The following is a 57671-nucleotide window of genomic DNA, read 5'->3' as shown; positions in this document are numbered from 1 at the left end:
AAAAAAACTACATTTCTGGGGAAACCACAAGCATGATGAAATCACTTTCGACGCGGATCTTTATAGGTCTGTTTGCGGGTCTTATTTTCGGCACAATAGTGCAGTACTTCTTAAACGATATCGGCTTCTTCTCGGACAATTTGGTCGAGCTTGCCGGCGGCGTTGGCACTATGTTCGTCAATATGATCATGATGCTAGTCGTGCCATTAGTGTTTGTGAGTATTGTTTGTGGTGTCTGTGAGCTGCAAGATCTCAAAAGTTTTGGCCGTTTAGGCGGTAAGACCTTCGGTTTTTACATCATCAATACCTTTGTCGCGATCGCGACGGCATTATTAGTCGTGCTGTTACTCGACCCTGGTAAAGGCGTCGATATGAGCAGCACAGACGGCGTGGCGATTACAGCTACTGAGCTGCCAAGTTTGATGGCACTGGTGATCGACATAGTCCCACGTAACCCTGTGGCGGCCTTTATGTCGGGCAATATGCTGCAAGTGATCTTTATGGCTTTAATGCTTGGTGGCGTGATCAAGTCACTCGGTGAGCATGTAGTTGGCGCAGTGCAAGGTTTTCAAACCGCGAATAAAATCATGATGAAGCTGATTTCTGTGGTGATGAGCCTAGCGCCCTACGGTGTGTTTGCCTTGATGTTCAAGCTCGGCGCGACCTTAGATGCTGGCGTGTTTATGAGCGTAGTTGAGTACATGGTGCTGATCCTCGCGCTGCTACTGCTGTGGATTTTTGTGGTTTACCCTATGGCGGTGGGCATATTTACCCCAATTTCGGCCAAAACCTTCCGCGAGAAGACCCAAGAGCAAGTGCTGTTTTCACTGTCGACCGCAAGCTCGAATGCGACTATCCCTGTGACTATGCGTACCTTAACCGAAAAGTTAGGCGTGAATCGCGCGGTAGCTGGCTTTGGTGTGCCGCTCGGCGCGACCATGAACATGGGCGGCGTGGCGATTTACATCACTATCGCGATTTTCTTTGTCGCTAACGCCTTTGGCATGCCTATCACCTCTGATCAATTGCCTTCGCTGTTATTTAGCATCTTCCTGCTCTCTGTCGGCGCAGGTGGCGTGCCCGGCGGCGGCATGGTGATGATAGGCGTGTTAATCCATCAAATGGGTTTACCGATAGAAGCCTTCGCCATAGTTGCGGCGTTAGATCGCATTATCGATATGGTGCTGACCTCTTGTAACGTGGTAGGTGATGCTGCGGTATTGACCATAGTGGACCAAACCGAGAAAGTGCATCAGGTTGAACTAGCGAAGAGCTAATCTGGACGTTAAGTCATATGCTATAAAAACAAAAAGCCACTGTCATCAGTGGCTTTTTGTTTATATTGTTCTATTAAATGCTGGCTGAGGAGCCTACTGGGCACAATCTTGTTTGAGCTTAGCCACAGCATCGGCAAAGCCTACGGCGACTAAGTCTGAACTAGTGTATTTACTAGAGCGAAAAGATACCGCTTCAAGGTGTAATTTTTGAGATTGGAGCTCACCTAAACTTCCCCATAGATCTGGGTTGGCTGTGCCCCCGCTGCTGAAATTCATCAGTGAGCCAGTGCCATGCAGTTTCAGCTTAGCCTGTTCGCCACTGGTAATGATGAGTACGCTAGGATCACCATTAAATGCGAAGGATTCCGACATAGTGACATTGATGCTAGGTTGCAGATCTCCAACGGAACAGGCCAAGGTTAATTTGAGATTTTTATCGATAAAATCGATGCTATGACTCTTCAGTGGTATTCCTTCTGCGTTTAGAGTTGAGGCCAAATCTTCCTTGGCATGGGCGTAGCCAATATGGCTGACGAGCATGAGAGCCAGTAACTGTGTTTTCACTTTACTACCTTGCGCTTACAGTAATGTTTACTTACGAATGGATGCGTTAGTGATGAGTTTGTCAAAAGGGTGGCGATTATAGAGTTTTTTGACACTTTTGGGTAAGTATTTTAATAGATTTAAACCGTATGACTGATATCTAAATATTTAACGCAACAAGTTGAAAGAATAGACATTACAAATAGCCGTATTAAGATTTAAATGAGTGCTGATTAACGAGTCAATAAGGTGAAATTAAGTTGGGATGTGTGGGATCAGTCATGCGTTAAATAGTGGGTTTTAATATTATTTTTTGGATTTTTTGGATTTTTTGGATTTTTTGGTTTTTTATTTTGTTAAAAGGCCACTCAATAGAGTGGCTTTTTAATTTAGCAGAAACGAATGAAACGTTATCTTCGTTTAGGTTTTGCTCTCAAAACCTTACACAGCGTTAACACCGTGTTCGCTCCACTTACGAAGGCTCGAACTTGCTACTTACCAGCGCGGGTCATTTTATCTAAATACCCCATGGCAAAGGCGGACAACACAAAGGTGATGTGGATTAATAGGTACCACATGATTTTATCGTTATCGATATTCTTCACATCCATAAAGATTTTCAGTAGGTGTATAGATGAAATCGCCACAATAGAAGCGGCGACTTTGTTTTTTAATGAGCCAGAATCTAACTTACCGAGCCAACTGAGCTTCTCACTGTCTTCGCCCACATCTAATTGTGACACGAAGTTTTCATAGCCAGAAAACATCACCATCACGATTAGGCCACCCACTAGGGTGATATCAATCAGCGATAGGGTGACCAGCACCAGATCCACTTCGGTTATCTCAAAAATAATCGGTAGAATATGGAAGATCTCTTGGAAGAATTTAATGCCTAAACCGATTAGGACTAGGCTTAGTCCCAAGTAAATCGGCGCCATAATCCAGCGAGATGCATACATCAATTTTTCAAATATTTGTTCCATATTCCATTTAACCCTTAATCTAAAAATGCGGTAAAAAATCGAGTTGCCAATGACTAAAACAGTAACATATCGCATTTTAGGCGCGCGATAGCCCTAGGGTAAAGCGTGAGTTATATGCTGTTATTGTGTTTTCGTCACCATTGTAGTCATCTAAACCCTATTTTGGGTATTAGCTGCGCTACAGGGATTAACTTACTTATGCCTTTGGTATGTTTGATTGTCGCTTTTTTCAAGCTGATACCAAAGTAAATTCAGCAACAGGGGGCCACGTTTTTACACTTTCTAGGACTTTGCTGAAAGAGGTGACATTTGTCATCGTCTATTGCTGACAACACACACTGCCGTGTTGGATTGTTAGCGTAGATACTTAAGTCATCTAAACAAGGAGGCTTAATCATGCAACACACATCATTGGATCAACAGTTAATCGAATACCGTCAACAACGTGCTTTGGCTATGCCCTTATCCGGCATGATAGTGTGGATCTTGCTGTTTGCATTAAGTTTTATGTTATCGCCTTCGCAATTGGTGATGGCGGTATTTATCGGAACGGGTTCAATCGTCTATTTAGCCATGGGCATTTCTCGGCTAACCGGTGAGAACATGTCGTTCAAGAAAAAGCATGAGCGTAATTGGTTTGATAACGTGTTTTTAGCCGCCGTAGGCATGAGTTTCCTGACCTTTGCTATCAGCATTCCATTCTTTATGGAAAATTATCTGGCATTGCCTTTCGCCCTTGCGGTGCAGACCGGATTAATGTGGTTGGTTTATGGCGTGATAGCGGCGCAAAAGGTGGCCATAGTCCATGCTATAGTGCGCACTTTGGCCTGTGTTACTGCCTTCATGCTCTGGCCTGAATTGAGCTTTCAAATCCAGCCTTTGATTGTGGTGGTATGCTATGGGTTCTCTATCCCAGTGATGCAGCGCCGTTGGAAGATTCAGCAAAATCTTTGTGTTGCAAGTTAGTTTTGCGGCCTTACGGCCGAGATGAATCAAAGTCGTGGGTTTCATCCCATACCTGATTATGTAGATGATTAGTTATAACGGCCTTACAACCGAGGTGAATTAAAGTCGTGGGGCTTCACCCCACACCCGACCAAGGAGGACTGCTCGTCCTATCCTCCTTGGATTCTCCAAGACGCCCCCAACGGAGTTGAAAGCCCCTTGGGCATTTAGCGTCCTTATGCTATCGCGTCAGACGCTCGTCCCTGATTCGACTGACGCTATCTCGGCATCCATGCCTCGATCACGCAACGAACGCAAATGCCCTGCGGCAACTCCGAGGGGAGGGTAAACTTCTGTGATCTCGGTGTTGGCCGTTAATCCCAAAAGAGTTATGCCTGTCCAGATTCTATTTTCTTAATGGCCCAATAAATTTCCCAATGTATTTTAGCTTGCCAGAGTTCATAAGCCAAAAATGTCATAATAGTAGCGAACATCATTAAGAAACCTTTTAATAGGTCTGTTTTGACACTATTAAATTCGAGATGCTGTGATACTACAAATAAAGTGATGTTATTATTCTCTAGTGTATCGCTGCTAACTACACGTTTTAAAGCATTTAAATAACCGCTATTTTCAAAGGCGAAACTACTTTTCTTGAAGTATTTGATATCACTAGTTGATGTTTTATTACACTTATGAACACTATCACTGATTAGCTTGTCTATTTTTTCACTTGGGTGTTTTTCTGATTTTTCAACAGAAAATGGGTAGTTGAAACCTGCCCAAAATTGGCCACTGCTATCAAGGCTAATAACACAAAACACATCTATCGCTTTACCATATTTTTGTGATGGACTTAATTGAATGTGTACTGATTTCTGTCCAGACAAATCTACCGTATTGATGTTGAAATATATAGGCATTCCTTTTTCTTGCCATTCGGTTAGATTATCTAACTCTGATAGCCTTGATAAACCCAATGAACTTAATAAAAAAGCAGATATTAATAAAAGTGACTGCAGTGAGCAAATTGATACCCACATTGAATTTTTATATCTTGGCTTTTTAAATTCAACAAATGAAAAAGGCTTTTTTATCAAGCTAGTCGAGAAATATGATACTAAACCTGAAATGCAGAATAGGCTCACAATCCCATTCCATTCAATGCTAGTTAGATAGGTTTGATAGAAGTGACTATGACTAATTAACTCGGATAGATACTTTGTGAAGAATATAGATGATAAGAAAAACAATAGCGTAATGCAGCTCATATGCAGTAGCACTGGTAATAAAAAGTACCTTAACTTAATTTGATAGGGCTTCATGTTCGGTGTAGTAGACAAAATTATGAGTATCCTAATTGATTTCGTTTAGATAACCCTATAAAAATTATCACAATCATTACAATGTAGTGTGTAGGCTTCTTTAGCTTTAGTTATTTTTGTTTGTGTGCTTTGGCACTGTGGGCAGGCTTGTTTCATTGGCGTGTTTTTAGTGCATTGGTTGCATTTGATGTAGTAACCAAACTTACCGTACATTGGGGTGTAGTTTGTTGATTCTCCGCAATGTTTACAGCTAAGAATGCTGTGTGTAGTAGATTGCGTTATTGCTTGGGTTTGAGCTTCAACAGCTTTGTTAACTTCAAAGTGCGCGATAGGCTCTCTGACTTGTTGTGTCTGCGCGAGCGTTATTTCACTTGTTGGCTGATGTGGATCTATATGTCGATCGATTAAGAACTTGGTAATGGAACTGAGTTCTTGTTGATTAAAGTCGGGGCGGGTGTCGCTTACATTTATAATGCGCATGAACTTACTTTTAAGATTCATGATTTTTTCAAGTTTATCGACTAAAAACTCTGTTTTAACTAACAACTCAGAAATGGCCGTTGGCATAGTATCTCTGTTGATTACCGCATCACTTGATACCGCGCACACATGGTCCCAGCAACGCATGCCAAAACTTTGTTGTTTTATCCCGAGTAACTTACCGAGAATTTCACTTCTATGCTGCTTTAGCATCTCTTTAAGCAGTGATTGTTGTAGTTCAACTTGCTTGATTGGTGATGGCATACCAAACCAGTTATTGCCGTGACTGCGCGTCCACTCACCCTGTTGGTTGACTTCCACATGGCCTTTTATGCTCTTGGATTCAATTAGCACAAAACCGTAGGTGTAGATAATTAAGTGATCAATTTGCGCGGTTTCGTCATTAAAGGTGAATCGAAAATCATTGATGACCAACACTTCTGGATGATCTTTGAAGGCGCGGCGTAAATAGAAGGCAACATCCTGTTCTTGTTTTTGACCCGCGATAGCCTGTGGTGTTTGGGTATTTTGAAATGATTTGGTTTTTAGAATCATTTATCAACAGCATCCATTCATAACTTGATAATAATCAGCCTCATAATACCCACTTTGCCATTGAAAGATAAAGATAAAAATAGTTAAACGTTAACCATGTGACTGTAACTATTGATTATCAGATATACACAGGGCCCAACTGGATTAAAAAGAGAGTACAGGCACTAATCTTTTGGGATAAACAGCTAACTCTAAGATTTCAGTAGTTCATCTTCCCCAGCGAAGTTGCAGAAGGGCGTTGAAGACTTTTTATTACAGGCAAAAGAGCAAATAGGCTTCATTTTTATGCCTTAATTACTTTGCAATAACTCCAGTGTCTGAGGAATACACTATCCCCTCGGAGTTGCCGCAGGGCGAATAGACAAATTGCGTGAGTCTCGGCATGGATGCCGAGCTAGCTTTCGCAGGTGCAGGGACGCATCCTTCGGAAGCGATAGCAAATTTGGCAATGAGCACAAGGGGCTTTCAACTCCGTTGGGGACGTCATGGAGCATCCAAGGAGGATAGGACGAGCAGTCCTCCTTGGTCGGGTGTGGGGTGAAGCCCCACGACTTTAATTCACCTCGGCCGTAAGGCCGCAATTCCTTCGTCGGTTATGCCGCATCAAAAATTAAAATGTCGCATTCTGCGAATCAATAAAAAAGCCACTGTGGTCAGTGGCTTTTATCATAAAAATCAGGAAGCTAAGCGATTCGGCTTACTCTATATTTGGTTCTTCACTGTAATCAATACCGTGATAGCTCAGGCAAGCGTCGACTTCATTGCTGCTGCCTAGGATGACGGCAACACGCTGGTGAATATGCGTTGGGGTAATGTCTAAAATAGTTTCATAACCCGTTGAGGCTTTACCGCCGGCTTGTTCGACTAAGAAAGCCATTGGATTAGCTTCGTACATCAAGCGCAGTTTGTACGGTTTTTTAGGATCTTTATTGTCGGTTGGGTAGGTAAAAATACCGCCACGTGATAGCACGCGGTGTACGTCGCCGACCATGGCCGCAATCCAGCGCATGTTGAATGATTTTTCGCGTGGGCCAATTTTACCGAGCAGTAAATCGGCAATATAGGTCTGCATTGGCGCTTCCCAAAAACGTTGGTTCGACATGTTAATGGCAAACTCTTGGGTATCTGGGCTAATGCTCATGGCGGCGTTAGTCAGTAAAAATTCATTGGTTTCTGGGTGCAAAGTAAAGAGTTGCACGCCTTGACCTGTGGTTAATGCCAGCATGGTCGATGGACCATAAAGTACATAACCTGCGGCTAATTGCGCACGGCCAGATTGTAAAAAGCTGGTTTCAGTCAACTCGCCAGCAGGGGCGGGCAGGATAGAGAAAATCGTGCCGACTAACGAGTTGATATCAATATTAGATGAGCCATCTAGTGGATCGAAACACACCAGATATTGGCCATTTTGGCTGACTTCAACTACATGATCTTCTTCTTCCGACGCCAAACCGCGCACTGTACCGTCAGCTTTTAATGCATCTTTGAGCATGTCGTTGGTGATGATATCCAGTTTTTTCTGGGTTTCACCTTGGACGTTTTCTTGCTCAGTCGCGCCTAACACGCCTGCAAGCGCACCGTGGCGAACGGCATGGCTAATGGCTTTTGAGGTGTCGGCTAAGGTTAAAATTAGCTGGGAGAGGGAGTCGTTCACTGCCTGTGAGGTCAGGTGCTGGGCCAGAGTCTGCATGTTATGTCCTTTAGAGGTTCAACAATGAGGTCAATTTCGTTATTTGCCGCGAATGATAACTCAGTTAGTCGACAATTTCAGCGATGTTGCTGATGCTTTTAGCGAATATTAGGGCTTTTAGGGATTATTTGGACTGAGCCGACGAGATGCTCCTAATTTGTATCGGCATATTGCATGCTATTTCTATTTGGGGTTTGCCTCTGGCACAATGTCGGCTTGTTTTTAATCGCTGACATCTTAGGCGATTATACTTCCAAGGAATAATAATGATTAAAAATAGGTTAACTTGGTTCCCTGCGCGCTCGCTTAAGGTGCGCGCCGTTCCCCTACTGATAGCGAGCCAAATGGCCATGATTTCGACAGCTATGATTTCAACAACCACCCCAGCTTTGGCAATGGAAGGTGGCAAACAGCCACTGACGATTGAGCGAATGAATGCCTCGCCTGCCTTAGCGGGCACCAGTCCCCGTGGTTTGAAATTGTCCCCCGATGGCCAGCGTGTTACCTATCTTGCTGGCCGTAAAGATTATCAAAGTTTTTATGATCTCTGGCAGATGGATGTCAAAACCGGTGAGTCGAGCCTGCTATTAAATGCCGATAAACTCGCGACCAATGAATTATCCGATGAAGAAAAAGCCCGCCGCGAGCGCCAACGTATTTATGGCGAAGGCATTATGGAGTACTTCTGGGCCGATGATAGCCAAGCGTTATTAATTCCGGCTTCTGGCAATCTGTATTACTTTTCCCTCGTCGACAATAGCGTGACTCAATTGCCGATTGGCGAAGGGTTTGCTACAGATGCACGCTTATCGCCCAAGGGGCATTTTGTGTCTTTCGTGCGGGATCAAAATTTGTATGTGTTAGATCTGGCGACGAAGAAACTCCAAGCTATGACGACCGATGGCGGCGGGGCAATTAAAAATGCCATGGCTGAGTTTGTCGCTCAAGAAGAAATGGATCGCATGACTGGCTATTGGTGGGCGCCCGATGAATCGGCTATCGCCTTCACCCGTATCGACGAATCCGCGGTCGAGCAAGTGACGCGCAATGAGATCTATGCCGATGGCATTAAACTCACCGAGCAGCGTTACCCAGCCGCAGGTAAAAACAACGTCGACATTGCATTAGGTGTGGTCACGCTAAAAGATAAGGCCATCAATTGGGTGAGCCTGCGTGAAGAGAATAGCGAAGACAAGAGCAAAGACATTTATCTGCCGCGTGTCGATTGGTTGCCCGATAGCAAACACTTGTCGTTCCAGTGGCAGAGCCGCGATCAACATCAGCTCGATTTGCAGTTAGTGGCGTTAGATGCGCTGACTAAGCCAAAAACCTTAGTGAAAGAACGCAGTGATGCTTGGGTAAACCTCAATAACGATCTGCACTTCTTAAAACAGCAGTCTGCCTTTATTTGGGCGTCTGAGCGTGACGGCTTTAATCATCTGTATCTTTTTGACTTAAAAGGCAAACTCAAAACGCAATTGACTAAGGGCGAGTGGGCTGTCGATGAGTTGGAATACATAGATGAAACTGCAGGCTGGGTGTATTTCACCGGCCGCAAAGACACGCCAATCGAGAAACAGCTTTATCGCGTACCGTTAGCGGGTGGCAAGGTTGAGCGCGTGAGCAAGCAAGCGGGGATGCACAATCCTGTTTTCGCCGATAATCAGAGTGTATATCTGGATTATTTCAATAGCTTATCTCAGCCACCGCAAATCAGTTTACACGGTGACAAGGGCCAGCAACTGGCTTGGGTCGAGCAAAATGCGGTTAAGCAAGGTCATCCTTTATATGACTATGCTGGATTGTGGCAAATTCCTGAATTTGGTGAACTGAAAGCCGAAGATGGCCAAGTGCTGCAAACCCGTTTATTCAAACCCGTTCCCTTCGATGCAAGCAAGAAATACCCTGTCGTAGTGCGGGTTTATGGTGGGCCGCACGCCCAGTTAGTGACTAATAGTTGGAGCGAGCAGGACTACTTTACCCAGTATCTTGTGCAACAAGGCTATGTGGTATTCCAATTAGATAACCGCGGCAGTGCGCACAGAGGCACTCAGTTCGAGCAGGTGATTTACCGTCATTTGGGCGAAGCTGAAGTGAATGATCAAAAAGTGGGGGTGGATTATTTACGGAGTCTGCCCTTTGTCGATGCCGATAATGTGGCGATTTACGGCCACAGTTACGGTGGTTATATGGCCTTGATGAGTTTATTTAAGGCGCCGGATTATTTTAAAGCCGCGATTTCGGGCGCACCTGTGACCGACTGGCGCTTGTATGATACCCATTATACTGAGCGTTACTTAGGTCACCCCGAAGGTAATGAAAAGGGTTATGAAGCCAGCAGCGTGTTTCCTTACGTGAAAAACTATCAAGCGGGTCTGTTGATGTATCACGGCATGGCTGACGATAACGTCTTGTTTGAAAACAGCACTCGGGTTTATAAAGCGCTGCAGGATGAAGGCAAATTATTCCAGATGATCGATTATCCGGGATCTAAACATTCGATGCGTGGCGAGAAAGTGCGTAATCACTTATATCGCTCATTAGCGGATTTCCTCGATAGACAGCTGAAAAGCGCTAAGTAGCGCGAGATAGAGAGCTGGTCTGCTTGCGTATGCTGCTATGCCTTACGTATACGTTGTAGGCTTGCTCCTTGTTTAGCTCTTATATCACTCGCTCTCATTAGCGCTGATAGGTTGAGCTTGTTTTATAATTATGCTGCTGTTTTATAAATATTTTTTTCTATTTTGGACATCGGCTTTGCCATCAACCTGACTCTTAACTCTGTAAGCGTCGCCTATTAATCTGATTCGCTAAATTTTAGACATAAAAAAACCAGATCCTAGGATCTGGTTTTTTTGTGAATTGATGCTTATCGAATCAATCCTGTTGCTAATGCGAGTGTCGCTTAGCGGGCAATTAGCCTTCTAAGTTACCGCAAAAGCGATAGCCTTCACCGTGAATAGTCGCGATGATTTCTGGCGTATCTGGCAAGCTTTCGAAATGCTTGCGGATACGACGGATAGTCACGTCTACAGTACGATCGTGTGGCTTAAGTTCACGGCCAGTCATTTTCATCAGTAGATCGGCACGAGTCAAAATTTTGCCTGGGTTTTCAACAAAGTGCAGCATAGCGCGGAATTCGCTACGTGGCAGTTTGTAGGATTCACCCTGTGGGCTCACTAATGAACGGCTGTTGATCTCTAAGCTCCAATCGTTGAAGCGATAGTATTCTACTGAGCTCTTTTCTTCGACTTCGGCACCAGCGCTGTTGACGCGAGTCAGAAGATTACGAGCACGAATCGTCAATTCACGTGGGTTGAACGGCTTGGTAATATAATCGTCCGCGCCAATTTCAAGTCCAAGGATTTTGTCGACTTCGTTGTCACGACCTGTCAGGAAGATCAGACCGATGTTGTTGATTTCACGTAGTTCACGTGCCAACAACAGGCCATTCTTGCCTGGCAAGTTAATGTCCATAACGACCAAGTTAATTTTGTTTTCCTGCATAGCCTTATGCATTTCTGCGCCATCATTGGCCTCAGTTACCACATACCCTTCTGCCTCGAAAATACTTCTCAGCGTGTTACGGGTAACGGCTTCATCTTCAACGATCAGAATGTGCGGATTTTGCATATTATTTACCTAAATTTTAATCAGTTTATACTAACCAATAAGAGCAACTTACTTCGGGCTCTTATATTCATAAAAGCGTTGATACTTCCTTGAACTGCTTTGTGCTCAAAAGGAAAATCTTTACGGTGACATCTATATCTGGATGTAGATTAAGTGCACGTTTAAGTGTAATACGAGAAAACGTAATCAGTACCAACTTCGATAAGCAATAGTTAGAATAAGTTCCTTAACTATTGTTTTTTTTAAATGTTTAAAAGACAAATCAAATGTAGAACACATTTTAAACAGATGCCCGGTCAGTTCACGTTACTTAAAGCGATATATGTAACAAACTGTATTGAACGATAAGCATCTTGCTCAATCTGTTTCAACTCACCAGTACGTACATTGTACTCGTTTTAGTCATTTGTTAACAAATGAAATGTTAACAAATTTTAGGTGAGTCGGGGTTTTTACCATGATATTTACTTTAGCTATTGATTAGTATAACTAATGTATTTGCCATTCCTGTGAGCCAGTTCACGCCTCTTTGGATTTTACAATCACTCTGCTACACTAGCCTGGGTTCATTTTTCGATTAGACTACCAATGGACAATAAGACTCAAGATTTGTGGCAATGTTACCAAGCGCCGTTATTTTTGCTGACTCAAGCATTATCCTGTGATTTTTCCTTTGCTGTTATTACCGCTCATAATCCCGCTTCAAAGCTGCTTTCTCCCAGTCAAAACCGTTTACTCGATCGCCAACTTCTCCGTGAAATTGAATTACTCGGCAGTCCCTATCGTGCTTTAGTGGGCGCGGCGCCGGATTTATCCCACATGGAAAAAAGCTGGGCCGTGTTTATCGATAGAACGATGGCGCTGCAATTGGGGAAGAAATTTAATCAATACGCGATTTATGTGGTCGAACAAGGGGATGTGAGCTTAGTGCCATGCACTTTGGCCGGACATGATGAAGTGTGTTTAGGCAAATTTAGTGATTATGTGCAGCTGGTATACGAGTTACCCGATTTAAGTACTTAGTTGTTTTCAAAAGATTTTATTTAAATTATTCATTTGTTATGAAATTAGCATTGACTTCATTAGGGGTTTATTGCTACTTTTTTCGTCCCTTTCCCTAGGAAAGGAACAGAAGAGGAGCGTTAACTAGGTAGTCGGTCAGAGGAGCACAAACTCCTGCGATGACTGATGAGGGAGATTAACGCCGAGGCATAGATATGGTTGCTGCATGTTTATGTCGGTCGCTCAGGCTGAATCCTGACGATTGTCACCTGTAATTGGTGGAGAGCTTCTGGTGACGATTGCTGTTTCCCTTCTTTTGGGGTGCGTTATCATTGAGCACCAGGCTCTTCGAACGAAGTTAGTTCGGAGTGTGATTATGTTAGTTAATCAGTATTTTATTCAATCTGCGTTTATTTCTTGCCCTACGTGTTTCACGGAGGTGCGCTAATGTCCCTTGTAGTCGCAAAATTTGGTGGCACCTCAGTCGCCGACTATAACGCTATGAATCGCTGTGCCGACATAGTGTTAGCTAATCCTCATTGCCGTTTAGTCGTGGTCAGCGCATCGAGTGGCGTGACCAATCTGTTAGTGGAATTGACGCAAGAATCCATCAACGACGATGGTCGATTACAGCGATTAAAACAAATTGCCCAAATTCAATATGCGATTTTAGATAAGCTCGGTCGTCCTAACGATGTGGCCGCCGCATTAGATAAATTATTGAGTCGCATGTCAGTATTGAGTGACGCGCTCGCATCACAACGCAGCAAAGCGACCATGGATGAGTTGTTGTCCCTCGGTGAGCAATGTTCTTCGGCGTTGTTTTCAGCAGTCATCCGCGAGAAAGGTGTTAACTCTAGCGCCTTCGATGTACGCCGAGTATTACGTACCGACAGCCACTTTGGCCGCGCGGAACCCCAAGTTGAGCAGATTGCGACTTTAGCTCGTGATTATCTACAGCCACTGTTAGCGGAACAAGTGATTGTGACGCAAGGCTTTATCGGTGCCGATGAAGCAGGTCAAACGACCACATTAGGCCGCGGTGGTAGTGATTATTCTGCTGCGCTGTTAGCCGAAGCGTTACGCGCCTCAGCGGTCGAGATTTGGACCGATGTAGCAGGGATTTATACAACCGATCCTCGCCTTGCGCCCAATGCTTTTCCGATTGCCGAGATCAGCTTTAATGAAGCCGCCGAGATGGCGACCTTTGGTGCCAAGGTATTGCATCCTGCGACCATTCTTCCTGCTGTTCGTCAACAAATTCAAGTGTTTGTTGGTTCAAGTAAAGAGCCTGAAAAGGGCGGGACTTGGATCCGTCATCAAGTGGAAGATGCGCCCGTATTCCGCGCTGTGGCTTTGCGCCGCGATCAAACGCTGTTAAATCTTCACAGCTTGCAAATGTTGCATGCGCAGGGCTTTTTAGCGGAAACCTTTGCGACTTTGGCGCGACATAAGATCAGTGTGGATCTAATTACTACCTCAGAAGTGAATGTGTCTCTAACCCTCGATAAAACTGGCTCTGATTCAAGTGGTCAAGGTCTGTTGAGTGAGGCATTGTTGCAAGAATTATCACAGCATTGCCGGGTGCGCGTCGAAGATGGATTAGCCTTAGTGGCGATTATCGGTAACCGTATTGCGACCACGCCGGGTATTTGTCGCCGTGTGTTTGAAGTGCTTGAGCCACACAATGTGCGGATGATTTGCCAAGGCGCCAGCCCACATAACCTGTGTGTGTTAGTGACAGAATCGGAAGCGGCACAAGTGGTGAAATCGCTGCATCAAAATCTGTTCGAAGGCGCTTAATATGCTGCCGATAACATCGTCTCTGCAAATTGGGGAGCTTGCCGCAGGGCAAGCGCTTACCTTGCCTATTTACCATTTTAAGCCGAGCGACGATAAGGCGACTGGCCCCAAAGTGTATATTCAGGCCAATGTCCACGGCGCTGAAGTGCAAGGTAATGCGGTGATTTATCAGTTGATGAAGCAGCTTGAACTCTGTGACATCCGCGGTGAAATCACCTTAGTGCCGCTTGCCAATCCCCTTGGGATCAACCAAAAAAGTGGTGAGTTTACCCTCGGCCGATTTGACCCTATTACGGGGGCGAACTGGAATCGTGAGTATTTGAATCATGCTATCGATTTGCCAACTTGGTATAGCGAACATGCCAAGCTCAGTGATAGCGAGCTGATCCAAGCTTATCGCAGTACTTTGGTTGAAGCCTGTCAGCAAAAATTACGGCATGAATGGGGCATTACAACCGGGCATAGGCTTGCGGTTAATCTGCAAATTATGGCCCACGGCGCGGATATAGTGCTCGATCTGCATACGGGTCCTAAATCCTGTAAGCACTTGTATTGTCCTGAATATGACTTAGCTGCCGCGCAGTTTTTGTCGATCCCTTATACGCTTGTTATCCCCAACACCTTTGGTGGTGCTATGGATGAGGCAGCGTTTTGTCCTTGGTGGCAATTAAGTGATTTTGCAAAAGCGCAGGGGCGAGATTTAGCCGTTGCTGTGTCAGCGTTAACCTTGGAGTTGGCGAGCCAAGAGCGCGTCTGCCTTGAGGATGCGTTGGTTGATGCACAAGGGATTTTGGCGTATTTAAGCCACCGCGGCGTGATCGCTGAAACCGTTGCGCCCGCTAAAATGCAGCGCTTTGGTTGTTACCTTAAGGACTATAAAAAGTATCACGCGCCAAGTTCAGGGTTAGTGGAATACCTCGCGCCTTTAGGTGAACCATTGGCTGCGGGACAGCCCTTAGTGAATTTACTGCGAATGGATTTATACGGTACAGCGGATGAGCTAAAGACGGTCAGTTTGCCGCAGGACTGCGTGCCGATTTTGCACTTTGCTTCGGCATCTGTGCACCAAGGGACAGAGCTTTATAAAGTCATGACTCATGTGTTTGAGTTGCCGACGACATAATCGCCCGCTTAGAGCATAAGCATTAGCTCATAACATTCAGCTTATAAGAATGAACGAAAACAACGCAAATCCTAATCGATTGGCGTTGTTGTTTTTAAGGTGGCTATAACCACTTAAATCGATAAAACAGTGCCATCTGTAGGGCGACGAGTGAGATTAATATGCCGCAGAAGGTGGCGAAGGCCCAAGTGTTGTCGGCGCCCGGTATGCCGCCAATATTGACCCCGAGTAAGCCGGTTAAAAAGCCTAATGGTAAGAAAATTGCCGACACTAAAGATAAGAAATATAAGCGTTTATTGAGCTGTTCCGATTGTTGGCTGAGTAATTCTTCCTGAGTCACATTTGCCCTGTCGCGCAGGGCATCGAGATCTTCAATGGTGCGGATAAGCTTATCGTTTGTTTCCCTGAGTTTAAGTCGTTCAGAATCGTTAAACAGACTAACTTGCTCGGAAATCATTTTTGAAAAGGCTTCACGCTGGGGCGCTAAATAGCGGCGAATGGCGACAGTTTGGCGGCGCAGTTCGGCGATATCGGTGCGTAAATCTTTAACATTGCCTGAGACGACGAGCTCTTCTAAATCAGAGAGTTGTTCTTCTAACTTATCGATGAACTCGACTTTACGGTTAGTGAGTCGCTCGCAGACAGCGACGATAAAGTCGCCCGTAGTTGCAGGCCCATTGCCCTCAAGGATCTGCTCGGCGACATCTTTGACCGACTGTAACTCGCGATCGCAGGTGGATATGATCCGCTGTTTATCGGCATAAATACGCACGGCCACCATGTCTTCGGGAGCTGAATTGGGGTTGAGGTTGACGCCGCGTAACGCGAGCAATATGCCTTCGCCGGCGATAACGGCGCGGGGGCGAGTATCTTGGGCGAGTAGGGCATCACTCTCGACCTTCGGCAGGCCGCTATTGAGTATCCAGTGGCGCGCCTTTTTATTGCGATAGCGAAGGTGCAACCAGAGTAGACCATCCTGCGGATCCCATTTTTCGATCTGTTCCAAGCTTAAGGTGGAACCCGCTTGGGCGCCGCTTAGCACTAAACTGTAGATAAATCCTTCGTGCATATCGCATTCCATATAACTTTCAAAATCATACAAACAAGCTAACTGATTTTGCCGTGAAAATGAAGTGAGTACTCGTGCTTAACGGCATGGCAACGCGCTTTATACTGCGTTAAAGGCTTTCGACAGAGCACCACTATGCCTTCAAGCCTTCGCCTTGGCTAAAGCGCGTTGAACTCCGGCTGAATGAACAGATATTTTGTACGATTGGTATTAAATCGGCTGTGCTGCGGGAGGCGAGCAACTTCGGCAAGGATAGGTTAAAATTAGCATTAGTAGGCTTAGAGCAAAGAGACAATAAAATGGAATACGAATTTCGGCGTAACAGTTTAACCGGCACTTTTCTGGCCCGCTTTAGCATGGATCATGAAGTGCTGGGGCAATGGTTTACAGAAGAATTAGGGCCTGAGTTAGCCAAAATTCAGCAAGTGTTAGACATGATTAAAGAAATTCAAACCGATAAACGAGGTGCATGGCGTCTCGTTGGTAATGATTTCACCTTAGAGTTAGAGCGTGAGCAGGCGCGGGTGTTTGCGAATACGTTAGGTTTCGAGCAAGAGTATGAATTAGAAGAGGCGATGTCACTCTATGATGCTGAGTCAGAAGCTTATTGTGGCTTAGAGGACTTTGAGCAGGCGTTACTGAGTTGGCAGACATTTATCGAGAAAGGTCTATAATCGTCCATTCAAATCCTGTTCGATAAAACATAAAGGCAATCATTGGATTGCCTTTATTGTTTGCGCTATACCTCGCTAAACTCAGGGATTAGTGATTAAGGTAGCGCACCGCCATTTCGGTTCTCGACTTGGCATTGGCTTTACGCAGTAGGTTTTTCACATGCACTTTGACTGTGCCTTCACTAATGTGTAAATGCTCTGAAATCATCCGATTACTTAAGCCTTCCGCCAGTTGCTCTAGAATTTGCAGCTCCCTAGGCGTCAGGCTCGAAATCCATTCTTGCTCGTCGGTCGCATCTTTTAGCTCGTAGAGGTATTCCTCCACTTCATCGCTGATAACTCTGTGGCCAAGCATGGCATTTTTGAGTTTTTCGAGCAGTAAATCGGGCTCAGTATCTTTGAGTAAATAGCCGTCGGCTCCTGCGCGTAATAAACGGATCACATCCTGTTTGGCATCGGAAACTGTGAGTATCACTATGCGCGAGGTGACGCCCTCTTGGCGCATGGCATTGAGGGTATCTAGGCCTGTCATGCCTTTCATATTCAGATCGAGCAAGATGATGTCGGGCTCATCGGTGGCAACGGCGGTTAATGCATCTAAACCACCACCGGCTTCGCCAAAAAGGCTGAAGTCAGGATCTGAGGCAATGAGCTGGCAGATGCCTTTGCGTAAGAGGGGATGGTCGTCGACCACAAGTACGGAATAAGGTTTACCCATTTGAAGGCTCCTGTTGAGAGGGGAAAATAAGCGTCACTCGAGTGCCACTTGAACCTTTGCTGTGCTGCGCAAAGTTGAATGAATGGTTAGGCTTGAGTGTATCGTCTTGTTCGTTGCATCCTTGCTCAATCGTGGTTGCCGTAGCAGGTTTAAATCTGCTTATCTCGTTGTCGCTAAATATGACTTTACCTGAAAGTTTGCTGGCTCGCTCATGCATAATCCCTATGCCAAAGTGTTGATCTCGTTCTTTTAAATGTCCAATACCTATGCCGTTATCGCAAACATTGATATTGACCATGCCCTCGTCATCTTTATAACAATGGATATTGATGAGGCTGGCCTCAGCATGTTTGATGGCGTTTAAGGTCGCTTCCCGAGTTATCTGCAGTATGTGAATATGCTGCTTTGCCTCTAGCCATTGTGGTGCAAGTTTATAGTCTAAGGTGATCTTGATACTTGTCTTGGTTCTGAGCTGCTCAAGCATAGCCTCTAAGGCACTTTTTAGATCGGGTTCTTTAATCGTGAGTCTAAAGGTCGACAGCAATTCCCTGAGCTGCACATAGGCAGTGCTAACGCCTTCGTTGATTTCGGTTAATTGAGCCTCAATTGTTGGGTTGCGGCAGCTGTGATCTAAGTTTTTGCGTAATAAGCTAATTTGGATTTTAAGGAAGGACAGCACTTGACCTAAGGAGTCGTGTAATTCCCGTGCGATTACGCCGCGTTCCTCCATCAGCGCCAGTTGTTGCCTTTGCTCAGTGGCGTTGTGGATCACGATTGAGCGAGTCAGCATAATCGCGAAATTTTTAAATAGCGCGATATTCGGTGTTTGATCGGCAATCAACTCTAAGTAGCCCAGATTTGCTTGCTCAAATTGTAGCGGGAAACGGGTGCTGTTTTGAGTAACCTCTGGCCAGCCGCCATCGGCCTCAATCACTTCAAGCTCTTGCTCTGGATACTGGATAATGAGTCTTAGGTAGTCGAGTGACTCATAACCTTTTAACTGATTCAGTGCCGCTTTGAGCGCTTTGTAATCGAGCTTATTAGCGTTTAAGGTCAGTAGGTTATCGTATAGAAATGCCAGCTCATTGTTAGCCCGAGTGAGTGCTAAGGTTTTCTCTGCCACCTGCGACTCTAAATCGCCATAAAGCATGGCGAGTTCCTTGGCGGTTTTTTGCAGGGCATGGGTGAGCGCTGTGAGTTCGATATATTCGGTTTCGGGCATTTCGATTTCAAAATTGCCCTTAGAAATAGTATTCGCCGACTCCATTAGTTTTTGCAGCGGGATCACCACTTTCTTTTTAGTAAAACGCACCGCCACAAAGGCGATAATCAGCATGACGCTCAAGCCTAATATTTGGCTGGCAGCGAGGAGCCTGAGTTTAAAGGCGGCGTGGTGTTCCATCTCCAGTACCAGTAAATCTATGGTATCGACAAAGTCCTTTAGTGACGCTACATAATCGCGGGAGTTTTCCTGCTCTATGTAGTACTTCATCACCAGCCATTTATCGATCACGAGCTGATATTGATCGGCAATCTTCCGTGGGCTAAACCAACTGTCCGAAGGCTTTAAGGTATCAGAATAGAGGGTATTTTCGAATTCGGTGATTTTGTCCTGCGCGGCATCACTGCCAGAGTTGGCGTAAAACATCAGCCGGTAGCTTTGCATCCGCAAAGAACCCGAGGCGTTAATTGCCTTAGCATCGCCTAAGCTGTAGGACAAATTGATGATAGCAAAGGTCGATAAACTGCTAGATAGCAGAATGAGTACTAGCATCAATCCTAGAATTTTTGAGGTTAGACTGCCTCGTTTCATTAATCCGCTATTCATTTTAATGGCCGCTGTTATGGCACTTTGCAGTGGTTTTTTACATTAGAAAATAATGTAATACATTAACAAAAGCATAAAAATGTGAACAACAACACCTTTACATTTTGATCTAGCGCAAACTTCAACCCAGATACCCCCTAAGAGGTATATTTTTGGCAGGGTTTAGTCACTAACTTTGATCATGGAGATGTCGTGTTTTACAACAATAATGCAACGCGGAGATGAGATGATGAAGAAGATGACAGGTAAGTCCTTTGCACTGAGTGCACTGGTTGCCGCCAGCTTCATGGCGGCGGGCGCAATGGCGAGTGATAAAACAGAGCCTCGTAACGAAGTTTTTAAAGACAAATTTGCTAATCAATACGCCAGTTGGCATGACACAGATAAAAGCACTGAGAATACCGATGTGTTGGCCTCGGACCCAAGCTTAGTCGTACTGTGGGCAGGTTATGGTTTTGCTAAAGATTACAACGCACCACGTGGTCACATGTACGCTATTACGGATGTGCGTAACACTCTGCGTACTGGCGCACCCACCAACGCGGAAGATGGCCCAATGCCGATGGCTTGTTGGAGTTGTAAGAGCCCTGATGTGCCGCGTTTGATTGAAGAACAAGGCGAAGATGGTTACTTCAAAGGCAAATGGGCAAAAGGCGGCCCAGAAGTGGTGAACACCATAGGCTGCGGTGACTGCCATGAAAAAGGCACGCCAAAACTGCGCATCTCTCGCCCCTTTGCTGAACGTGGTATGGAAGCATTAGGCACACCCTTTGCCAAAGCGTCAAAAAAAGACAAGCAATCAATGGTCTGTGGTCAGTGCCACGTTGAATACTACTTCGATAAAAAAGAAGGCAGAAAAGGTTTCGTTAAATTCCCTTGGGATATGGGCACAACCGTTGAGCAAATGGAAACCTATTACGACGGTATTGAGTTCTCAGATTGGACGCATGCGCTGTCTAAAACCCCTATGTTAAAAGCGCAGCATCCTGGCTATGAAACTTGGAAACTCGGTGTTCATGGTAAGAATGATGTGAGCTGTGTTGATTGCCACATGCCAAAAGTAACCAACGACAAGGGCCGTAAGTACACAGATCATAAAGTGGGTAACCCATTTGATCGTTTTGAAGAAACCTGCGCGACGTGCCACAGCCAAAGTAAAGAGTTCTTAGTCGGCTTGACCAACGAACGTAAAGCTAAAGTGAAAGAGCTAAAAGGCCGCGCCGAAGCGCAACTGGTGAAAGCGCACTTTGAAGCCGCTGCCGCTTGGAAAGCCGGTGCAACTGAAGCGGAAATGAAGCCCATTCTAACCGATATCCGCCATTCACAATGGCGTTGGGACTATGCGATTGCTTCACATGGCGCTGCTGCGCATGCCCCTGAAGAAGTCTTACGTATCCTAGGGACAGCGGTAGATAAAGCGGCAGATGCGCGGGTTAAATTAGCGCAATTGTTAGCGAAAAAAGGCATCACAGATCCTATCGCGATCCCAGATATTTCTACTAAAGCCAAGGCACAAGCCGCTTTAGGTATGGACATGGAAAAAATGAATGCAGAGAAAGAAGCATTTAAGAAAGACATGTTACCTAAGTGGGATGAAGAAGCGAAAAAACGCGAAGCCACTTATAAATAGTGTTTAACAAATTGTTTTTAACCTGAGCTAACCCCTCATGTAAGCAAAAGCCCTCGCTGACTCAGCGAGGGCTTTTTTATGGGAGTGAATGTCAACGTCATGCCTGAACCAAGGGCTGTTTACTTCATTAGAGCCAAGGAGTGAATTGCTATTTTATCAGTTTTAATAATGCCCTAAAGCGCTCGCCTTGGGCTTGATGTTGTAATTCAAATAATAGCGATTCCACGTTAGTTAATAAGGCGCCTCTGGTCGTCATCATCTGAATACCCAGTTGTTTATTATCGGCACTGCGTGACGAGACGCCATCTGCCACGAGATGCACCGAATATTGCTGTTCTATAAGGTCACAACAGGTTTGATAAACACACACATGGGTTTCAATGCCCGCCAGTATGACGTGTTTACAATTTGTCTTAGTGAGTGCCTGCGCAAACTCTTCACAGTGCCAGCCGCTAAAATGTTGCTTTGCAATAGGGGAGCCGGTTTTCTCTAGCAAGGTTTGAAGCTCAGGACTGGTTGCTCCGAGTTTATCGGGTAGCTGTTCTAACCACAGTATGGGTATTTCAAATAATTGTGCACCTTGGATTAAGGTCTGTAGTTGTTGGTGCAGCTTGTCACTGTTATCCATGATTTGTGCAAGTTTTCCCTGCACATCAACGATAACGAGAACACATTCTTCGGGTTTTAACATCGGGCCTTCCTTCTGCGCTTGATGATTGTCTTAGTGATGATCTTCGCTTTTGTCTAAGAACTTGTGCTGTGATGCTCAGATTTCATCTCGATTTACGCTTCCCCCAGTAGACCCCAATTTAACCTTGTTACCAATAGGCCTAAGGTCGAATAGCTGTTGCACTTAAACTGCTCACTAAAAGAGTGCGTTGCACTTGTTTGTGCTCGATTATGGTGCATTTTTAACCTTTAAAAATAACCTTTTTTAGTTAAAGTTTAAAATAATCAGTAAGTTAAATTGTTGGCCTAATGATTGAATTACCTTTGATACAAGTTAATAACAATCGCGTTTTTTTGGAGGTCAGGATGAAACTAGTCAGCGCTATCATCAAGCCATTTAAGTTGGATGATGTCCGTGAAGCTATCGCCGGAATAGGTATTGAAGGCATGACGGTGACCGAAGTTAAAGGTTTTGGCCGTCAAAAAGGGCACACAGAGTTGTATCGTGGCGCCGAGTATCAGGTGGATTTTTTGCCAAAAGTAAAACTAGAAATTGCCACTAAGGCTGAAAATCTCGACATGTTGATTGAGGCCATTACCACTGCGGCCCATACGGGGAAAATTGGCGACGGTAAGATCTTCGTCGTCGACTTAGAACAAGCTATCCGTATCCGTACGGGTGAACTCGATACAGAAGCGCTATAAGGGGCTGACAATGGAAGAATTAACAAAATTAGGCGGCACAGTCACTGAACTACGCTTTGCACTCGACACCTTTTACTTTTTGATTTCTGGTGCGTTAGTTATGTGGATGGCGGCAGGATTCGCCATGTTAGAAGCGGGTTTAGTTCGCTCTAAAAACACCACTGAAATTTTAACTAAGAACGTTGTGTTGTACGCGATTGCCTGTGTGATGTATCTGCTGGTTGGCTACAACATCATGTATGTGGATAACACTGAAGGGGGTTGGTTGCCATCGATTGGTACCTTAATCGGTTCTCAATCATCAGATGCGAGCCATGCATTAGAATCTGACTTCTTCTTCCAAGTGGTGTTTGTGGCAACGGCGATGTCAATTGTCTCTGGCGCTGTGGCGGAACGGATGAAGTTATGGGCTTTCCTGTTCTTCTCTGTGGTGATGACAGCGGTTATCTATCCAGTAGAAGGGTATTGGACTTGGGGCCAAGGTTTTATCTCTAAACTGGGCTTTGTGGACTTTGCCGGTAGCGGTATTGTGCACATGACAGGTGCGACGGCGGCGATTGCGGGTGTGTTATTGCTCGGTGCGCGTAAGGGTAAATATGGCCCTAACGGTCAAGTGAATCCTATCCCTGGCTCTAACTTGCCGATGGCAACCTTAGGTATGTTTATTCTGTGGATGGGCTGGTTTGGCTTTAACGGTGGCTCGCAATTAATGGTGTCGGATGCGGCGAATGCGAGCTCAGTGGCAAAAGTGTTTGTTAATACCAATACTGCGGCGGCGTTCGGTGCTATCTCTGCGCTGATCGTGTGTAAGATGATTTGGGGTAAAGCGGATTTAACCATGATACTCAACGGTATTTTGGCGGGTTTAGTGGCTATTACGGCAGATCCTCTTTCACCTTCACTGTTAATGGCGGGTGTGATTGGCTTAGTTGCGGGCGGCGTGGTGGTGTTCTCGATTGTGGGCTTAGATCGCATTAAGATTGACGATCCAGTGGGCGCGATTTCAGTACACGGCGTGGCAGGCTTCCTTGGTCTAATGTGTGTGCCATTATCCAACGCTGATGCGACTATTACTGGGCAGTTGACCGGTGCAGCCTTCATCTTTACTTGGGTATTCTGTTCATCCTTTGTGGTCTGGTATGTGATTAAGAAAACCATGGGGATCCGTGTGACAGAGGAAGAAGAATACAATGGTATGGATGCGTCTGATTGCGGTATCGATGCCTACCCAGAGTTTGTTACGGTTAAAAATGCTGGCTAAGTAAACTGGCGAATTAATTGTGATTCAACTTGATGCCTAGCGTGGATCGAGGGATAGTAAAGCAGAGCTTAGGCTCTGCTTTTTTTATGGGTCATCGCAATGGTTGAAGCTCAAGTAGTTTAATGGGAAGGCATAAGTCGGTTGCCGAGCATTACTGCTTCCTTGCAGCATTATTTACCTGCACCATTTACTGCACGAATAAAGGAGTGAACTATGAGCTTAAATGCCACAGCAGTCGGTCAATTTACGCGACTCAGTCTTATCGTCATTTCTGGCTTGATATCAGTATCTGCCTTAGCAGGGGAAGTCATCGTTAATCGCTCGAGTGAGCCAGTTGATGCCTTTGCTGTGCGCGATCAAGTGCTCAAGGATTTTGAGTGGCAGGAGTCGCTGCGTCGTCAGCAGCAGATCCAAATTCTGCAGGCTTTACCTTTAGGTTGTATTACTGTGATGAAACCCTATCGCTATTTCACCTGTGGAGAACATAACTATCGGCCATACCATTACCAGCAGCGCGAGCTATACATAGAGGTTGATCGACCTTCGCAGTAACTAACTTGCTAAATCACTTGCCATTATTTTTGAACGATAGCGATTGTCATTTTTTGTAACCATTTTATGTCGTCTTTTTCGCCATTTGTAATAAGCTCAAATAGGAGCTAATGGTGTGGGAGGACATATGTCGAAACTATTCCGAGCCGTATACCTGAGTGCCATCATGGGCGCTGCACTCAGTCAGTTGTTTGCCTGTAGCTCGACGACCATCGAGCCTGATCCGTCTGATCTTGAGTCGCTACTTGCCGATTCACTGTTTTCCCCTGTCGCCGATATTCCTTCAGTTGCGGATATTTTTTATTTGCCGCCAGAGGTGGTGACAGACGTAAAGCGTAGCTATGACAAATACACTTTTTCCCACAATAACACCATGTTAGCCAACGAATGGTTAGCCAGTTATATCAATGCCAGTCAAACCAATAGCGCTAAAATTGATTTTCGCTATCAAGATAACCTGACCCAAATTGCCCGTGAAACCTATGCCCAAAGGGCGGGGAATTGTATGTCCTTAGTGGTAATGACTTCTGCGCTGGCGGACATATTGAATGTGGGCGCTGAGTATCAAGATATTGCCATTGAACCCGTATGGGACAAGCAAGGGGATTTCTATTTAATCAATGGTCATGTGAACTTACGCTTACTTCCGCCCGAGAATTTACATTCAGTCTATGTGTCATCTTCGGCAATCTTAGTGGACTTTATGCCTGAGCGCGCCCTACGAGGATATGGTAAGACCCGAGTGAATAAGCAGACCTTAATCAGCATGTTTTACAACAATATGGCGGCAGAATCTTTGGTGAATGGCGATTTAGACAGAGCCTATGCCCTTATAAAAGCGGGCTTAAACGTCGGCCAGTTTGTGCCCTCACTCAATACGCTCGCCATCATTTACCGGCATAAAGGGGATGAGAAACGGGCCGAACAGGTGTATCGCTATGCCCTTAAGTTTGAAGCGAAAAATTTAACCACGCTTTATAACTTAGCTTTGATTTTAGGGGATCAGGGGCGGCTTGATGAGTGGGCCGAAATCAATAAAGTACTTGAATTAGCAAGAATACATAATCCCTATTACTACTATGATATGGCGCAGCAAGCCTTTGATGAGCATCAATACGATGAGGCTTTGGCTTGGTATCAAAGGGCGTTGGCTAAGGCCGATTATCGGCATGAATTCTTCTTCGGTTTATCAAAAACCTATTGGGCGCTGGGGGATGAAAAGCGTGCCAAACTGAATATGGAAAAAGCGCTGGCTTTGAGTCGCGATGATTCAGAGCGTCACCGTTATCAGAACAAGTTACAAGTCATGCTGCACCATTAGTATTGGCTAGCTCTCTAGCATCCAGTTCTCTTGCATAGAGAGCTGGCATCAATTGCACTCATTCAAGCGTTTAGTCGTTAACACCTTAGCTGACAGGCATGGATAGCTCACTCGCACTTGCCGCAAGCATTCCTCGCTTACTTTTTATCCGCTATATTCGATTTTGTTCATCAAGGCTGTGAGTTAGCTGGCATATTTGAATTTTGATTTTTTTAAAATATATTAAAACAATAAGTTATATTTGATTTTTTGAAATGGAGACAACTTGGTTGCATTGGCGCTTGAGACTCGATAAATTGAACTCAGTATTGCAGTTGAGATCCCTTATCGCAGCGATAGAAATAGCCTAAAACACCAGAGTTGGAGCAGCAAAATTATGTATTACCAAAATGATGACGTTCGCATTAAAGAAGTAAAAGAGTTACTTCCTCCTATCGCGATTCTAGAACGATTTCCTGCTTCTGAAAAAGCCTCTGCGACTGTGTTTAATGCGCGAAATAGTATCCACAATATTCTGGCTAAAACTGATGATCGCCTGTTAGTGGTGATTGGGCCTTGTTCTATCCACGATCCCAAAGCGGCGTTGGAATATGGTCAACGTCTGGTTGCGTTGCGTGAGCGTTATAAGGATCAACTCGAAATCGTGATGCGAGTGTATTTTGAAAAGCCAAGAACCACAGTGGGTTGGAAGGGGCTTATCAACGATCCTTACATGGATAACAGCTTTAAACTCAACGATGGTTTACGCACTGCGCGTAAGTTATTGGTGGATTTGAACGACAGCGGCATGCCAACCGCGGGTGAGTTTCTTGATATGATCACCCCACAATATATGGCAGATTTAATGTGCTGGGGAGCCATCGGCGCCCGTACTACTGAATCACAAGTGCACAGAGAATTAGCCTCAGGTCTTTCTTGTCCAGTCGGCTTTAAAAATGGAACTGATGGCACCATCAAAGTTGCCATCGATGCGATAGGTGCTGCCAATGCACCGCACCATTTTTTATCTGTGACTAAATTAGGTCATTCGGCGATCGTTTCGACGAAAGGGAATCCTGATTGCCACATTATTTTACGTGGCGGCCGCGAGCCGAATTACAGTGCGCCGCATGTCGCTGAAATTAGCCAGCAGTTATTAAAAGCTAAACTTGCCGACAACATCATGATCGACTTTAGCCACGCCAATAGCAGTAAAGAGTACCAACGACAGTTAGTGGTTGCCGAAGATGTGGCTGGCCAAGTGGCGACGGGCAATACTGCTATTTTTGGTGTTATGGTAGAAAGCCATTTAGTGGAAGGTCGTCAGGATTTAATTGAAGGTCAAGAGTTGTGTTATGGCCAGAGTATTACCGATGCGTGTATCGGTTGGGATGATACCGAGCACCTGTTGGCCATTCTGAATCAGAGTATTATCGAACGCCGTCAGGTTTAATTGTCTGCTCGTGCGAACATAAAACGCAACTATACCTGAGTTAGTCGTTAACGATTGCGGGTAAAGTAAAAACAAAGGCGCTATCCCGGCGCCTTTGTTTTATCTATTTATTGCTTATTTCAACAATGTATTCATTTGCTTTGGCTAAGCTACCAAAGGCGGCAATAAGGTTGTCTCTACCTTTATCTTGTATCTCTGGATTGCCTGATTCGATCATCATCCACACCCAAGTTTGGATCAGTGGTAATGGCGGGTATTGAACTTTAGCGGAATCCAACATAAAGCTTCCTTTGATCTTATTTAATTTGTTTGTCTTAATGTTCTCGCTAGAGATTGGGCGTATGAATCGCAAAATCTAGCGCGTAGAGGTTAACAAATTCTATCGATTTGTATAACCGCCTCCATGGCATTTTGGGCAAAACTGCAAAAATAATCAACAGCAGTAAGGTTGAGCTAAGCCTTCCCCCATAGCCAACTTGTCTTCTGTTATAAGGCGCAGAGGTCAAGTCAAACGCAAGCTATGGGTATTTATACCAGCACAGAAATCAGTATAAATTCATTTCTTGTGAATATGCCAGTGTAATGCGTAAGTATGGCATTTTAGCTTTTAATAGGATCAGAATAGCAACGGATTGTGTCGTGAATAAGTCTATTTGTCTGTCAGGAAAATCTGATTGATTTTATTCAAGCTTTGTTCGTTTCGTTTAGCTTATGTCTGGTTTGTACTGTTACAATTGATATAACTCATTCAAGGTTATCTCCTATGCGCCCAACGTTATATTTTGAAGGTCCAGTCGATAAATTAAACTGGCACGTCATGAAGCTGCTTTGGCCTTACTTATTGGAATACAAAGGCCGTATTGCGCTGGCGATGTCATGCCTCATCATCGCTAAGCTGACCAGCGTGGCTTTGCCTTTTATTTTGAAGCATTTGGTCGACACCTTAGATGCCGATAAAACCGCGCAAGCCCTCAGTGTGCCCGTGGGATTAGTGTTGGCCTATGGTGCGATTCGTTTACTGACGGCGATTACGGGGGAGATCCGCGATACCTTGTTTGGTCGGGTGACTGAGCGGGCGATCCGCCGTTTAGGCTTAGCGGTATTCGAGCATTTACACCGACTTGATCTCGATTTTCATCTAGAGCGCAAAACCGGCGGCCTATCCCGTGATATTGAGCGCGGCACCAGTGGCGTGAGTTTCCTCATGCGGTTTATGGTGTTCAACATAGTGCCGACCTTGCTCGAAATTGTCATGGTGATTGGCATTTTCTTCTATAACTACGGGATTGCGTTTGCGGCAATCACCTTTATTGCTGTGTTGGCCTACATTATTTTCTCTGTGGTCGCGACCGAATGGCGCACTGAGTATGTACGTGATGCCGCCAAGGCTGATTCTTTATCAAATACACGGGCGATTGATAGTTTGCTGAACTATGAAACTGTTAAGTATTTCAATAATGAGAAGTATGAGTCGCAGCGCTACGATCAAGCGCTAGAACAGTGGGAAGTCGCTAAACGTAAAAACCGCTTATCTTTGTTTGCGCTTAATGGCGGACAAGCTGTGATTATCGCTCTGGCGATGACAGCAATGATGGCGCTGGCGGCTTACCGAGTCACCTATGGCGATATGACCTTAGGTGATTTTGTGTTGATTAATGCGTTTATGATGCAGCTCTTTTTACCCCTTAACTTTTTAGGTTTCGTGTATCGTGAAATTCGCGGCGCCTTAGCCAATATTGAGCGCATGTTTAGCCTGCTCGATAAGCATCCCATGATAGTCGACTCACCCCAAGCGCTCGATTTTCAGCCTACTAAGGGCGAGCTGGTATTTGAAAACGTGAATTTCAGTTATGACGAGCGGCAAATTCTGCGGGACGTGAGTTTTAAGGTCGCTGCCGGTAAAAAGGTTGCTGTAGTGGGCGATAGCGGAGCTGGTAAATCGACACTGATTAAATTGTTGTTTCGATTTTACGATGTGGACCAAGGCGCGATTAAAATCGATGGACAAGATATCCGTCATCTCACACAAGATGCGTTGCGACGGGCCATCGCTATCGTGCCGCAGGATACAGTGCTGTTTAACGATTCATTAGTTGAGAACATACGTTATGGTCGCCCAGGCTCGACGGATGAAGAGGTGCGCAACGCAATTAAACTGGCGCACTTAGAGCAATTTATTGCATCGCTTGCCCTTGGTTGGGATACAAAGGTGGGTGAGCGCGGCTTAAAACTCTCTGGCGGAGAAAAACAGCGGGTCGCAATAGCGAGGGCCATTTTGAAGGGCTCACCCGTGCTGGTGTTTGATGAGGCGACATCCTCGCTCGATAGCCGCTCCGAGCAAGCGATTTTGTCGGCACTGCGGGAAGTCGCTAAAGGGCATACCAGCCTTGTGGTGGCTCACCGATTGTCCACTATTGTTGATGCTGACCAAATCGTCGTCTTGAGCCAAGGTGAAATTGTTGAGCAAGGTAATCATCAGACTTTGCTATTGGCAAATGGTCTATATGCCAAATTATGGCGGATACAAAATGAGCAACAACATACTCCTCTGAGCAGTTAATAGCGCAATACAGTTCAGTCTTTATTCAGCTTTGGCTCTCTATACTCAAATGCCAACACATCAATCGGAAGAGATCTGGCATGGAAAATATTGCACTGAGAGTTAACATTGAAGGCAAAGAAGAAAAAGTCGCCACTGATTGGGATGCCATCATGGCGACATTGAAAAAACGTGGTGTTGATTATGATTCGCTGCAACGTATTCATGCTGAATTGAATGCGGGCCTACTGGTGACGACTCGGTGCCTTACTTTGGCTAAGGTCAATCCAGAGATGGTACTTGCGGGCGTGATCCGCGATATGAACGTGCCGACAAGTGACTATATGATGAGCATGCGCTAAAAATCATAGACCATGCGCTAGAAAATGCGTTAGAAAGCACGCGTTAGATAAGAATGTGGGAGGATAGAGGTGAACTTCTATTCTCGATGCTCAAGGAAGAGTTATTTGCTCTAGAGCTACTCTAGATGAATGCGACTCTCGATAAATATTACCGAATTAAGCTACGCCGTTTAGCTTGCCAGCTTTCCAACCTTCGCATAAAAGATTCAATTTAGGCGCTGACTCATCGATCAAGGTGAGTCGGATGATCTGTCCTTCACGAAAACACACAAGCTCGCCTTCGATCTCAGTTAGGCGATTACAGCTCTTACAGCTCGTGCTTACAGTTTTACTGGGGGGCAGTTGGCTTACGAAGCTAGATTTCAAAGTGTTTCCTTAAGTTCTATTGTGGGTAAGGTATTTGAATAACGCCTCACCTCACGAATCTTACCTCTTTTGTGATGCGCATTCAAATATACCTGATGTAAAACCCATATAGACAAAAGTTGTACTGGCTAATAACCGCAAGGGTTCGCGGCTATTTATCCATGTGCGAATAGAATTTGTCGAGTGAGATGGATAAGCCGCTATCGAGCACAATTCGTACATGTGAAGGCTTGAGCTGTCTTGGCTCTGTCACACCGCAAGAGTGCGCGATCAGCCCTAAGTCATGGTGTAAATTATGATTATAGCTAGCGACCCGAGTCGACTTATCCCTAGGATTTAGCCCTTGTTGTAGTTTTGGATTGTGCGTCGTGATACCCGTTGGACAGGTATCTTTATTGCACTGCAAGGCTTGAATACAGCCGAGGGCGAACATGTTGCCACGGGCCGATGCGATAAAGTCGGCACCTAATGCCAAAGCCCAAGCGACTCTGGATGGGACGATCAGTTTGCCCGAGGCGATGACTTTTATACGTTTACGCAAGCCTCGTTGGATCAAGATATTGACCAGGATAGGTAAACTTTCTTTCAATGGTAATCCGACATAATCCATTAATGGTTGCGGCGCTGCGCCTGTGCCACCATCGGCGCTGTCTAAGGTGAAAAAGTCGGGGGCGGAGTCTTCGCCGCGGCGTTCAATTTCATCACATAAATCTTCCAGCCACTGCACATCGCCGAGTACGGCTTTTATGCCGGTAGGTTTACCTGTGACTTCACGAACTCGCTCGACCATATCTAAAATATCATTCACTGACTTAAATTCGATGTGGCCATTGGGGCTGATTGAGTCGTGCCCCTCTGGAATACCGCGAATATGGGCAATCTCAGCGGTCACTTTAATACCGGGTAAAATGCCACCTTTGCCTGGTTTTGCGCCTTGGCTCATTTTGATTTCGAACATTTTGACTTCAGGATGAATCGCTATCGCTTTCAGTTTTTCATCGTCTAAATGTCCTTGTTCATTTCGCACACCGTATTTTGCTGTTCCAATTTGAAAGACGAGATCGCAGCCACCTTTGAGATGATAAGGGCTTAAGCCGCCTTCACCCGTATTAAGCCAGCAACCCGCTTGCGCTGCGCCATGGGAAAGGGCGGTGATGGCTGGGCGCGATAGGGCGCCAAAACTCATGGCTGAAATATGGCAAATGGCTTGAGTCGTATAAGGTTGACGACAGTGAGTGCCAATCGTCAGCGGATGAATAGGAGTGATATCTTCATCTTGGGTTGGGAAGGCGGTATTCATAAACATGATAGTACCAGCAGTATCCAAAGGGCGAGTCGAACCAAAGGCTATGGTTCTATCGACATTTTTGGCGGCGCGGTACACCCAGCTGCGTTCTGCACGGTTGAAGGGCAATTCTTCCCTGTCTTGGGCGAAAAAGTATTGCCTGAAAAACTCACCTTGTTTTTCAAACAGATATCGAAAGCGACCAATCACGGGATAGTTATGTCTTACCGCTTGTTTGGTCTGCATTTTATCTGCGATATACATGTAAATAACTGCGAGTACTGCGAGTCCTATAACGATCAAAAACAGTCCTGAAAACAGATCGAGTCCCCACATAAACCAATTGAGTTCACTCATGTTATTTATCCTTATTCTTGTCCGTAACGGGTGGCGATCAAGCTTGCGGGTTGGCCATCATTGAGAGAGAGTAAAAACAGCTGACTGTAGTCCTCTTCGCTGATCGTTTGGATCTCAGGTCCACCCAGGGCTTTGATGATCAATGGCACTGTGTTTGAATGCCCAACGATGAGCGTATTGCCTTGTACTGCATGCACTTGTTCGACAATCTGCTGAATATGTTCTTCGATAGGCTTTGCTGCTTCGACTATCGTCACGGGCAAATGGCGAGCCTCGGCGATGGGCGTGAGTGTTTGCTGGGTTCGCAGGTATTGAGTCGCGATGAGTTGCGACAACGGCGTGCGGCTCAAGGCGGTGATCAGTGACGTTGCGCGCATTTCCCCCTTGGGTGATAACTGCGGGTCATTGGCTGGCGTGTCGGCTTTTTCGGCATGTCTGACTAAAATAATCAGCCTGTTTTCAGCATGGGCTTGGCTAATCGGTGCGAGGCCGAGACAAGTTAAGATAATAAGACCAGTGAGCAAACTAAGGCGTTTTATATTAATGCCCATATAGTGCTCAGTAGTGCGCTTAAGCATTCGTGTAAACACGTGAAAGCGGAAATGACTCAAATTGCGGCCTGCTGCCATGGTGTAACATCCTTTTCTATTGGCTTATCTCTAAGCTCGACGATAGTAATGATCTGCATGCGGGTGGATGGCGCTTTATACACTTTATAAAGAATGAACCCACTCAATTTATGCGGGCCTTATCATGACCTTGTGGCCACGATGGTACTTCAATTCTAAAAATTACTAAAGCTGGTTGAATTTTGGTCGATAATAAAGTCGACCCGAATTGAATGGATAGTCATCATGGAAATCAATAAACCCTCTCAAGTGCAAAGTACCCCTTTGCCGCAGAAAAAATATGCTGAAAATACGGCGCCTAAGGGTACCGAAGTGAGTGATTCGAAGGACGCGAAAACCACCGAAGTGACCTCGAAACAAACCGCGCAGCAAACGAGTAAGCAGCTGATGAATCAAGCAATTCTATCGGCACAGCAAGATGTGAATATCAAGTCAGGCGATCAGTCTATGACCTTGCTTTATCGCGCTGCGATAGAGTCGATTAATAAAGAGTTAGCGCCTACTATGGGCGAGAACGCGATTCAAACTGCTTACGATAATGGCGTAGATACATCACCAGAAGCGACTGCAGATCGTATCGTGAGTTTTGCGACGCAATTTTTTAGCATTCACCAGCAACAAAATTCGGGTATGAGTCTAAGCGATCAACTCGATAGCTTTATGGGGATTATTGGTGGTGCAATAGATAACGGCTTTAAAGAAGCGAAAGATATTCTGTCTGGTCTTAAAGTATTGCAGGGTGATATTGCCGATGGTGTCGATAAAACCTACGGTTTAGTGCAAGAGGGATTACAGGCCTTTAGGGATAGCTTTAACAAGAAGACAGATGAGACACAATCGAGTGCCAGTTAACGCTCTGTTGTTTTCGGTTCTATCGTCATAAGCCCCTTATCATAAGGGGTTTTTGTTATGCGGAAAAAAGTCTATGCTGGAAGCCTATTTAACGTTTCGCTTGAGGGCAAGTTATGTGGACTAGGGGACAAGTTATAGAACGTATTGATTGGAGCGATAAGTTATTTTCATTGCGCATCGCCGCCGAGTTAGCCCCATTTATTCCTGGTCAGTTTATCAAGTTAAGTCAAATTCAAGATGATAAGCGTGTGGCCAGAGCTTACTCCTTAGTAAATTCCCCCGATAAACCCTATGCCGAAGTGCTCGCCGTTGCGGTAGAGGACGGTCTGTTATCGCCGCAATTACACAACCTTGTCATAGGCGATGAAATTGAAATCACCTCAACCGCGACCGGTTTTATGACCTTAGCGGAAATTCCTAAGGGTGAACTCCAAGGCAAGCACTTATGGTTTTTGGCCACAGGTACAGCGGTAGGGCCGTTTTTGTCTATGCTTGACACCCATGAACCTTGGGAGCGTTTTGAAAAAGTGGTGCTTGTATATGGCGTGCGCGAGGCGCAGGATTTGGCGTACCTTGATAAGCTGCGTGAGTTAGAACGCACATACCCAGCACAGTTTATATTAGTTTTGAGTGTGACCCGTGAACCCTTGGCCGATGCGTTGCAGTGTCGTATTCCCGAGGGCATAGTCTCGGGTGAAATCGAACAAAAGGCAGGATTAACCTTAAGTGCTGCTGATTCCCAAGTCATGATTTGCGGCAATCCCGGTATGATTAATGGTGCACAAAGTGCCTTACTCGATAAGGGATTGGTGAAGAATTTACGTCGCGCTCCGGGACAAATTACCGTAGAAAAATATTGGTGATCGCATTTTATATAGGGGTTGAGAGCAAACTGTTCTCACCCCTTAATAGCCATAGCGTTTAATGCAAATAAAAGGAAATTTTTTGATGAAGTTGTTAAGTTCTCAAGCTTCACCCTATGCCCGTTGTGTTAGAGCCTTAATCCAGTATTTAGGGATTAACAATATTGAAGAGCTGCTAGTCAATCCCTTTGAAAACAGTGCCGAATTACTCGATGCCAACCCGTTAGGACAGATCCCGTGTCTTATCACCAACGATGGCGTGGCACTATTCGATAGCGAAGTGATTATGCGTTACCTAGATACTGAGCTTGGCGATCGTAAGATGTTTGGGATCTCAAGTAATAACTGGGTGTTGGAGTGTCAGTATTCCTTGATAAAAGGCTTAATCGATAGCGCGGTAAAATTGCGCCAAGAGCAGATGCGTGAAGATGAAGGTGTGAGATCGGCTTTTTGGACGGCCCGTTTTGAACAAGCATTGCTGCGTGGACTTATGCAGGTTGAGCTGCAAACCGTGATCACCCAAACCACGATTCAGGCACCGCAATTAGCCTTGATTTGCTTGCTTGATTATGTGGACTTTAGACATCCAGAGTTAGATTGGCGCAAGGTTGCCCCAGCGACGGCACTTTGGTTTAGTGAGATGCGTGATCTACCCGCATTTATTCAAACACGTCCCCAGTAATAGGATGAAGATGCTCAGCCGTCGGTTGCGCGTCTTCCCTTTGGTCTGTCACGGCGGTTTTGTTCTCCAAAAGCGCCGAATAAATCCCGCGTGACCCCGTATTCGACTCTGCGATCATTCCCTATTTGGCGTCTATCTTCATGGTGTTGATAGCGGCATTGGCAGTGGGTCATAGTGCATTCTTCCATCGGGATTTCCGGCGCATCCTTCGATAAAAAACGTTTTCCAGAGAATGTTTCAACTTGCTTACAGCAACTGCCGTCATTCACTATGCTTACGCTGTGAAAATGATGGGTTTGTGATGCATGCGGCTTAGTCCCGTCGGCGTGTTGATTGACAGCTTTAGCATAGTGTTTATGCCGCTTGTGGCCAGTGTTGAGTTTAAATAAGCCAAATAGCGCCACTGCGACTACGCCTAGCAGCAAAACAGTTAACATAACGCCTCCTCAAAGCATTTTAAGCAAATTAAGGTTCAGTTTAGTTTGATTTGAGATAATCACCAGTTTTGAATTTAAACTCATTAAAAACAAAAAGTTAAATAAACTATTGCCCTCCACTTATCTATCTATTACTCTTGCGCAACTGATAAGCATTATCATTAATGCAGCCATGTTCACACTCGCTGAACACGTCATCACTTTGGGGAGAAATCGGTAATGAAATGGGTAACTTGCGCAGCAGTAGTTGGGTTAATGTCGGTTGGGCATTCGGCGAATGCTGATGATAAATTAACAGTTTATTCTTATCGCCAAGCCTTCTTGGTGGAGCCTATCCTGACGCGTTTCACCGAAGAAACCGGCATAGGTGTGAATTTGGTTTTTGCAAAAGACGGCATTGCCGAGCGTCTCGCCCGTGAAGGTCGTTTATCCCCAGCAGATTTGGTGCTGACCTCTGATTTCTCACGTCTGGTTGAATTAGTCGATAAAGATCTGACTTCACCGGTTAAAAATACCCAACTCGAAAGCAATATTCCTGCCCAGTATCGCGATCCTGACGGCCAGTGGTACGCCCTGACCATGCGAGTGCGAAATCTCTATACGGCGAAAGATCGTTTAGGGCCGCAGCAAATTACCTATGAAGAACTCGCCGACCCTAAATACAAAGGCAAAATCTGTACCCGCAGTGGTAAGCATCCATACAACATAGCGTTAGTGGCATCTATGATTGCCCATCACGGTGAAGCTGAGGCGAAAACTTGGTTGGCAGGCGTGAAGAGTAACTTAGCGCGCAAGCCACAGGGTAATGATAGAGCCCAAGTGAAAGCGGTAAAAGAAGGCTTATGTGATATCGCCATCGGCAACAGCTATTATTACGGCAACATGATGCAAGACCCTGAGCAAAAAAGCTGGGCTGAAGCGGTGACGATTAACTTCCCGAACCAAGCCGATCGCGGTGCCCATGTGAACGTGTCTGGTATGGTATTAACCCGTCATGCACCGAATAAAGCCAATGCGATCAAATTGATGGAATTCTTATCCGCCGATGTGGCTCAAAAGGCTTATGCCGATGTGAATATGGAATATCCAGTGAAAGCCGATGTGGCACCTTCAACCTTAGTGGCTTCATGGGGCGAGTTTAAGTCGGATCAATTGCCTATTTTCAAACTGGCCGAATATCACCAAGCGGCGGTTAAGTTATTAGATGAAGTGCAGTTTGATCTCTAGCATTTTGCTTTAAGTGCGAGTGAAAATTGCAGATTAGGTTATCAGCGCCATTGAATGGCGCTGTGACTTTTTAAGGATTGACATGATTTTAGGATTAGCCAGAAGCTGGTCGCTTGCTGGTTATGCGGTCGCCACCATACTGGTGTTGCCACTGGTTGCGCTGATATTGCAGGCTTTGCAGCCTGACGAAGCCGTGTTTGGCCACCTGATGGCAACGGTTCTGCCGACTTATATCATCAACAGTTTATTGTTGATCTTTTGGGTGAGTTTGGGCGCGTTATTACTCGCGTTACCCTGTGCTTGGTTGATGGCTCGCTGTGAATTTGTCGGCAGGCGTTATTTGCAATGGGCGCTATTATTGCCCCTCGCTATGCCGGGATATATTGTTGCCTACGTTTATACCGATTTGCTCGATTATGCGGGGCCAGTGCAGCGCAGCTTGAGATCGATATTTGGCTGGAGTTCACCGCAGGATTATTTCTTCCCCGATATTCGCACCTTAGGCGGCGCGGCGTGCATGTTGTCGCTGGTGTTATTTCCCTATATTTATCTCTTGGCGCGTACCGCCTTTATGGAGCAATCCTTAAGTTTGGCCCATGCTTCACGCATTATGGGCTGTTCACCCTGGCAGAGTTTTTGGCGGCTTTCTTTGCCTATGGCAAGGCCTGCACTCGCGGTTGGCGTGGCCTTGGTGGCGATGGAAACCGCCGCCGATTTTGCGACGGTTAACTATTTTGCCGTGCCAACCTTAACCACGGCCGTATACGACACTTGGTTGGGTTATGGCAATCTGACCGCCGCCGCTAAGTTGTCGGCGATTATCTTGCTGGTGGTGTTTAGCTTGATTGGATTTGAGCGTTTTGCCCGCCGTAAACAGCAGTTATTCCAAAAACAATCGCGCATCCAAGCCAGTGATTTGTATCGACTCTCGACAGCGCAAACCGCAGTGGCACTGAGCTTTTGTGCCACTCTGCTGCTATTAGCCTTTTTGTTGCCCTTTGGGATTCTATTGTCCTATGCCATTAGTTATTTTGAACAAAGCTGGGATGAGAGCTTTTGGCAGTTAAGCCTTAACAGTCTCAGCCTTGCGCTGATCACTAGCTTAATTTGTTGCTTAATCGCTTTGCTGCTCATGTTTGTACGCCGGATAAGCCCAAGATCTAGTGATGCCTTGCCCTCACGCTTAGCCTCGACGGGTTATGCCTTGCCCGGCACTGTGCTCGCTATCGGCGTATTAGTGCCGCTCACTATGCTCGATTTTGCGATTAACGATCTGGCGGATCTGCTTGGTTTAGACGGCCCAGGGCTTATTTTAACGGGCAGCGTAGTGGCGTTGATTTTTGCTTTTTGTGTACGTTTTGTGGCAATTGCTATCGGCAGCGTTGAAAGCAGCTATAAACGCATCTCGCCATCGCTGGACATGGTGAGCCTGACTATGGGCCAAAGCCCAAGGCAGTTGCTGCAAAGAGTGCATTTACCTCTACTTGGTAAGGGATTGTTTGCGGGCGCGTTATTGGTGTTTATCGAAAGCATGAAGGAACTGCCCGCGGCGTTATTGCTGCGGCCTATCGGTTTTGAAAACCTTGCAACTTATGTTTTCCAGTTTGTGTCCGATGAAAAACTCGAGCACGGCGCCTTAGCCGCGATTGTCATTGTACTGGTGGGCTTAGTGCCGCTGATTTATTTAAACCGTTCATTGGAGCAACACAGCTGATGACAAACACGCTCAAACTCATGCAAGTTCATAGCGATTATCAGGGCCAGCAAGTACTCAAAGGTTTGAGCTTGGCCCTCGAGCAAGGGGAAATCCTTGCGCTGTTAGGCCCCAGCGGTTGCGGCAAGACCACATTGTTGCGGGCGGTTGCGGGATTGCAGGCGATTAGCCAAGGTGAAATCCAGATCAATGGTCGCGTTGTGAGTGGAAACAGTCAGTTTGTGCCTAGCGAACAGCGCGGTATCGGCATGATTTTCCAAGACTATGCGCTTTTTCCTCATTTAACTGTGGCGGAGAATATCCTTTTTGGCGTGGCTAAATTGTCGGCCGCCGAGCGTCAGGCACGGTTGGATGACATGCTAACCTTAGTCAAACTCGAAGGCTTAGCTCAGCGTTATCCCCATGAGTTATCTGGCGGTCAGCAGCAGCGCGTCTCGATTGCGCGGGCACTTGCCTATGAGCCGCAGTTATTACTGCTCGATGAGCCTTTTTCTAATATCGATGCCCAAGTGCGCTACGAAATGATGGCGGAAATTCGCAGCATTTTGAAACAGCGTAATGTTAGCGCGGTGTTTGTCACCCACAGTAAGGATGAAGCCTTTGTATTTGCTGATACTTTGGCGATTTTTAATCAAGGCATTATAGTGCAGCATGGTAGCGCTGAAGCCTTATACGCCGCGCCAAATAGCCGTTATGTGGCGGACTTTTTAGGTAGCGGTAATTACTTACCCGCCGCAGTGCTCGATGGACACAGAGTTGCCACTCCTATCGGTCATTTAACCAGCCTCACGCCATTAGGGTTGCCGAGCGAGTTCAGCGGTACGGTATTTTTGCGCCCGCAGCAATTGACGCTCAGCGCCGATGAGCAAGGTGTGGGTACGATCACAGAGCGGCGTTTCTTAGGCGCCTTTTGTCATTACTGGGTCAAAATTGAAGCCGCCTCCCATGCATATTATGTCGAAGTGCGAAGCCAAATGATGCAGCTCACTATCGGTCAAAAAGTCGGGGTCACGACAGAGCCGCACTCGCTGGTACTATTTGAATCTTAGGTATATTGATATTGTGCAGAGCAAATCTAAGCGGTCAGGTATTAATGCCACGGCGATAAGCTACCAACAACGAAAGTACGACATTTTTGCTTACGTTTAACTTGGGCCAATGCGGTATTGGTTGGTGATATTTTCGACCATCCTTGTTACCTTAATTTCTCCAGAGTGGGAGGAATTATGATAAAAACAATAAAATCAATTTGTACCTTAGTGACAGTGGCGACGGCAATATCGTCTTCAGGAGTGATGGCCATGGATAGGATCACGGGTAAAGCCTTTGCGACGCGCTCAGAAGTGTATGCCACCCATGGAATGGCGGCGACCAGTCAACCACTCGCCACGCAAGTCGCTATTGGTATACTCAAGCAGGGCGGCAGCGCGGTCGATGCGGCGATTGCCGCCAATGCCATGCTAGGGTTAGTCGAACCAACGGGTTCGGGTGTTGGTGGTGACTTGTTTGCCATCGTCTGGAGCGCGAAAGATCAACGTCTCTATGGCCTTAACGCTTCGGGTCGCAGTCCAAAATCCTTAAGTTTAGAAAAGCTTAAATCCCTCGGCTTAGACTATTTGCCACCGCTTGGGCCTTTGCCTGTTTCTGTGCCCGGCGCTGTGGATGGTTGGTATGAACTGCATAATAAGTTCGGCAAATTAGCTATGGCCGATAATCTTGCGCCCGCAATCCACTATGCCCGTGATGGTTTTCCTGTCTCCGAATTGATTGCTTATTATCTTGAGGGTAGCGGTAAAAAACTCGCTAAATTTCCCGGTTTTAAAGAAACCTATATGCCTAATGGCAAGATGCCTGCCGTAGGGGAAATCTTTAAAAATCCAGCGCTTGCTAATACCTATGAGAAGATTGCCAAGGGCGGCCGCGATGCTTTCTATAAAGGCGATATCGCCAAAAGTATCGATAAGTACATGAAATCTCAAGGTGGTTATTTAAGTTATGATGACTTAGCGAGCCATACTAGCGAATGGATAGATCCGGTTTCGGTGAACTACCGTGGTTACGATGTATGGGAACTGCCGCCCAATGGTCAAGGCATTGCGGCGCTGCAAATCCTAAAAACCATAGAGCCCTTCGATGTCGCTGCTATGGGCTTTAATAGCCCCGAATATGTGCATTTATTTGTCGAAGCGAAAAAACTCGCCTTTGCTGACAGAGCTAAGTTTTATGCCGACATGGCCTTTAATAAAGTGCCGGTTAACGAGTTGATTTCGCAGCAATACAATTATGATCGCGCTAAGTTAATCGATCCCAATAAAGCGGCCAAGAGTGTTGATGCGGGTAATCCAGCGTTGCAACATGGCGATACTGTGTACCTGACCACCGCCGACAAAGACGGCAACATGGTGTCACTCATTCAAAGTAACTACCGTGGTATGGGTTCAGGAATGACGCCGCCGGATCTCGGTTTTGTGCTGCAAGATCGTGGGCAAATGTTTGATTTAACTGAGGGGCGTTTTAATACCTACGCACCGGGCAAGCGTCCATTTCATACCATCATTCCCGCTTTTGTGACCAAAGACGGTAAACCTTGGCTCAGCTTTGGGGTGATGGGCGGCGCGACTCAACCACAAATGCATGCACAGATTCTAATGAACCTGATTGATTTTAAAATGAACTTGCAAGAAGCGGGCGATGCCCCCAGAATTTTGCATATGGGTTCAACCGAGCCCACCGGCGAAGTGATGAATGATGGCGGCTATGTCAGTCTGGAATCGGGCTTCCCTGTGGAAACACGCCGTGAGCTTATCAAGAAAGGTCATGTGCTGCGTGACGGCCTTGGCGATTTTGGCGGCTATCAAGCCATTGGATTTAATGCTGAAACGGGCGTGTATCGTGCGGCTTCTGAGAGCCGTAAAGATGGTCATGCCGCGGGTTATTAACTTCAGCGCCACGCTAAGGTAAGCTCGAGGCAGAGTAAGCTTTGCTTCATTTATTCGATTAAACTGATTGACGAGACTTTTACAGTCTCGTCAATTTTTACATTTAGGGATCTTGGGCGCGATAACGCTGCGTAGTGAGCATTATCATGATAAACCAGAACAAACTGTGCGTTAGTTAATGTCATTTTCAGGTAAAGTTGCGGATAATATTGCCGAAAATGAATTTAGAAAAAGGGTGATAACCAAATGGATATACAAAATATGCCGCGTGAACAGTTGGGTGTGTGTGCAGAGGGGAACTTACACAGTGTCTATTTGATGTTTAATGCCAATGACAATGTAGAGTCACAATTACGTCCCTGTCTTGCCAACGTTGCGCAGTATATTTATGAGCTGACAGATCAGTATTCTGACAGTGCATTCAATGGTTTTGTAGGGATTGGCGCTAACTATTGGGATAGCCTCTATCCTAATGCGCGTCCTGAAATGCTTAAGCCTTTCCCTGCGATGCAAGTCGGCAGCCGCGAAGCGCCGGCCATTGAATATGATTTGTTCGTGCATATCCGCTGCGATCGTTACGATATTCTGCATTTAGTCGCTAATGAAATCAGCCAAATGTTTGAAGACTTAGTGGAACTAGTCGATGAAGAACGTGGCTTTCGATTTATGGATAGCCGCGATTTAACCGGCTTTGTTGATGGCACTGAAAACCCTAAGGGGCGTCACCGTCAAGAAGTCGCTCTGGTTGGTGATGAAGATCCTGAGTTTAGGGGCGGCAGCTATATTCACGTGCAAAAGTATGCCCATAACTTGAGTAAGTGGCATAGATTACCGGTTAAAAAACAAGAAGATATTATCGGCCGTACTAAGCAAGATAATATCGAGTATGAGTCAGAAGATAAGCCACTGACCAGCCATATCAAGCGGGTGAATCTTAAAGATGAGAACGGTCAGTCGATGGAAATCCTGCGCCAGAGCATGCCCTATGGTTCACTGAAAGAGCAGGGATTAATGTTTATCTCTAACTGCCGTACGCCTGAGCATTTTGAAAAGATGCTGCATAGTATGATGTTTGGTGATGGCGAAGGTAACCATGATCATTTGATGCATTTTACTAAGGCGATGACAGGCTCATCCTTCTTTGCCCCCGCATTGGATTTTATGCTGCAATTCGACGAATAAGCTTTCGATATCTGCGCAGATTCAGCATCAATTAAACGCACTTACGCTAACGCCTAAGTGCGTTTTTTATGCTAATGCGCAGGGAGCCATTTTTTGATATCGAGTTGCCATTGCTGGGCAGTGAAATCGATAAAGGCGCGCACCAGATTTTGCTGATAACTGCGGGACAAGTACACAGCCCACAGGGTTTGGCCTGGCGTCGTAAAGTCGGGTAACACTTCTTTGAGCTGGCCGCTGGCAAGGTATTGATTGGCTAAGTCGCATGGCAAGCGCACTATGCCATGTCCCCGCAGCGCCGCACTCACCAATACGCCCATGTCGTTAGCTTTAAGATTGCCTGTGACTTTCACGTGCTCGGCTTGCTGCTCTTTTAGGAAAGGCCAATTTTGTTGCGCCGAGTGTATCAGGCAGTTGTGAGCCAGTAGATCGATGGGCTCGACAAGTGGTGTGTTGCTATCAAGGTAACTCGGCGCAGCGCAGATCACGGCATCTATGGTCATTAAACGGCGGGCAATCAAATTCTCATCGGGCTGCTCGGTGTAGCGCAGCGCCACATCGACTCGCTCATCCACCAATTGGGCAAAACTGTCTGACATCACCAGCTGAATGCTGACCTTAGGGTGAATTTTAATAAAGCGATCGACAACATCAAACAGGCTGTGCTGCCCAAGGCCAATCGGTGTGGCGATGCGAATACTGCCCACTAGTTCACTGTTATGGCTGTGGGCGCGGCTTTCCATGGCGGCGACTTCACTTAATATTCGCTGGCAAAATTGCAGCGCTTCTTCGCCTTGCAAGGTCAAGCTGACGCTGCGGGTGGTACGGTGTAGTAAGCGCAAACTCAACCACTGCTCCACTTCTTGAATATGGCGGGACACCTGCAGGCGGCTGAGGTCTAAATGTTCGGCAGCTTTGGTAAAGCTGCCGCAGTTTGCCACTTCGACGAAACTGCGTATTGCGGCAATTTTATCCATATTAGTACCTCAAACTGAAACAATCATGCTCATTTATTGATGTTTATCACGTGAACCACTGCAAGTAAACTGGCTTCAATGTAAATCATCAGAGAGAGTTAACGAAATGAAAATCGCAATTTTAGGTGCAACAGGTTGGATTGGTGGTGCAATTTTAAAAGAAGCATTGAGCCGTGGGCACCAAGTAACAGCGCTAGTGCGTGATCCGAGCAAGTTATCCGCTACTGATGTGGCTGTGCATGCTGTGGATTTAGAGCAGCCATTAGTTGCGCAACCCTTTGCTGGCGTAGATGTTGTCATTGCCTCTGTTGGTGGCCGCGCACAACAAAATCATGGCCTAGTGGCGAGTACGGTTCAGCATTTACTGGATGTGCTGCCTAACGCTAAGGTGCCACGTTTATTGTGGGTTGGTGGCGCAGGGAGCTTAGAAGTGGCACCGGGTGTGACTCTGGTTTCTAGCCCAGATTTCCCCGCTGCATATAAAGATGAGGCGTTAGCTCAGGGTGAAGCTTTGCAGGTATTCCGTGCGGCGCAAACTGCAATTAATTGGACCTTTGTGAGCCCAGCCGCTGAGATTTATCCTGGCGAGAGTGAAGGCCCATATCGCCTTGGTGGCGACAGCTTCTTTACCGATGCCAATGGTCGCAGCCACATTTCTGTTACGGATTACGCTAAAGCCATGTTAGATGAGGCCGAACAGGGCACTCACGCAAATCAGCGCATCAGTGTGGCTTACTGACCTTAGCGTATAAACATCGGTGCGCGCGAGATTGGCTTAAATGTGTAACGTAATCGGGACAATGGCCAAATAATCAGCGCAAGATTGGACAGAAATGCGTACAGATGAAATAGAACAGGTCAGCTTGCTGACCTGTTTTTTTATTCTGCGTAATTGAATAAAGATTTGATGGTTTCTAAGGTATCGGCGATATCTTGGATGCTCGATGGACAAATAAAGATAGTGTCATCACCAGCAATTGTGCCCAAAATGCCTTCTGGTTTACCGATAGAATCCAATAAACGGGCAATCAGCTGCGCGGCACCTGGGCTAGTTCGCACGACGATCATCGCTTGGTTATGATCGACATCGAGTACCAAATTCTTCAACGGGCTACCCGCGGTTGGTACGCCTAATTCGGCCGGCAAGCAATACACCATCTCTTGCTTAGCGTTGCGAGTCCGCACTGCGCCGAACTTGCTGAGCATGCGTGATACTTTTGATTGGTTAATATTACCAAAGCCTTCAGCTTGCAAGGCGGTGACGATTTCACTTTGAGAGCCAAAGCGCTCTTCTTTTAAAATCGACTTAAAAATTCTAACAAGGTCATCCTGATTCTTGGTCGTTTGCATAATATTATTATTCGTTATTCAAAAAAACAGGCCCATTTTGAATATTTTTAGAAAAATTGTCAACAAATAACCAGATTGGTTGAATAAAAATTCACTAACTCCCTGTGGTTAAGCGTTTGCTGTGGGCTTAAAAATACCAATTTGAGTAATTGTTCTACATTGCTTCTAACTTATTCCGGAATTCTTTTGTCCCACGACTAAGGGATAATTGAAATTGTTGTGACATTCCAGTAATGTGACGCCAACGTAAATTAGATCCATGTCACACATATCCGAGAAATAACGGAGATAACTATGAAAGTTGCTGTACTTGGTGCTGCTGGTGGTATCGGCCAGGCTCTTGCCCTACTGTTAAAAACTCAACTGCCTGCGGGTTCACATTTGTCTCTATATGATATCGCACCGGTTACTCCGGGTGTTGCGGTTGACTTGAGCCACATCCCGACTGCTGTTGAAATCAAAGGTTTTGCTGGTGAAGATCCAACGCCTGCCCTAGTGGGTGCTGACGTTGTTCTAATTTCTGCTGGTGTTGCGCGTAAGCCTGGTATGGATCGTTCAGATCTGTTCAATATCAATGCTGGTATCGTTCGCAACCTGATCGAAAAAGTAGCGGCAACTTGCCCTACGGCTTTGGTTGGCATTATCACTAACCCAGTCAACACGACTGTCGCTATCGCTGCAGAAGTGATGAAGAAAGCGGGTGTTTACGATAAGAACCGTCTGTTCGGTATCACGACATTAGACGTGATCCGTTCTGAAACTTTCATCGCCGAATTAAAAGGCCTGAATGTTGCTGACGTTAAAGTCAATGTGATCGGCGGCCACAGCGGCGTGACCATTCTGCCATTACTGTCTCAAGTAGAAGGTGCGACTTTCACTGACGAAGAAGTGGCAAGTCTGACTACTCGCATCCAAAACGCGGGTACAGAAGTGGTTGAAGCTAAAGCCGGTGGCGGAAGCGCGACTCTGTCTATGGGTCAAGCGGCTTGCCGTTTCGGTCTGTCTTTGGTTCGTGGTCTGCAAGGCGAAGCTAACATCGTTGAATGCGCCTATGTTGACGGCGGCAGCGAGCACGCAGAGTTCTTCGCACAACCTGTGCTGTTAGGCAAAAACGGTATTGAAAAAGTACTGCCTTACGGTGAAGTGAGTGCATTCGAAGCTAACGCTCGTGATTCTATGTTAGATACGCTGAAAGGCGATATCAAACTAGGCGTTGATTTCGTTAAATAATCTTTCGGATAATCTTTTTAGATTATGACGAATTAAAAAACGGAGCCATTGAGCTCCGTTTTTTTATGCCTGCGTTTTACACTTTCTAAAGCTCATTCAGCGGCGTTTGGTGGGAATTTGGCAGTTATCGTCACAGCGGGCTTTGCCCGTCAGTAAATAAGAGATGCGATATCTGTGTTTTGCAAAGCGCAGGTAAGTCCAATCGGCCACAGTTTTAATCACGGGCAGGCGTAACAGTTGGATCCAAGCACGCGTGCCTGTCAGTGCCCACGCTTTACAGGTGACATCTAACCCGAGTAACACTTCGCCCTTTGCGGTTTCACCGTGAAGAATAGTATTGGCGTAGTCTTTATCGATATGGCTGAAACGCTCGTTAAAGTCGGATGCATTTAAATCCTCAAGCGCAATCAAGTTGTTGGGATCGCGCGCTTTCAGTTGACGCATTTCGGCGCTACATAATGGACAGTTACCATCATAAAAAATCCGCAGTTCCATCGGGTCCACCTCTGATGACTTGATCACAATACTTGCTCTAAGCTCTTGGCTTGTGCACTTAAGCTTGGTTTCTTATAACCTATACGCAGAATAAAGGGTTTTAGATCGCAGCTGATTTTAAATCAACGCTGATTTTAAATTGAATCCGCGTCTCATTTGGTTTTTTGTTAGGTTAAATTCAAACGAGTACAGTAACATCTTGGTTATTCATCAGGTTAACTTGATTGCTGATTTTTAAGTAAGCAAGGTAAAACCTGAGCAATGACGAATCAAAAGGATAGGTATGACATCTCCCATCATAATCACAGGCGTGGGTAAACGCATAGGTTACGCCTTAGCCAAACATTTTCTCGCCCAAGGTCAGCAGGTGATTGGTACTTATCGCAGCCATTACGATAGCATTGATGAGCTGAACGCTTTAGGTGCGACTCTGTATCCCTGCGATTTTTATGACGATGCCCAAGTGCAATCCTTAATTGATGAGTTAACTCAACTGCCTCAAATTCGCGCCATTATTCACAATGCTTCGGACTGGCTGCCGGATCCTGTTCTTATAAAGAATGAGCCTTTAAAGAGTACCACTTTTGCGCCGAGCCAAGTGCTGCAGCGGATGATGCAAGTGCATGTGAGCGTGCCCTATCAGTTGAACTTGGCCTTAGAGGCGCAGCTACGTGCCGCTGCTGGCGATGAAATCGGCGGCAGTGATGTGATTCATATTACCGATTACGTGGCAGAGAAGGGCAGTCAGAAGCACATAGCCTATGCCGCCAGTAAAGCCGCGCTGCACAATATGACGCTATCCTTTGCCGCCAAATTCGCGCCCGAGGTGAAAGTCAATTCGATTGCACCAGCGATGATCCTCTTTAATACGGGTGATGACGCCGTCTATCAGCAAAAAACCTTAGCCAAAGCGCTGTTGCCGAAAGAGGCGGGGAATGCGGAGATTATTGAACTCGTGGACTACCTGCTTAATAGCCGTTACGTCACAGGTCGTTGCCATAATGTCGATGGCGGCCGCCAGTTAAAATAGTCATTTGATTTTTCGAGCAACAGCTAATGGCTTAAAACGTCAGTACGCGACTTGGGGTGATGATGAATGGCAAAGGCACATCCCAATGCTCGCAGGGTAAACTCACCACTTGCTGGCAGTCGTGGGCGTAACCCATAGGCAAAGGTTTACCTTTAAGCTGCCAGTTTGCCAGCGTCCTATCGTAATAACCGCCGCCCATGCCCATGCGATTCCCCATTAAATCAAACGCCACCAAGGGCGTGATAACCACATCTAGCTCTGTTACTGGGATAATGGCGCGCACATCTAACTTAGGTTCTAAGATGCCGAATTGATTCGCCTGCATCGGGGTATCAGCACTGTAATGCAGGAATAACAGTTGCCCAGCATTGAAGGGATGCAACCTTGGCAGATAGGTGTGAATGCCCAATTGCCACAGCACAGCGATCAGCGGCGGCGTGGCGAGTTCGCCATCGTGGGTGAGATACAGCGCCACATGTTGCGCATTTTGGGCCTGCAATGAATCGAGCATGCGTTGGCTGGCGCTTAAGCTTGCTTGGGTTTGCTCGGTTTCTGAAAGGGATTTGCGTGCGGTACGAATGCTTTTGCGTAACTGATTGCGGTTTTCTTGCGTATGAATGGCGATATTTGCCGCATGGCTGGCGACATCAGTCATTTCACCAACAGTAGCAACCTCTACGGCAAGGTGCGACGTGTCGCTTTGGGGGGGGAAATGAGAAAGTTTGGAGGATGTAGACATAAATTAAGATGCTCCCCAGAATGCCGCTACCGGTGTAGCCCTTGAACCGTAGGTTCAAGGCGGGTAAATGATTACCTCCTAAGGCTTCTCGGTACAAGCCGAGCATGCTCAATGTCAGTAAAGCATTCACCCTGAGATAAAAATTATCGGCACAGGGACATTACCAGTTGGCATGCATCCCAGGGAGCAAAACGGTATTGAATCGCTAAAACATTGGTTTATTTAGATAAGCCAGTTTAGCCATTCACTGTGCGTCAGTCGGTTTAACTCAAATGGTGTTAAATCACCAAGGCACACAGTTTAAATCTATTTAGTTGAACGCTCAACTAAGGCATTTTCGAGGGTCGACTGCAGCAAGCTGATCCTGTCGTCCATCTGTTGCATATAATGCTTATTTTTTTGCTTTTCTTGGAACAACTCGTGCCCAATATTCAGCGCCGCCATAATGGCAATTTCTTCGCGGCTTAGGCTATTGGTTCGGGTTTTTAACGCTGTGAGTTGTTGTTCAACTCCCAACGCTACCGTACGTAAGGCATCCTCTTGACCTTTCGGGCAAGCGATAGAGTAGGTGCGCCCAAGTAGGGTAATTTCAACAGCACTGTTACTCATGTCGCGGGTGATCCTTTCGTTAGCCTCTTAGGGCGGACTATATAGGGCTGATATTAAAAGTGCAAGGTAAGCCGCAAATGGATTGGTCTTTGGCGGTTTTGTTTGCTGTTTGTGTGAGCAGTTGGATAATTTTTTATCAGGGTGTGGCCGATTTCGCCATTATTGGGATTCAGTATTGGTTCAAGTCTTTATCTCTGCTAGCATTGCTGCTGGAAAAATCTTATTGGGATCTGACATGGCAACCCCTCCTTCGTTACGTATCGACAGCTTAAAACTCGCCTTAGATGCGGCTGAAATCGGCCAACATCCGGTAGAAGTTCACGGTGCTTTAGTCGGTTTAATTTGCGGTGGTGTAGCGCAAACTGGTGACACTTGGATCAAGCCTTTATTTGACTTGATGAACGATGGTCAACCTTTGCCAGCGCAGTTGCACCAATTAGTGTGTGATTTGTTTAATGATTCTGTCGCGCGTTTAGTGGATTTTGAATTTGGTTTCATGCCGCTGTTGCCCGAAGAAGAAGAGCCGCTCAGCCAACGTGTTGAAGCCTTGTCCCTTTGGACCCAAAGCTTTTTGACTGGCATGGCAATTATTCAGCCGAAACTGAATCAAGCCTCGGCAGAAGTGCGTGAAGTGATCAAAGATTTGGCAGAAATTGCCCAAGTGGAATTTGATGTTGCCGACGATGAAGAATCTGAAGCCGCTTACACTGAACTACTCGAGTTTGTGCGCATCGCCGCCATTATGTGTTACTCGGAGTTTGGCCCTGAGATCCCGCTTGGCGAGACCGACGATACTGCGGTGGTGCATTAATTTACCGTGATTGTTTAGCGCTTAGGTTTAATGCTTAATAAGTTAACGCAGTAGTGGCTTTATTTGATATCAAAGGCGGGCAAACCTGCCTTTGAATCCATAGCACTGGTGTTTTTGAGTGCATAGCACTGATGTTTACATCTCTTATGTTTACATGCTTTAGTGCCATGCCAAAGCTTGAATGAGATCCCCATGACGGCCACAAATCACATGGATACTTCAGTTCAACACGTCGACATCGCGATTGTAGGCGGTGCGATGGCGGGGGCGACTCTCGCGTTAGCTCTCGCGCGTCTTTCTTTATCCGCAGCTCGGCCGCTTTCCGTCGCCTTAATCGAGGCGCACCTTCCCGATAAACAACACCCCGGATTCGATGCTCGCTCCATCGCTATCGCCCATGGTTCTATTTTCGAATTATCCCGTTTAGGCCTCTGGCCAAAGCTCGCCCATTTAGGCACGGCGATTGAAAATATCCATGTATCGGATCGCGGCCACTTTGGCATGACAGAACTCAATGCTGCGCAGTTTCATTTAGATGCCTTAGGCCAAGTGGTCGAGCTTGAGCGTGTCGGCCAAGTGTTGTTTAACGAGTTGAACAAGAGCGAGGTAAAACTCTATTGCCCCGCCAAGCTTGCCCAAGTGGAACCCGCCGTTGAAGGCCACACCTTAGTGCTCGACACGGGCGAGCGCCTTAAAGCAAAACTCGTGGTCGCCGCCGATGGTCTGCAATCCAAAGTACGCAGCAGTTTTGATTTGCCCGTGACTCAAGTGGCCTTCGAGCAAACCGCGATTATTGCCAATATTCAAACCGACAAGCCGCATCAACATTGGGCCTATGAGCGTTTTACCCAAACGGGTCCCTTAGCGTTATTGCCTATGGGCGATATTCAAGGTCAACCTCGCTTATCGCTGGTGTGGGCGCTCGATGATGCACGGGCTAAACAGATGCAAACCGCACCTAAGGCCGAGTTTTTAGCAGCGCTGCAGCAGGCCTTTGGTTATCGAGCAGGCACGTTTATCGATGTCAGCGCGCGCCATGCTTATCCGCTTAATTTGTCGTATATGCCAAGGCCAATCCATCACAGATGTGTGTTTATCGGCAATGCGGCGCAGACGCTGCATCCAATTGCGGGGCAAGGATTTAACCTAGGCCTGCGGGATGTAGTTAGCTTACTTGAGGTGCTCAAGACGGCGCTAGATCAGGGTGATAATATTGGCTCCGCCGCCGTGACCCATGCTTATCTCAATGCCCGTGAGCACGACAGAAACAGCACTATCCGCAACATCGAATTTTTAGTCCGTGGCTTTTCAAACCAATACTGGCCGATGGCGCTGGGTCGTAACTTAGGCTTGCGCTTATTATCTTGGTTTCCGCCACTTAAAACCCCTGTTGCTCAAAAGGCGATGGGCTGGAAATAACTCGCTTTTCATTACTGTTATCGCAACGCGAAAAGGATGTACCCATGTTAAGTTCACAAGCCTATGACATCGCCATTGTGGGTGGCGGCATGGTGGGACTCGCCACCGCGATTGGATTGGCACAGGCCAATCTTAATGTCGTCGTTATCGATGCGGGCCACACGGATGCCGTTGTCGGCGAGCCGCGTTTACGGGTGAGCGCCATCAATAAGGCGAGTCAGCGCTTGTTAGAAAACTTAGGTGCATGGACTTATTTAGACACTTCCCGCGCCACGCCTTATCAAAAAATGGCGGTGTGGGATAAAGACGGTTTCGGCAAAATTGCCTTTGACGCCAACAGCATCAGCGAAACCAGTCTTGGCGCGATTATCGAAAACGATGCCATTAGCTTTGCGCTGGCGAAACGCGTCGCTGAGTTTGACAATATCACCCATATCGAAAATCAACGCTTAGAACGCATTGCCTTTGGTGAGCGCGAAGCTTGGCTGACCCTCGCCAATGGTGCCGAGTCTGGCATCGAAAGTGTGAGTGCTGCCTTGGTGATCGCTGCCGATGGCGCCAACTCTTGGGTGCGTGAGCAATGTAAGATCCCGCTGACATTTTGGGATTACGGCCACCACGCAATCGTCGCGACGATCCGCACCGAAATGCCGCACCTTGCCACCGCCCGTCAAGTGTTTTTAAAGGACGGCCCGTTAGCATTTTTACCCCTGTATGAAGACAATCTCTGCTCCATCGTCTGGTCGGTGCCGCCCGAGCGTGCCAATGAATTATTAGCGATGGACAAAGTGCAATTCGAGCGCAACTTAACCGCGGCTTTTGACGGTCGTTTGGGGATTTGCCAGTTGGAAAGCGAGCGCCAAGCCTTTCCATTACGGATGCGCTACGCCCGCCATTTTGCCCGCCACCGTTTAGTGTTGGCAGGCGACGCCGCCCATACTATCCATCCGCTGGCTGGCCAAGGGGTTAACCTCGGCTTTTTAGATGCGGCCAGCATCATCGAAGTCATCAGCGAATTACAGCAAGCGGGTAAAGATATCGGCGATTATGCCCAGCTGCGCGCGCTGGAACGTTGGCGTAAAGCCGATGCGATGGAGATGATCGCGGCGATGGAAGGCTTTAAACGCTTATTCGAAGGGACGAATCCGCTGAAAAAAGCGATCCGCGATCTGGGCTTAAATCTGGTTGATAATGTCGCTGGGCTGAAAACAGTGTTCATACAACAGGCCATGGGCAATAAGTCGGCGCTGCCTAAGTTATGTCGTTAGCCTCGGTTGCGCTAATGTGATCAGAATTGCCGCTAATATCAGCATATTGACTGCAAGCTGCGCAAATCTGGTCTTCGCATGTAAAAAAATTACATGTTAAAGATGAGAAAATCTAATGACACTGACTTCGGATTAGAAAAATCTCCTGTATACAAATTTGTGACGCAAGGTATAATTTCGCCGCATTTTAGACCCTAGTATTTATAACAATCACGATAAATATCTGATTAGTTCAGAGCCAATCAGGCGTTTCAATTCAAGACGCATTGATGCAGAAAGGGTCAATTCCTTTCAAGCCAATGCAACGCAGAAGTGGAATGTGTGAGTTGCTTCCGAAGGGCGGCCAATGGTAAACATTGGCAAATCGCTGCAATAGCCAGATATTTAACCGGATTGATATTACCCTACACTAGGCAGAGACCTGAAAAAGGCCGCAAAAAAGGGATAACAATGGCTAACAAAACTATTCTGTTTAACAAGCACTTAGAATCAAACGCTAAGATGGTCGACTTCCACGGTTGGGACATGCCCCTCAACTATGGTTCACAAATCGAAGAACACAATGCCGTGCGTCAAGACGCGGGTATGTTCGACGTTTCCCACATGACTGTGGTTGATGTGATTGGTAACGACGCTTGTGCATTTCTGCGTAAGTTGCTGGCAAACGATGTGGCTAAGCTTAAAGTTCCAGGTAAAGCCTTATACGGCGGCATGTTAGACGAAAATGCTGGCGTCATCGACGACCTCATCACTTACTACCTCACTGACACTAACTACCGCGTGGTAGTGAACTCAGCGACTCGCGAAAAAGATCTCGCTTGGATCGCCAAGCAATCCCAAGGTTTTGATGTCACTGTGACTGAGCGTCCAGAGCTGGCGATGATCGCCGTTCAAGGTCCTAACGCTAAAGCGAAAGCCGCTGCCGTGCTCAGTGCCGAGCAAAACGCCGCCATCGAAGGCATGAAACCTTTCTTCGGTAAGCAAGCCGGTTCTCTGTTTATTGCGACTACGGGTTACACAGGCGAAGCGGGCTATGAAATTATCGTCCCAGAAAACGAAGCAGAGGCCATGTGGCAAGCATTGTTAGATCAAGGTGTTAAACCTTGTGGTCTCGGTGCCCGTGACACTCTGCGCCTCGAAGCCGGTATGAATCTTTACGGCTTAGACATGGACGAAACCATCAACCCATTGGCCGCCAACATGGGCTGGACCATCGCATGGGAACCGAGCGACCGTGACTTTATCGGCCGTAAAGCCCTCGAAACACTTCGCGATGCCGGAACCGACAAACTTGTTGGTCTAGTGATGGAAGAAAAGGGCGTGTTACGCCATGATATGCCAGTATTTTTCACCGACTCAGCCGGTGTTGAGCACCAAGGCGTGATTACCAGCGGTACTTTCTCGCCAACATTGGGCTATTCTATTGCGATGGCGCGTGTTCCTAACTCGATTGGGGATACGGCGGAAGTCGAAATGCGTAAAAAACGTGTGGCTGTTAGAGTGGTAGCGCCAAACTTTGTGCGCAACGGTAAACAAGCATTTTAAAAAAAACGGAACAAGGAACAAGAACAATGAGCAATATTCCGACAGAACTGAAATACGCCTCTTCACACGAATGGATCCGCAAGGAAGAAGACGGCAGCTACACAGTAGGTATCACTGAGCACGCCCAAGAGCTGTTAGGTGACATGGTTTTCGTTGAACTCCCAGAAGTTGGCGACACTGTAACTGCGGGTGAAGACTGTGCTGTAGCTGAATCAGTAAAAGCGGCGTCTGACATTTATGCCCCGATTTCTGGCGAAGTGATTGCCGTTAACGAAGCCCTGGAAGATTCTCCAGAACTCGTTAACAGCAGCGCTTACGGCGAAGGCTGGTTCTTCCGCGTAATGCCTTCTGACGAATCAGAAGTCGACGCCCTGCTGGATGCCGAAGGCTACCAAGCTGTAATCGACGAAGATTAATCGTCGACGCTAACGAAGCCCTGAGGGGCTTCGTTTGTTTTAGCGCAAGATTGACATAACAACAGTCCGTTAATCAGTACCCTACAGTTCTGAATTTCGGCAAATCTGGAACAAGGTTTATCATGACCAAGCAAACCCTTACTCAGTTAGAACAGCACGATTTATTCTTACGTCGTCATATCGGCCCAGATAGCAACCAACAGCAAGCGATGCTGAATTTTGTTGGTGCTGAGTCACTGGAAGATCTGACCGCGCAAATCGTGCCTGAGTCGATCCGTTTAAGCCAAGACCTGAGCATTGGTGATTCCTGCGGCGAAGCCGAAGGCATTGCCTACATTCGTGGTTTAGCGGACCAAAACCAAGTATTTAAGAGCTACATAGGTATGGGTTACTACGGCACTCAAGTGCCAAACGTGATCCTGCGTAACGTATTTGAAAACCCAGGTTGGTACACGGCTTACACGCCATATCAGCCAGAAATCGCCCAAGGTCGTTTAGAAGCCATTCTAAACTTCCAGCAAGTGTCGATGGACTTAACGGGTTTAGATTTGGCTTCTGCTTCTTTGTTAGATGAAGCAACCGCTGCTGCCGAAGCGATGGCGCTGGCAAAGCGTGTTTCTAAAGCGAAAAAAGCCAATATCTTCTTCGTTGCCGATGATGTGTTCCCGCAAACCTTAGACGTAGTGAAAACTCGCGCTGAGTGTTTTGGTTTTGAAGTGGTGGTTGGTCCTGCAAGCGAAGCCGTTAACTACGAGCTGTTTGGTGCTTTGTTCCAATATACTAACCGTTTCGGTCAAATCACCGACTTCACCGAATTATTCGCAACCCTGCGTGCGAAGAATGTGATTGTGACTGTGGCCGCCGACATTATGTCTTTGGTATTACTGAAATCACCGGGCTCTATGGGCGCCGATGTGGTATTTGGTAGTGCACAGCGTTTTGGCGTGCCAATGGGCTTTGGTGGTCCACACGCGGCTTTCTTCGTTGCCCGTGACGAACACAAACGTTCTATGCCTGGCCGTATCATAGGTGTGTCAAAAGACGCCCGTGGTAACCGCGCACTGCGTATGGCGATGCAAACTCGCGAACAACATATCCGCCGCGAAAAAGCCAACTCAAACATTTGTACTGCACAAATTTTGTTAGCGAACATGGCGTCTTTCTACGCCGTATTCCACGGCCCAGATGGCCTGAAAACTATCGCGTCACGCATTAACCGTTTTGCCGATATTTTAGCGGCTGGTTTGCAAGCGAAGGGCGTGAGCTTAGTCAACAGCACTTGGTTTGATACCATCAGTATCAAAGGCTTAGATGTTGCTGCTGTTAATGCACGCGCACTGGCTGCTGAAATGAACCTACGTTTCGATGCCGACGGCACTGTGGGCGTGAGTTTAGATGAAACCACATTGCGCACAGATATCGACGCCTTGTTCGATGTGATCTTAGGCGCTGGCCATGGTTTAGATGTTGCCGCGTTAGACGCGCAAATCGTGAGTCAAGGTAGCCAATCGATTCCTGCTGCACTCGTGCGCCAAGATGCGATTTTAAGCCACCCAACGTTCAATCGCTATCAAAGCGAAACCGAGATGATGCGTTATATCAAACGTCTCGAAAGCAAAGACTTAGCACTTAACTACTCGATGATTTCACTGGGCTCATGCACCATGAAGTTAAACGCAGCGGTTGAAATGCTCCCTGTGAGCTGGCCTGAATTTGCCAACATGCACCCATTCAGCCCACTGGATCAAGCCAAAGGTTACACCCAGTTGATTGAAGAGTTGTCGACTTGGTTAGTGAATATCACAGGCTACGACGCTGTGTGTATCCAACCTAACTCAGGCGCTCAAGGTGAATATGCTGGCTTGTTAGCCATCAAGAAATATCATGAGTCACGTGGCGATGCGCACAGAAACATCTGTTTGATCCCGCAATCTGCCCACGGTACTAACCCTGCATCGGCGCAATTAGCCGGTATGCAAGTGGTGGTGACGGCGTGTGACAAGCAAGGTAACGTCGATTTAGAAGATCTGAAGACCAAAGCCGCCGAAGTGGCTGGAAACCTGTCTTGCATCATGATCACTTACCCATCGACCCACGGTGTGTATGAAGAATCTATCCGCGAAATCTGCGACATAGTGCATCAGCACGGCGGTCAAGTGTACTTAGACGGCGCCAACATGAACGCGCAGGTTGGCTTAACGTCTCCAGGCTTTATCGGTGCCGACGTATCACACCTTAACTTACACAAAACCTTCGCGATTCCACACGGCGGCGGTGGCCCAGGTATGGGCCCAATCGGCGTGAAATCACACTTAGCCCCATTCGTTGCGGGCCACGTTGTGGTTAAACCGGGTCGTGAAAGTGACCACAATGGTGCTGTATCTGCTGCACCTTATGGTAGCGCTGGCATTCTGCCTATCAGCTGGATGTACATTAAGCTGTTAGGTTCTCAAGGCCTGAAAAAGTCGACCCAAACTGCACTGTTAAACGCTAACTACGTGATGAAGAAGCTGTCTGAACACTACCCAGTATTGTTCCGTGGCCGTAACGATCGCGTGGCGCACGAATGTATTATCGACCTACGCCCACTGAAAGAAGCCTCAGGCGTGACCGAAATGGATATCGCTAAGCGTTTGAATGACTATGGTTTCCACGCACCAACCATGAGCTTCCCTGTTGCGGGAACTCTGATGATTGAGCCGACGGAATCTGAATCTAAGGTGGAACTCGATCGTTTCATCGACGCTATGGTGTCAATCCGCGCTGAAATCGCCAAAGTGGAATCAGGTGAATGGCCAGTGGACAACAACCCGCTGCACAACGCCCCGCACACTATGGCCGATATCATGGACCCAGAGTTTGATACGCGTCCATACAGCCGCGAAGTGGCCGTGTTCCCAAGTGCAGCAGTGCGCACCAACAAGTTCTGGCCAACCGTGAATCGTATTGATGACGTATACGGCGACCGTAACCTAATGTGTTCGTGTGCACCATTATCAGACTACGAGTAAGGGCTGAATAGTACGTTATTCAGGTCTAACGTTTGATGAAAAGCGAACCCTTAGCGGTTCGCTTTTTTGTTGTCTGCAATTTAGTGTTTAGCTGAATGGGTTTCAGAAGAATTGTTTCT

Annotated in this window: 52 protein-coding genes, 1 other RNA gene and 1 riboswitch; of the genes, 32 read left to right on the top strand and 21 right to left on the bottom strand. The window is 46.5% G+C overall.

The genetic code is table 11. The annotated features are described in order from the left end of the window. Positions 1 to 32 precede the first annotated feature (32 nt). Entirely contained in the window at positions 33 to 1277 is a 1245-nt protein-coding gene (locus tag BM607_RS17340; RefSeq protein WP_071939955.1) for a dicarboxylate/amino acid:cation symporter, read from the top strand. A gap of 93 nt (positions 1278 to 1370) precedes the next feature. Here the strand turns inward: BM607_RS17340 and BM607_RS17335 are convergent, their stop codons facing one another. Next, complete coding sequence (locus BM607_RS17335; RefSeq protein WP_071939954.1) at positions 1371 to 1841, bottom strand: hypothetical protein; 471 nt, start codon at positions 1839 to 1841, stop codon at positions 1371 to 1373. A gap of 470 nt (positions 1842 to 2311) precedes the next feature. Beyond that, on the bottom strand, positions 2312 to 2806 hold the full coding sequence (locus BM607_RS17330) for a TIGR00645 family protein (RefSeq protein ID WP_006084177.1): 495 nt from the start codon (positions 2804 to 2806) through the stop codon (positions 2312 to 2314). Positions 2807 to 3202: 396 nt separating this feature from the next. On the opposite strand from BM607_RS17330, the gene BM607_RS17325 reads away from it, so the two are divergent. Then, positions 3203 to 3772, top strand: a complete 570-nt coding sequence (locus BM607_RS17325; RefSeq protein WP_071939953.1) for a hypothetical protein — start codon at positions 3203 to 3205, stop codon at positions 3770 to 3772. A 368-nt stretch (positions 3773 to 4140) separates the two neighbouring features. On the opposite strand, the gene BM607_RS17315 is transcribed toward BM607_RS17325, so the two are convergent. The 3 genes from BM607_RS17315 to BM607_RS17305 form a co-directional block, all read right to left on the bottom strand. Next, positions 4141 to 4899, bottom strand: coding sequence for a hypothetical protein (locus BM607_RS17315; protein WP_249269609.1), 759 nt, complete (start codon positions 4897 to 4899; stop codon positions 4141 to 4143). A gap of 222 nt (positions 4900 to 5121) precedes the next feature. Then, positions 5122 to 6111 carry a nuclease-related domain-containing protein gene (locus BM607_RS17310; RefSeq protein WP_071939951.1) on the bottom strand — a complete coding sequence of 330 codons (990 nt, stop codon included), beginning with the start codon at positions 6109 to 6111 and terminating at the stop codon, positions 5122 to 5124. Between the two features lie 697 nt (positions 6112 to 6808). After that, positions 6809 to 7801, bottom strand: coding sequence for a class 1 fructose-bisphosphatase (locus tag BM607_RS17305; protein WP_071939950.1), 993 nt, complete (start codon positions 7799 to 7801; stop codon positions 6809 to 6811). A gap of 266 nt (positions 7802 to 8067) precedes the next feature. On the opposite strand from BM607_RS17305, the gene BM607_RS17300 reads away from it, so the two are divergent. Then, a complete protein-coding gene (locus BM607_RS17300) occupies positions 8068 to 10383 on the top strand; it encodes a S9 family peptidase (protein ID WP_071939949.1) in 2316 nt (771 codons plus the stop codon). A 334-nt stretch (positions 10384 to 10717) separates the two neighbouring features. On the opposite strand, the gene arcA is transcribed toward BM607_RS17300, so the two are convergent. After that, a complete protein-coding gene (gene arcA / locus BM607_RS17295; protein ID WP_006080127.1) occupies positions 10718 to 11434 on the bottom strand; it encodes a two-component system response regulator ArcA in 717 nt (238 codons plus the stop codon). A gap of 588 nt (positions 11435 to 12022) precedes the next feature. Here arcA and BM607_RS17290 point away from each other — a divergent pair. The 3 genes from BM607_RS17290 to BM607_RS17280 all read left to right on the top strand — a co-directional run bounded on the left by BM607_RS17290 (position 12023) and on the right by BM607_RS17280 (position 15362). Then, positions 12023 to 12457: a DUF3293 domain-containing protein gene (locus tag BM607_RS17290; protein ID WP_071939948.1), complete on the top strand. Its 435-nt coding sequence runs from the start codon at positions 12023 to 12025 to the stop codon at positions 12455 to 12457. A gap of 101 nt (positions 12458 to 12558) precedes the next feature. Further along, positions 12559 to 12733: riboswitch (Lysine riboswitch) on the top strand. A 150-nt stretch (positions 12734 to 12883) separates the two neighbouring features. After that, positions 12884 to 14239: a lysine-sensitive aspartokinase 3 gene (gene lysC, locus BM607_RS17285; protein WP_011845893.1), complete on the top strand. Its 1356-nt coding sequence runs from the start codon at positions 12884 to 12886 to the stop codon at positions 14237 to 14239. 1 nt (position 14240) lies between these two features. Then, positions 14241 to 15362, top strand: coding sequence for a succinylglutamate desuccinylase/aspartoacylase family protein (locus tag BM607_RS17280; RefSeq protein ID WP_071939947.1), 1122 nt, complete (start codon positions 14241 to 14243; stop codon positions 15360 to 15362). 103 nt (positions 15363 to 15465) lie between these two features. On the opposite strand, the gene BM607_RS17275 is transcribed toward BM607_RS17280, so the two are convergent. Then, complete coding sequence (locus tag BM607_RS17275; protein ID WP_071939946.1) at positions 15466 to 16431, bottom strand: zinc transporter ZntB; 966 nt, start codon at positions 16429 to 16431, stop codon at positions 15466 to 15468. Positions 16432 to 16730: 299 nt separating this feature from the next. Between BM607_RS17275 and BM607_RS17270 the strand changes: the two genes are divergently transcribed. Beyond that, positions 16731 to 17105, top strand: a complete 375-nt coding sequence (locus BM607_RS17270; protein ID WP_071939945.1) for a YacL family protein — start codon at positions 16731 to 16733, stop codon at positions 17103 to 17105. Positions 17106 to 17193: 88 nt separating this feature from the next. Here the strand turns inward: BM607_RS17270 and BM607_RS17265 are convergent, their stop codons facing one another. After that, positions 17194 to 17823: a response regulator gene (locus BM607_RS17265; RefSeq protein WP_012588584.1), complete on the bottom strand. Its 630-nt coding sequence runs from the start codon at positions 17821 to 17823 to the stop codon at positions 17194 to 17196. Further along, a complete protein-coding gene (gene narQ / locus BM607_RS17260) occupies positions 17816 to 19651 on the bottom strand; it encodes a nitrate/nitrite two-component system sensor histidine kinase NarQ (RefSeq protein ID WP_071939944.1) in 1836 nt (611 codons plus the stop codon). Before narQ ends, BM607_RS17265 begins: the two co-directional genes overlap by 8 nt. A gap of 226 nt (positions 19652 to 19877) precedes the next feature. Here narQ and nrfA point away from each other — a divergent pair, with 226 nt between their 5' ends. Then, entirely contained in the window at positions 19878 to 21281 is a 1404-nt protein-coding gene (nrfA, locus tag BM607_RS17255) for an ammonia-forming nitrite reductase cytochrome c552 subunit (RefSeq protein ID WP_071940048.1), read from the top strand. A gap of 148 nt (positions 21282 to 21429) precedes the next feature. Here the strand turns inward: nrfA and BM607_RS17250 are convergent, their stop codons facing one another. Next, positions 21430 to 21972 carry a hydrolase gene (locus BM607_RS17250; protein WP_071939943.1) on the bottom strand — a complete coding sequence of 181 codons (543 nt, stop codon included), beginning with the start codon at positions 21970 to 21972 and terminating at the stop codon, positions 21430 to 21432. A gap of 344 nt (positions 21973 to 22316) precedes the next feature. On the opposite strand from BM607_RS17250, the gene BM607_RS17245 reads away from it, so the two are divergent. The 5 genes from BM607_RS17245 to aroG all read left to right on the top strand — a co-directional run bounded on the left by BM607_RS17245 (position 22317) and on the right by aroG (position 27221). Continuing rightward, positions 22317 to 22655, top strand: a complete 339-nt coding sequence (locus BM607_RS17245) for a P-II family nitrogen regulator (RefSeq protein ID WP_006080143.1) — start codon at positions 22317 to 22319, stop codon at positions 22653 to 22655. Positions 22656 to 22665: 10 nt separating this feature from the next. Then, positions 22666 to 23916 (top strand): ammonium transporter, encoded by a 1251-nt coding sequence (locus tag BM607_RS17240; RefSeq protein WP_006080145.1) that lies wholly within the window; start codon positions 22666 to 22668, stop codon positions 23914 to 23916. Between the two features lie 213 nt (positions 23917 to 24129). Beyond that, complete coding sequence (locus BM607_RS17235; protein ID WP_063881742.1) at positions 24130 to 24468, top strand: hypothetical protein; 339 nt, start codon at positions 24130 to 24132, stop codon at positions 24466 to 24468. 127 nt (positions 24469 to 24595) lie between these two features. Beyond that, the gene (locus BM607_RS17230; RefSeq protein ID WP_071939942.1) at positions 24596 to 25789 is read left to right on the top strand and encodes a hypothetical protein; all 1194 of its coding nucleotides are present in this window, start codon (positions 24596 to 24598) and stop codon (positions 25787 to 25789) included. Between the two features lie 376 nt (positions 25790 to 26165). Further along, positions 26166 to 27221 carry a 3-deoxy-7-phosphoheptulonate synthase AroG gene (aroG, locus tag BM607_RS17225; protein ID WP_071939941.1) on the top strand — a complete coding sequence of 352 codons (1056 nt, stop codon included), beginning with the start codon at positions 26166 to 26168 and terminating at the stop codon, positions 27219 to 27221. A 103-nt stretch (positions 27222 to 27324) separates the two neighbouring features. On the opposite strand, the gene BM607_RS17220 is transcribed toward aroG, so the two are convergent. Then, the gene (locus BM607_RS17220) at positions 27325 to 27501 is read right to left on the bottom strand and encodes a hypothetical protein (protein ID WP_006080150.1); all 177 of its coding nucleotides are present in this window, start codon (positions 27499 to 27501) and stop codon (positions 27325 to 27327) included. Positions 27502 to 27984: 483 nt separating this feature from the next. Here BM607_RS17220 and BM607_RS17215 point away from each other — a divergent pair, with 483 nt between their 5' ends. Together BM607_RS17215 and BM607_RS17210 are read left to right on the top strand one after the other, a co-directional pair. After that, positions 27985 to 29781: an ABC transporter ATP-binding protein/permease gene (locus tag BM607_RS17215; protein WP_012090219.1), complete on the top strand. Its 1797-nt coding sequence runs from the start codon at positions 27985 to 27987 to the stop codon at positions 29779 to 29781. Between the two features lie 80 nt (positions 29782 to 29861). Next, complete coding sequence (locus BM607_RS17210) at positions 29862 to 30122, top strand: hypothetical protein (RefSeq protein ID WP_006080152.1); 261 nt, start codon at positions 29862 to 29864, stop codon at positions 30120 to 30122. A gap of 156 nt (positions 30123 to 30278) precedes the next feature. Here the strand turns inward: BM607_RS17210 and BM607_RS22200 are convergent, their stop codons facing one another. From BM607_RS22200 to BM607_RS17195, 3 genes are all read right to left on the bottom strand, one after another. Then, on the bottom strand, positions 30279 to 30488 hold the full coding sequence (locus BM607_RS22200) for a hypothetical protein (protein WP_006080153.1): 210 nt from the start codon (positions 30486 to 30488) through the stop codon (positions 30279 to 30281). 151 nt (positions 30489 to 30639) lie between these two features. Beyond that, complete coding sequence (locus tag BM607_RS17200; RefSeq protein WP_006084153.1) at positions 30640 to 32130, bottom strand: FMN-binding glutamate synthase family protein; 1491 nt, start codon at positions 32128 to 32130, stop codon at positions 30640 to 30642. An 11-nt stretch (positions 32131 to 32141) separates the two neighbouring features. Beyond that, entirely contained in the window at positions 32142 to 32759 is a 618-nt protein-coding gene (locus BM607_RS17195) for a histidine phosphatase family protein (RefSeq protein WP_071939940.1), read from the bottom strand. Between the two features lie 225 nt (positions 32760 to 32984). On the opposite strand from BM607_RS17195, the gene BM607_RS17190 reads away from it, so the two are divergent. The 3 genes from BM607_RS17190 (at position 32985) to BM607_RS17180 (ending at position 35156) form a co-directional block, all read left to right on the top strand. Continuing rightward, entirely contained in the window at positions 32985 to 33611 is a 627-nt protein-coding gene (locus BM607_RS17190) for a DUF5610 domain-containing protein (RefSeq protein ID WP_012588575.1), read from the top strand. A 113-nt stretch (positions 33612 to 33724) separates the two neighbouring features. Continuing rightward, positions 33725 to 34474, top strand: coding sequence for a ferredoxin--NADP reductase (locus BM607_RS17185; protein ID WP_071939939.1), 750 nt, complete (start codon positions 33725 to 33727; stop codon positions 34472 to 34474). Between the two features lie 85 nt (positions 34475 to 34559). Beyond that, complete coding sequence (locus BM607_RS17180; protein ID WP_071939938.1) at positions 34560 to 35156, top strand: glutathione S-transferase N-terminal domain-containing protein; 597 nt, start codon at positions 34560 to 34562, stop codon at positions 35154 to 35156. A 14-nt stretch (positions 35157 to 35170) separates the two neighbouring features. Here BM607_RS17180 and BM607_RS17175 read toward each other — a convergent pair whose 3' ends face one another. Next, positions 35171 to 35593, bottom strand: a complete 423-nt coding sequence (locus tag BM607_RS17175; protein WP_006080161.1) for a hypothetical protein — start codon at positions 35591 to 35593, stop codon at positions 35171 to 35173. A gap of 219 nt (positions 35594 to 35812) precedes the next feature. On the opposite strand from BM607_RS17175, the gene BM607_RS17170 reads away from it, so the two are divergent. From BM607_RS17170 to BM607_RS17150, 5 genes are all read left to right on the top strand, one after another. Next, on the top strand, positions 35813 to 36820 hold the full coding sequence (locus BM607_RS17170) for a Fe(3+) ABC transporter substrate-binding protein (protein ID WP_071939937.1): 1008 nt from the start codon (positions 35813 to 35815) through the stop codon (positions 36818 to 36820). Between the two features lie 82 nt (positions 36821 to 36902). Continuing rightward, the gene (locus tag BM607_RS17165) at positions 36903 to 38534 is read left to right on the top strand and encodes an iron ABC transporter permease (protein WP_071939936.1); all 1632 of its coding nucleotides are present in this window, start codon (positions 36903 to 36905) and stop codon (positions 38532 to 38534) included. Next, positions 38534 to 39583 carry an ABC transporter ATP-binding protein gene (locus BM607_RS17160; RefSeq protein WP_071939935.1) on the top strand — a complete coding sequence of 350 codons (1050 nt, stop codon included), beginning with the start codon at positions 38534 to 38536 and terminating at the stop codon, positions 39581 to 39583. Before BM607_RS17165 ends, BM607_RS17160 begins: the two co-directional genes overlap by 1 nt. Before the next feature lie 177 nt (positions 39584 to 39760). Continuing rightward, positions 39761 to 41473: a gamma-glutamyltransferase gene (gene ggt / locus BM607_RS17155; RefSeq protein WP_071939934.1), complete on the top strand. Its 1713-nt coding sequence runs from the start codon at positions 39761 to 39763 to the stop codon at positions 41471 to 41473. A 246-nt stretch (positions 41474 to 41719) separates the two neighbouring features. After that, complete coding sequence (locus BM607_RS17150; protein WP_071939933.1) at positions 41720 to 42655, top strand: Dyp-type peroxidase; 936 nt, start codon at positions 41720 to 41722, stop codon at positions 42653 to 42655. A gap of 71 nt (positions 42656 to 42726) precedes the next feature. Here the strand turns inward: BM607_RS17150 and BM607_RS17145 are convergent, their stop codons facing one another. Further along, on the bottom strand, positions 42727 to 43629 hold the full coding sequence (locus tag BM607_RS17145) for a LysR family transcriptional regulator (protein WP_071939932.1): 903 nt from the start codon (positions 43627 to 43629) through the stop codon (positions 42727 to 42729). Positions 43630 to 43735: 106 nt separating this feature from the next. On the opposite strand from BM607_RS17145, the gene BM607_RS17140 reads away from it, so the two are divergent. Beyond that, on the top strand, positions 43736 to 44368 hold the full coding sequence (locus tag BM607_RS17140) for an NAD(P)-dependent oxidoreductase (RefSeq protein ID WP_071939931.1): 633 nt from the start codon (positions 43736 to 43738) through the stop codon (positions 44366 to 44368). 140 nt (positions 44369 to 44508) lie between these two features. Here BM607_RS17140 and argR read toward each other — a convergent pair whose 3' ends face one another. Continuing rightward, positions 44509 to 44979 (bottom strand): transcriptional regulator ArgR, encoded by a 471-nt coding sequence (gene argR / locus BM607_RS17135; RefSeq protein ID WP_006080175.1) that lies wholly within the window; start codon positions 44977 to 44979, stop codon positions 44509 to 44511. 294 nt (positions 44980 to 45273) lie between these two features. Here argR and mdh point away from each other — a divergent pair, with 294 nt between their 5' ends. Continuing rightward, positions 45274 to 46209 (top strand): malate dehydrogenase, encoded by a 936-nt coding sequence (mdh, locus tag BM607_RS17130; protein ID WP_006080176.1) that lies wholly within the window; start codon positions 45274 to 45276, stop codon positions 46207 to 46209. A gap of 96 nt (positions 46210 to 46305) precedes the next feature. Here mdh and BM607_RS17125 read toward each other — a convergent pair whose 3' ends face one another. After that, the gene (locus BM607_RS17125; protein ID WP_071939930.1) at positions 46306 to 46704 is read right to left on the bottom strand and encodes a DUF393 domain-containing protein; all 399 of its coding nucleotides are present in this window, start codon (positions 46702 to 46704) and stop codon (positions 46306 to 46308) included. A gap of 283 nt (positions 46705 to 46987) precedes the next feature. Between BM607_RS17125 and folM the strand changes: the two genes are divergently transcribed. Then, positions 46988 to 47734, top strand: a complete 747-nt coding sequence (gene folM, locus BM607_RS17120; RefSeq protein ID WP_071939929.1) for a dihydromonapterin reductase — start codon at positions 46988 to 46990, stop codon at positions 47732 to 47734. Between the two features lie 31 nt (positions 47735 to 47765). Here the strand turns inward: folM and BM607_RS17115 are convergent, their stop codons facing one another. The 3 genes from BM607_RS17115 to BM607_RS17105 all read right to left on the bottom strand — a co-directional run bounded on the left by BM607_RS17115 (position 47766) and on the right by BM607_RS17105 (position 49082). Continuing rightward, entirely contained in the window at positions 47766 to 48473 is a 708-nt protein-coding gene (locus BM607_RS17115) for a 5-formyltetrahydrofolate cyclo-ligase (protein WP_071939928.1), read from the bottom strand. Between the two features lie 8 nt (positions 48474 to 48481). Continuing rightward, positions 48482 to 48662, bottom strand: a non-coding RNA gene (ssrS, locus tag BM607_RS17110) — 6S RNA. A 117-nt stretch (positions 48663 to 48779) separates the two neighbouring features. Next, positions 48780 to 49082 (bottom strand): cell division protein ZapA, encoded by a 303-nt coding sequence (locus BM607_RS17105; protein WP_006080182.1) that lies wholly within the window; start codon positions 49080 to 49082, stop codon positions 48780 to 48782. A 235-nt stretch (positions 49083 to 49317) separates the two neighbouring features. Between BM607_RS17105 and BM607_RS17100 the strand changes: the two genes are divergently transcribed. The 6 genes from BM607_RS17100 (at position 49318) to gcvP (ending at position 57552) form a co-directional block, all read left to right on the top strand. Continuing rightward, complete coding sequence (locus tag BM607_RS17100; protein WP_006080183.1) at positions 49318 to 49893, top strand: UPF0149 family protein; 576 nt, start codon at positions 49318 to 49320, stop codon at positions 49891 to 49893. A gap of 192 nt (positions 49894 to 50085) precedes the next feature. Beyond that, positions 50086 to 51312, top strand: a complete 1227-nt coding sequence (ubiH, locus tag BM607_RS17095) for a 2-octaprenyl-6-methoxyphenyl hydroxylase (RefSeq protein WP_071939927.1) — start codon at positions 50086 to 50088, stop codon at positions 51310 to 51312. Positions 51313 to 51356: 44 nt separating this feature from the next. Continuing rightward, on the top strand, positions 51357 to 52580 hold the full coding sequence (locus tag BM607_RS17090) for an FAD-dependent monooxygenase (RefSeq protein ID WP_071939926.1): 1224 nt from the start codon (positions 51357 to 51359) through the stop codon (positions 52578 to 52580). A 450-nt stretch (positions 52581 to 53030) separates the two neighbouring features. Continuing rightward, the gene (gene gcvT / locus BM607_RS17085) at positions 53031 to 54125 is read left to right on the top strand and encodes a glycine cleavage system aminomethyltransferase GcvT (protein WP_011845765.1); all 1095 of its coding nucleotides are present in this window, start codon (positions 53031 to 53033) and stop codon (positions 54123 to 54125) included. Between the two features lie 26 nt (positions 54126 to 54151). Next, positions 54152 to 54541, top strand: a complete 390-nt coding sequence (gcvH, locus tag BM607_RS17080) for a glycine cleavage system protein GcvH (protein WP_006080188.1) — start codon at positions 54152 to 54154, stop codon at positions 54539 to 54541. A 122-nt stretch (positions 54542 to 54663) separates the two neighbouring features. Continuing rightward, a complete protein-coding gene (gene gcvP, locus BM607_RS17075; RefSeq protein ID WP_071939925.1) occupies positions 54664 to 57552 on the top strand; it encodes an aminomethyl-transferring glycine dehydrogenase in 2889 nt (962 codons plus the stop codon). Positions 57553 to 57671: the final 119 nt, after the last annotated feature.

Source organism: Shewanella sp. SACH (genome assembly GCF_001887095.2).
GTDB classification, from domain to species: Bacteria; Pseudomonadota; Gammaproteobacteria; order Enterobacterales; family Shewanellaceae; genus Shewanella; species Shewanella baltica.
This window is presented reverse-complemented; position numbering and strand designations above follow the sequence as displayed.

What these genes read in the sequence shown, in the direction of transcription:
- BM607_RS17340 (WP_071939955.1), top strand. Translation starts at nt 33, where the DNA reads ATGATGAAATCACTTTCGACGCGGATCTTTATAGGTCTGTTTGCGGGT.
- BM607_RS17330 (WP_006084177.1), bottom strand. Translation starts at nt 2,806, where the DNA reads ATGGAACAAATATTTGAAAAATTGATGTATGCATCTCGCTGGATTATG.
- BM607_RS17325 (WP_071939953.1), top strand. Translation starts at nt 3,203, where the DNA reads ATGCAACACACATCATTGGATCAACAGTTAATCGAATACCGTCAACAA.
- BM607_RS17310 (WP_071939951.1), bottom strand. Translation starts at nt 6,111, where the DNA reads ATGATTCTAAAAACCAAATCATTTCAAAATACCCAAACACCACAGGCT.
- BM607_RS17305 (WP_071939950.1), bottom strand. Translation starts at nt 7,801, where the DNA reads ATGCAGACTCTGGCCCAGCACCTGACCTCACAGGCAGTGAACGACTCC.
- BM607_RS17300 (WP_071939949.1), top strand. Translation starts at nt 8,068, where the DNA reads ATGATTAAAAATAGGTTAACTTGGTTCCCTGCGCGCTCGCTTAAGGTG.
- arcA (WP_006080127.1), bottom strand. Translation starts at nt 11,434, where the DNA reads ATGCAAAATCCGCACATTCTGATCGTTGAAGATGAAGCCGTTACCCGT.
- BM607_RS17290 (WP_071939948.1), top strand. Translation starts at nt 12,023, where the DNA reads ATGGACAATAAGACTCAAGATTTGTGGCAATGTTACCAAGCGCCGTTA.
- lysC (WP_011845893.1), top strand. Translation starts at nt 12,884, where the DNA reads ATGTCCCTTGTAGTCGCAAAATTTGGTGGCACCTCAGTCGCCGACTAT.
- BM607_RS17280 (WP_071939947.1), top strand. Translation starts at nt 14,241, where the DNA reads ATGCTGCCGATAACATCGTCTCTGCAAATTGGGGAGCTTGCCGCAGGG.
- BM607_RS17275 (WP_071939946.1), bottom strand. Translation starts at nt 16,431, where the DNA reads ATGCACGAAGGATTTATCTACAGTTTAGTGCTAAGCGGCGCCCAAGCG.
- BM607_RS17270 (WP_071939945.1), top strand. Translation starts at nt 16,731, where the DNA reads ATGGAATACGAATTTCGGCGTAACAGTTTAACCGGCACTTTTCTGGCC.
- BM607_RS17265 (WP_012588584.1), bottom strand. Translation starts at nt 17,823, where the DNA reads ATGGGTAAACCTTATTCCGTACTTGTGGTCGACGACCATCCCCTCTTA.
- narQ (WP_071939944.1), bottom strand. Translation starts at nt 19,651, where the DNA reads ATGAATAGCGGATTAATGAAACGAGGCAGTCTAACCTCAAAAATTCTA.
- nrfA (WP_071940048.1), top strand. Translation starts at nt 19,878, where the DNA reads ATGATGAAGAAGATGACAGGTAAGTCCTTTGCACTGAGTGCACTGGTT.
- BM607_RS17250 (WP_071939943.1), bottom strand. Translation starts at nt 21,972, where the DNA reads ATGTTAAAACCCGAAGAATGTGTTCTCGTTATCGTTGATGTGCAGGGA.
- BM607_RS17245 (WP_006080143.1), top strand. Translation starts at nt 22,317, where the DNA reads ATGAAACTAGTCAGCGCTATCATCAAGCCATTTAAGTTGGATGATGTC.
- BM607_RS17240 (WP_006080145.1), top strand. Translation starts at nt 22,666, where the DNA reads ATGGAAGAATTAACAAAATTAGGCGGCACAGTCACTGAACTACGCTTT.
- BM607_RS17235 (WP_063881742.1), top strand. Translation starts at nt 24,130, where the DNA reads ATGAGCTTAAATGCCACAGCAGTCGGTCAATTTACGCGACTCAGTCTT.
- BM607_RS17230 (WP_071939942.1), top strand. Translation starts at nt 24,596, where the DNA reads ATGTCGAAACTATTCCGAGCCGTATACCTGAGTGCCATCATGGGCGCT.
- aroG (WP_071939941.1), top strand. Translation starts at nt 26,166, where the DNA reads ATGTATTACCAAAATGATGACGTTCGCATTAAAGAAGTAAAAGAGTTA.
- BM607_RS17220 (WP_006080150.1), bottom strand. Translation starts at nt 27,501, where the DNA reads ATGTTGGATTCCGCTAAAGTTCAATACCCGCCATTACCACTGATCCAA.
- BM607_RS17215 (WP_012090219.1), top strand. Translation starts at nt 27,985, where the DNA reads ATGCGCCCAACGTTATATTTTGAAGGTCCAGTCGATAAATTAAACTGG.
- BM607_RS17210 (WP_006080152.1), top strand. Translation starts at nt 29,862, where the DNA reads ATGGAAAATATTGCACTGAGAGTTAACATTGAAGGCAAAGAAGAAAAA.
- BM607_RS17200 (WP_006084153.1), bottom strand. Translation starts at nt 32,130, where the DNA reads ATGAGTGAACTCAATTGGTTTATGTGGGGACTCGATCTGTTTTCAGGA.
- BM607_RS17195 (WP_071939940.1), bottom strand. Translation starts at nt 32,759, where the DNA reads ATGGCAGCAGGCCGCAATTTGAGTCATTTCCGCTTTCACGTGTTTACA.
- BM607_RS17190 (WP_012588575.1), top strand. Translation starts at nt 32,985, where the DNA reads ATGGAAATCAATAAACCCTCTCAAGTGCAAAGTACCCCTTTGCCGCAG.
- BM607_RS17185 (WP_071939939.1), top strand. Translation starts at nt 33,725, where the DNA reads ATGTGGACTAGGGGACAAGTTATAGAACGTATTGATTGGAGCGATAAG.
- BM607_RS17180 (WP_071939938.1), top strand. Translation starts at nt 34,560, where the DNA reads ATGAAGTTGTTAAGTTCTCAAGCTTCACCCTATGCCCGTTGTGTTAGA.
- BM607_RS17175 (WP_006080161.1), bottom strand. Translation starts at nt 35,593, where the DNA reads ATGTTAACTGTTTTGCTGCTAGGCGTAGTCGCAGTGGCGCTATTTGGC.
- BM607_RS17170 (WP_071939937.1), top strand. Translation starts at nt 35,813, where the DNA reads ATGAAATGGGTAACTTGCGCAGCAGTAGTTGGGTTAATGTCGGTTGGG.
- BM607_RS17165 (WP_071939936.1), top strand. Translation starts at nt 36,903, where the DNA reads ATGATTTTAGGATTAGCCAGAAGCTGGTCGCTTGCTGGTTATGCGGTC.
- BM607_RS17160 (WP_071939935.1), top strand. Translation starts at nt 38,534, where the DNA reads ATGACAAACACGCTCAAACTCATGCAAGTTCATAGCGATTATCAGGGC.
- ggt (WP_071939934.1), top strand. Translation starts at nt 39,761, where the DNA reads ATGATAAAAACAATAAAATCAATTTGTACCTTAGTGACAGTGGCGACG.
- BM607_RS17150 (WP_071939933.1), top strand. Translation starts at nt 41,720, where the DNA reads ATGGATATACAAAATATGCCGCGTGAACAGTTGGGTGTGTGTGCAGAG.
- BM607_RS17145 (WP_071939932.1), bottom strand. Translation starts at nt 43,629, where the DNA reads ATGGATAAAATTGCCGCAATACGCAGTTTCGTCGAAGTGGCAAACTGC.
- BM607_RS17140 (WP_071939931.1), top strand. Translation starts at nt 43,736, where the DNA reads ATGAAAATCGCAATTTTAGGTGCAACAGGTTGGATTGGTGGTGCAATT.
- argR (WP_006080175.1), bottom strand. Translation starts at nt 44,979, where the DNA reads ATGCAAACGACCAAGAATCAGGATGACCTTGTTAGAATTTTTAAGTCG.
- mdh (WP_006080176.1), top strand. Translation starts at nt 45,274, where the DNA reads ATGAAAGTTGCTGTACTTGGTGCTGCTGGTGGTATCGGCCAGGCTCTT.
- BM607_RS17125 (WP_071939930.1), bottom strand. Translation starts at nt 46,704, where the DNA reads ATGGAACTGCGGATTTTTTATGATGGTAACTGTCCATTATGTAGCGCC.
- folM (WP_071939929.1), top strand. Translation starts at nt 46,988, where the DNA reads ATGACATCTCCCATCATAATCACAGGCGTGGGTAAACGCATAGGTTAC.
- BM607_RS17115 (WP_071939928.1), bottom strand. Translation starts at nt 48,473, where the DNA reads ATGTCTACATCCTCCAAACTTTCTCATTTCCCCCCCCAAAGCGACACG.
- BM607_RS17105 (WP_006080182.1), bottom strand. Translation starts at nt 49,082, where the DNA reads ATGAGTAACAGTGCTGTTGAAATTACCCTACTTGGGCGCACCTACTCT.
- BM607_RS17100 (WP_006080183.1), top strand. Translation starts at nt 49,318, where the DNA reads ATGGCAACCCCTCCTTCGTTACGTATCGACAGCTTAAAACTCGCCTTA.
- ubiH (WP_071939927.1), top strand. Translation starts at nt 50,086, where the DNA reads ATGACGGCCACAAATCACATGGATACTTCAGTTCAACACGTCGACATC.
- BM607_RS17090 (WP_071939926.1), top strand. Translation starts at nt 51,357, where the DNA reads ATGTTAAGTTCACAAGCCTATGACATCGCCATTGTGGGTGGCGGCATG.
- gcvT (WP_011845765.1), top strand. Translation starts at nt 53,031, where the DNA reads ATGGCTAACAAAACTATTCTGTTTAACAAGCACTTAGAATCAAACGCT.
- gcvH (WP_006080188.1), top strand. Translation starts at nt 54,152, where the DNA reads ATGAGCAATATTCCGACAGAACTGAAATACGCCTCTTCACACGAATGG.
- gcvP (WP_071939925.1), top strand. Translation starts at nt 54,664, where the DNA reads ATGACCAAGCAAACCCTTACTCAGTTAGAACAGCACGATTTATTCTTA.